We start from the raw sequence: 57,671 nt of genomic DNA on the forward strand, positions 1-57,671 counted from the left end.
GCTAGAAGAAATCTATAAAAAAACGATTTTTGAAGATGAACCAGTCAGTGATGATGTCAAACAACGCGAACTGATGGAAATCTTGGTCGATGAGAAAAACGCTGAAATTCTTCGTTTGTACGAGCAACTCAAGGCCAAGGACCAGCAACTGGCAGAAAAAGATGAGCAGATGCGCATCAAAGACCGCCAGATTGCAGAAAAGGACAAACAATTGGACCAACAGCAACAGTTAACTCTTCAAGCAATGAAGGATCAAGAAAGCTTGAAACTCGAGTTGGACCAAGCAAAAGAAGAAGTCCAAGCAACCAAAAAAGGCTTTTTTGCTCGCCTATTTGGAGGAAAATAAAGAAGCTGTTTGGGTTATTCACTAACCTAATAGCTTCTTTTCTTATTTATAGTTTAAATTGAGTCGAAATTGAGGTAAATGATGGAAAAATTAAGAGACTATATCGCCTTTGACTTAGAATTCAATCAACACGAAGGGGTTACTCATTTAATTCAGGTATCAGCAGTTCGTTTTCAAGATGGTCAAGAGATAGGTGCCTTTGATTCTTATGTCTATACCAGCGTGCCTTTAAAGAGTTTTATTAATGGTTTGACAGGAATTACAGCTGAAACCTTGAAAGATGCGCCAAAAGTAGAACAAGTTTTACAGGACTTTCAGGCATTTGTTGGCAATTCACCTATCGTTGGCTACAATGCAGCCAAGAGTGATTTGCCTATTCTCTTGGAGCATGGCTTGGACTATCGTGACCAGTATAAGGTAGACCTATATGATGAGGCTTTTGAACGCCGTAGTTCCGACCTACACGGCATAGCTAATCTCAAACTGCAAACTGTGGCGAATTTCTTAGGCTTTCATGGTAAGTCACATAATAGTTTAGAAGATGCGCGCATGACAGCGCGTGTTTATGAAGCCTTTCTGGAGTCTGACGAAGGAAAACTATTGTTAGAAGAACAGAGTAATCTATCCATGAATCCCTTTGGTGGGCTAGACTTATCTCAATTTCTAGACTAGGAGTGCCTATGAAACCTGAAAAACCTAAAAAACTAGGTTTTAGGAAAATTTACCTCAACCTAGATAAAGTTCTCTTCCTCTTTTTCTTAATTTTCATGATGGTGGAGTATCTGTGGTTACCTCTCAATTCTTTTCTTGCTGGTCTTTTACTCAGCCAGACGGGCTATTTGTTTATTTCTTACAATAATATTTTTGCCATTATCACGAGTTCTCCTTTAATCAGTCTGGCCTTTCTCGTCTTGATTGTAATCAATCTTTTGGTGGCCTATTTCCAGATTTGCCTCCTTTTTATTGGGGCGCGCCACCTTCTCTACCACGAAAAGAGAACCTTGATTGAGTACAGTCGCAAAGTTTTCCAGCAAAGTTTTCTATTCATGAAATGCTTGAGCTTCTGTAAGATGGCCTTTGTATTCTTCTACGTAGCCATGCTCTTTCCTTTCATCAGGAAAATTTTAAAAATTTATTACTTAAATAAAATCGTTATTCCAGACTTTATCGTGACTTATCTGGAAGACAAGTACTGGCTAGTAGGCTTGATGATTTTTGCATCTGCTTGGATTTTGCTCTATGTGTCTGTCCGACTCATGTTTGCCCTTCCGAAGATTCTCTTTGAAAAGAGGACTGTGAGAGAAGGAGTAAAATATAGCCTACAAAAGACAAAAAAACAAGTTCTCTTTTATGCTTGGAACTTGCTACTCATTATTATTAAAACTTATCTCTTTTTCTTCCTTCTCTTGACTCCTTTGCTAATAGGGCAGATTGTAATTGACAATTTAACACAGAAAGAATCACTGATTCTTGGAGTTATCAACTTTGTCTTGATAAAAAACATCCACTATATGGCCTTGACCTATTTCCTTGTTAAGTTTGTCTCCTTTTTGACAGGTGAGGAACTGGAGATTATGCCAAGAAGAAAAAAAGACCATTTGATGAGATGGGGAGTTATGGGCTGCGCTAGTATCTTTTTTGCGCTGGAAGGTTATATCTATCTGGAAGCTCCTGTGACAAATACCCCTTTAGTCATTTCACATAGGGGCGTTTCAAATAAAAATGGTGTACAAAACACTGTACAGTCTTTGGAAAAAACAGCGCAATTGAAACCAGATTTGATTGAAATGGATGTACAGGAGACCAAAGATGGTCAGTTTGTGATGATGCATGACGCCAATCTTAAGAACTTAGCAGGTATCAATGCCAGACCTCAAGACTTGACTTTGGAGGAGTTGACAGGGTTAGATATTTCTGAAAATGGCTATCGAACCAAGATATCTAGTTTTGATGACTATCTCAATCGCGCGAATGAACTTCATCAAAGATTGTTGATTGAAATTAAAACCAGTAAAAAAGACAGTCCACAAATGATGGAACGTTTCCTTGAAAAGTATGGGGCGACTATCAAGAAATATGGACACCAGATGCAATCACTAGACTATCATGTGATTGATAAGGTGTTGGCTTATGATTCTGAAATTCCAGTTTACTTTATTCTTCCCTATAACAGTATCTTCCCAAAAACCAAGGCAACGGGCTATACCATGGAGTATTCAACATTGGATGAATATTTTGTTACTAAACTTTGGTATACAGAACAAAAGCTTTACGTATGGACCATCAATAGCTCTGATGCACTTGATAAATCGTTGCAGTTGTCAGTGGATGGGATGATTACAGATGACATGGAGATGCTACAGGAGACTTTAGCAGCAGCTCAGGAAGATCCAGAATACACCGATCTCCTTTTGAAAAAAGCTACGGAGTTCTTTAATTTCTAACATAGAAAAAAGGAGAAGTGAACCTTCCTCCTTTTTCTGTAGGTGATTAGAATGGTAATTTTCCAGCGAAAGCACCTAGTTTTTTCTTAGTCGTTTCATCGATTTGTTCTAGAGCAGCGTTGATGGCTTGAACGGTCATATCAGACAAGGTTTCTAGGTCTTCTGGATCTACAACCGCTGGGTTAAAGTCAATGCTGACCACCTTTTTATCTCCAGTTAAGGTCGCTTGGACAAGGTCTTGAGCAGATTTTCCAACAAATTGCATAGCAGCGAGTTCTGCTTGACTTTGTTCCATTTGTTTTTGAAGTTTTTGTGCTTGGCGCATCATGTTTTGCATGTTCATCATAGCGATTTACAGTTTCCTTTTCTATTATTTTCTTTTTTATTTTATCAATTTTAGGGGTAAAAGTCTATTATTAGTTTAAAGCTAAATTTCAAGTTAGCCAGCAAGCAGTCTTCTCTGGGAGACTTGTAGTCCAAGTATTTTTTAGGATAGTTGTTGATCCAATTTTCGATGAAGGCGACTTCTTTAGGAATCGTTTTCTTGGTTCCTTTAGGTAACCATCTACGAATGAGCCTATTGTGATTCTCATTGATTCCCCTTTCCCAATAGGCATAGGGGTGTGCATAGTAGATATACTCCTTAGAAAATACATCAGCCAAGCGGTTGAATTCGGCTCCATTATCTGCCGTGATGGAAAGAATGTGATGTTGTCTTAAGATAAGTTTTAGAGCCTTATTGACGGACTCAGCGCTCTTATTTGGAATCAATCGTATGATTTGATGTCTGCTCCTTTGATCCGTCAAGACCAGTAGACAGTGGTTTTTCGCTCTTGTAAGTAGGACTGTATCAATCTCATAATGCCCATTCTCCAATCGAAGATTGATAGCCTTGGGACGCTGTTCGATGGATTGACCAGCAGGTTTAAAGTTGAGGCTAGCTTGTTTCTTGACAGTTTTTCCTTTTCTAGGATAAAGGAGATTCTGTTTGGTTAGTCCTAATTTTCCATGATGAATCCAGTAGTAGATGGTTGACATTCCCACTGTAACGCCCTTAGCCTTGACCATCATTTCAGGAGACAACTTTTGGTTATGATAGTGGAGAATCTTTACCGAAAAAGCCCTGCTATCCAATAGCCAATCCTTCTGTACTAGTTCTTTTTTAGCTTATCTATGGTATAATAGAAGGTAGATTTATCAATTGGAGTATGAAGGATTTTATGATTAAACTTGTAGCAACTGATATGGACGGAACCTTTCTTGACGGAAAGGGTCAGTTTGATATGGAACGCCTCAAAAACTTACTTGTTTCCTACAAGGAAAAGGGGATTTATTTTGCCGTGGCTTCAGGTCGTGGTATCTTATCCCTGAAAAAGCTGTTTGCGGATGTGCGTGATGAAGTGATTTTTATAGCTGAAAATGGGAGCTATGTTGAGTTTCATGGTGAGGATATGTATGAGGCTACTATGTCACGGGATTTTTACTTGAGCACTTTTGAAGCTTTGAAGAAATCGCCCTATTTTGATGAAAACAAAATGCTACTGACTGGGAAAAAAGCTTGTTATGTATTGGACACTGTGGATGAGACTTATCTCATGTTTAGCCGTCACTACAATGAAAATATTCAAAAAGTAGCGAGTTTGGAAGATATCAAGGATGAGATTTTTAAATTCACCACTAACTTTACAGAAGATACGATAGAAGCTGGAGAGGCCTGGGTCAACGAAAACGTTTCTGGTGTGAAAGCCATGACAACTGGTTTTGAATCCATCGATATTGTCTTGGACTATGTTGATAAGGGTGTGGCTATTGTTGAGTTGGCTAAAAAGCTGGGTATGACCATGGATCAGGTCATGGCGTTTGGCGATAATCTCAATGATCTTCACATGATGCAGGTTGTCGGTCACCCAATCGTTCCAGAAAACGCGCGACCAGAGATTTTAGAATTAGCAGAGACAGTGATTGGCCACCATAAGGACCAATCAGTGATGGCTTATATGGAGGGCTCACAATGGCAGATATTAAATTGATTGCACTGGACTTGGATGGCACTTTGCTGACAACGGATAAAAAGCTGACAGATCGTACCAAGGAAGTCCTCAAAGCTGCGCGTGATCGTGGCATCAAGATCGTACTGACAACAGGGCGTCCTCTAAAGGCTATGGATTTCTTTCTCCATGAGCTAGGGACTGACGGTCAGGAGGACGAGTACACCATCACCTTTAATGGTGGTCTAGTGCAGAAAAACACGGGAGAGATTCTCGATAAAACCGTCTTTTCAATCGACGATGTGGCGCGATTATACGAGGAAACTGAAAAACTGGGATTACCGTTAGATGCCATTTCAGAAGGTACAGTCTATCAAATCCAGTCGGACCAAGAAAGTCTCTATGCTAAGTTCAACCCAGCCCTGACCTTCGTACCTGTCGCTTTTGAGGATCTATCTAGTCAGATGACGTATAATAAATGTGTGACTGCCTTTGCCCAAGAACCTTTGGATGAAGCGATTCAACAGATTTCTCCAGAATTGTTTGACCAATACGAAATCTTCAAATCGCGTGAACTCTTATTGGAATGGTCACCGAAAAATGTCCACAAGGCAACAGGTTTAGCGAAATTAATTAGATACTTGGGAATCGATCAAAGTCAAGTCATGGCTTGTGGGGACGAGGCCAATGACCTTTCCATGATTGAGTGGGCAGGTCTGGGAGTTGCCATGCAAAATGCAGTTCCAGCAGTTAAGGCAGTTGCCAATGTGATTACCCCCATGACCAACGACGAGGAAGCCGTTGCATGGGCTATTGAAGAATACGTGCTAAAGGAGAATTAGAATATGGGATTATTTGACCGTTTATTCGGGAAAAAAGAAGAGCCGAAAATCGAAGATATTGTGAAAGAAGCTCTGGAAACTATTGATTTGTCAGAAGAGGTTGAAGAAAATCAAACGGCTATCGAAGAAACAAGTCAGGAAGAGGCAGGAAGGGACAAAGTGGAAGCAACTCTTGCTCAAGAAGAACTACCTCAGGTCATGACAGAAGAAGAGATTGAACCAGAAGCAGTTGAGGAAACGGTTCAAGAAGAGATTGAGTTAGAATCAAATGAGCTAGAGCAAAGCCAAGAGTTTGAAGAATTTTTCAAAGAAGGGAGCCAAGAATCTCTAGAAAGTGGAGAAGAGCTAGGGACTGAAGGCGTAGGAGAAGAAAGTCCCCAGTCTGAAGAAACTGTTCAGGAAAAATATGACCGCAGTCTCAAGAAAACGCGTACGGGATTCGGTGCACGATTGAATGCCTTCTTTGCCAACTTCCGCTCTGTCGATGAAGACTTCTTCGAAGAATTGGAAGAACTGCTCATCATGAGTGACGTCGGTGTGCAGGTTGCTTCTAATCTAACAGAAGAGCTCCGCTATGAAGCCAAATTAGAAAATGCTAAGAAACCTGACGCACTCCGTCGTGTCATCATCGAGAAATTGGTTGAGCTCTACGAAAAGGATGGCAACTACGATGAACAAATCCATTTCCAAGATGGCTTGACTGTCATGCTCTTTGTAGGTGTTAATGGTGTCGGGAAGACAACTTCTATTGGGAAATTAGCTCATCGTTACAAACAAGCTGGCAAGAAAGTCATGCTGGTTGCGGCGGATACCTTCCGTGCTGGAGCCGTTGCCCAGCTAGCAGAGTGGGGCCGTCGTGTTGATGTTCCTGTTGTGACGGGGCCTGAAAAGGCTGATCCAGCAAGTGTGGTCTTTGATGGGATGGAACGTGCTGTAGCAGAAGGGATTGATATTCTTATGATTGATACAGCAGGCCGTCTGCAAAACAAGGACAACCTTATGGCCGAGTTGGAAAAGATTGGTCGTATTATCAAACGTGTCGTTCCAGAGGCACCTCATGAAACCTTCCTGGCACTCGATGCTTCAACTGGACAGAACGCCTTGGTACAAGCTAAGGAATTTTCTAAGATAACACCATTGACTGGAATTGTTTTGACAAAAATTGATGGAACTGCCCGAGGTGGTGTTGTTCTGGCTATCCGCGAAGAACTCAATATCCCTGTGAAATTAATTGGTTTCGGTGAAAAAATCGATGATATCGGGGAATTTAACTCAGAAAACTTTATGAAGGGTCTCTTAGAAGGCTTGATTTAATACAAAATAAATATCCTGCAAGTCAATCTTGCAGGATATTTTTGCTATTCTAAACGTCCATCTTCACGATAAGCGATATCTGGTTGCCAGGTCCATTTGGCTCCATACTTTTCAAGTAAGTCAAAACTTGCTTGAGGTCCCATACTTCCGGCTTTATAGTCATGAAGTGGGGCACCATTTTCAGCCCAGAGCTCTTCGATACGGTCAATCAATTTCCAAGAAGCACTCACCTCATCCCAGTGGCTAAAATTGGTAGAATTGTTGTTCAAGACATCGTAGATTAGCTTTTCGTATGGATCTGGTGAAGCTCCAGTAGCGGTAGCATCTGTACGGTAATCCAGAGAACTTGGTGCCAGGTTAAATTCTTCACCGACTTGCTTCCCATTGAGGCTGAGAGAGAATCCTTCAGTTGGTTGGATATAGATGGTCAAGATATTTGGCGCCAAAGGCTCGCCGAAGATTGAGTCCATTTGCTTAAAGACGATATTGACATGAGTTCCTTTTTCAGTCAGGCGTTTGCCAGTACGGAAGAAGAAAGGAACGCCACGGAAGCGATCGCTGTCTACAAAGAAGGCCCCAGATGCAAAGGTTTCTGTTGTAGACTCAGGGTTAACGTTTGGCTCGCTACGGTAGGAAATGTATTTCATACCATCGATTTTACCAGAGCGATACTGACCACGGATAAACTGTTCTTTTAATTCTTCCTCACTTGGTTGGTGTAGATTTTTAAATACCTTAATTTTTTCAGCGCGAATCTCATCTTTTGTAAAGCTAGCTGGCTTGTCCATGGCTAGAAGAGATAAAAGCTGGAGAGTGTGGTTTTGAACCATGTCACGGAGGGCGCCTGATTCATCATAGTAGCCACCACGTTCCTCAACACCCAAGCGCTCAGCAAAGGTAATCTGCACATTATCAATGTGCTCACGGTTCCAAACATTCTCAAAGATCATGTTGGCAAAACGAACCGCAAAGATACTCTGAATCATCTCTTTACCAAGATAGTGGTCAATGCGGTAAATTTGCTCCTCGTCGAAGGTGGCAAGAAGTTCTTCATTGAGTTGTTTAGCGGTGGCATAGTCTGTACCAAAAGGTTTCTCAACAATCAAGCGCTCAAAGCCTTTACCGTCAACGATGTTTTCAGACTTGAGGTGTTTTGCAATGGTACCAAAGAATTGAGGAGCCATTGATAGGAAGAAGAGTTTATTGTGGTCCGTTTGGTATTTCTCATCAAGCTCAGCCTGTAATTCACGTAAAGCAATGTAATTATCAGTATCATTAACATCATGACTTTGATAGTAGAAATGACTTGCAAACTCTTGGGCTTGCTCGGTACTATCTGCCAAATCAAGGATGGACTCAACAACAACAGATTCGAAATATTCTTTACTCCAAGGTCTACGAGCTGTTCCAATAACTGCGAAATGCTCAGAAAGATTGCCTGATTTATAGAGTCTAAAAAGGGAAGGGTAGAGTTTGCGTTTAGCTAAATCTCCACTCGCACCGAAAATTGTAACAATAACCTTTGATGACATCTAGCTACCTAATTTCTATTTTTATTCCTAGTCGGGCTAGGGATGAGATTTCCTCATTTTCATAGTCTTTATTTTATCATAATTTTCAAAAAAATCAAAAAATCCAATACGCAATTAAAAAACTGCAAGGATTTCCTTACAGTTTCGTTTTATACGTTTAGAACCTTGTCCAAGAACTCTTTCAGACGAGGGTGTTGCGGGTTATCAAAGATTTGGTCTGGAGTTCCATCTTCAAGGAATTCTCCATCAGCCGTAAAGATAACACGATTAGCAACCTGACGAGCAAATCCCATCTCATGGGTTACGATAATCATGGTCATTCCTTGCTCAGCCAATTCCTTCATAACGTTCAATACATCTCCAACCATCTCGGGGTCGAGAGCAGAAGTTGGTTCGTCAAAGAGCATGATGTCAGGATTCATGGCTAGTCCACGTGCGATAGCCACACGTTGTTTTTGACCACCTGAGAGGCTATCTGGATTGGCATGTGCCTTATCAGCAAGGCCAACTTTCTCTAGTAATTCCATTCCCAATTTCTCAGCTTCAGCCTTGGTCATCAATTTGTGTTCAACTGGAGCAAAAGTGATGTTATCCAAAACGGACATATGAGGGAAGAGGTTGAAGTGTTGGAAGACCATTCCGACGTTTTCACGGACGTGGTCAACGTTGGTAGTTTTTTCAGTTAAGTCATAGCCGTTCACAGTGATATGTCCGCTAGTAACTTCTTCTAGAAGATTAAGGCTACGGAGGAAGGTCGATTTACCAGAACCAGAAGGTCCGATGATACAGACAACGTCTCCTTCATAGAATTTAGTCGTGATTCCTTTTAAAACCTCATTTTTTCCATAATACTTATGTAAATCATTTACATCAATTTTTAATTTTGCCATTAACGAATCCTCTTTTCTAAGCCTTTGGCTAGTCTAGTCAAAAGCGTGATGATGATAAGATAGAAGATAGCAAGAATTGCATACATCTTGAAACTTTGGTAGTTACGGGCAATGATAATCTTACCAGTTTGGAAGAGTTCTACCAGACCGATAGCTGATACGATAGTTGTATCTTTCAATGCAATAACGAACTGGTTGACAAAGTTAGGGAGCATGAGCTTAGTTGCTTGTGGCAAGATAATCTTACGCATGGTTTTTCCATAAGAGATACCAAGACTGCGGCTGGCCTCCATTTGACCGACTGGAACAGCTTGGATACCACCACGAACAATTTCAGCAATATAAGCAGCTGAATTGAGCGAAAGGGCTATGGTACCAGCAACAAAGTCGTTGATTGGACTTTGCTGACCTGTGATCGACTCGATGAAGTTTGGAATACCCCAGAAGATGAAAGCTGCTAGAATCATCAACGGAATACCACGAATGACATCCACAAAAATCTCTGAAATGACTCTGAGTGATTTGTATGGGCTAACGCTAAACATACCGAAGATAATACCGATGACAATGGCGATTGCAAATGAAATAAGCGCTAAGGCAAGAGTGATTCCGAGTCCACTAAGAAGTTGTTTGTAGTTGTTTTGAAGCAAGCCCCAGATGGTCGTTTCGTCAACTGTACTTGTAGAAGCAGTTGTTGCTCCACTAGCTAGATACTTGTCGAGAATTTTTTGGAATTCACCGTTTGCTTTGAGATTGGCAAGTCCCTTATTGAACATCTGGATCAATTCAGGATTGCTGCCTTTCTTGACTGCAAAGGCTGTTTCACCGATTGGAGTTCCAGCGATCGGCGTTTTCAATTTTTGACCTTGGCTGATCGAATATTTGAGAACAGGCTCATCATCCATCACGGCATCGATAGCCCCGGTATTGAGACTGTCGTACATTGATGCACCATCGGAAAATGTTTTAATCTTGTAACCGTATTTGCTTTGGTTTTCTGTAAGGAATGTTTGAGAAGCCGTTCCGTTTTTAACACCAACTGTCTTATCCTTGAGGTCTTCATAAGAAGCGATGGTACTTGATTCTTTTACACCGAGAATGGTATTAGCAGTGTAGTAGGAATCTGAGAAGTCAAACGTTGCTTTACGAGCATCCGTAATAGACATTCCAGCGATGATACCATCAGCTTGTCCCGCTTGAACGGCGCTGATTGCTGCATCAAATCCAGGATTGGTAATTTCAATCTCGATTCCTTGATCCTTGGCAATAGCCTTGATCAAATCCATATCAATACCAGTGTACTCGTTGCTTGAATTTTGAAATACGAAGGGAGCAAAAGATGAATCACTTGCAATAACATACTTAGATTTAACTGTGTCAGCTTTTACTACTCCTAGTGAGAAAATGGGAAATAAAATTAGCAATAATGCTAGGATTTTTTTCTTCATTTTACGTCTCCTTTCCGAATATTTTCCCATTATAACAGAAAATATTTCAGATGGCAAATTTTAAGGATTGATATGTCAGAAGATATAACATCATTTTATGACCTTGATTAATCAAGAGAGAAAGAATCTAGTGGAATTTATGGTAAAATAGAAGGATAGAAAGTGTGTACGAGGTAATTATGATTAATCGAATTACAGACAATCAATTTAAACTAGTATCAAAATACCAACCTTCAGGAGATCAACCCCAAGCCATCGAGCAATTGGTTGACAATATCGAGGGTGGAGAAAAAGCGCAAATCCTGATGGGGGCGACGGGTACAGGGAAGACCTATACCATGAGTCAGGTCATTTCCAAGGTCAATAAACCAACTCTGGTAATCGCCCACAATAAGACGCTTGCAGGCCAACTTTACGGAGAGTTCAAGGAATTTTTCCCAGAAAATGCTGTTGAGTACTTCGTATCCTACTATGATTATTACCAGCCAGAAGCCTATGTTCCTTCTAGCGATACCTATATTGAAAAGGACAGTTCAGTCAATGACGAGATTGACAAGCTTCGCCACTCAGCGACTTCAGCCCTTTTGGAGCGTAATGATGTCATCGTTGTGGCTTCCGTTTCTTGTATCTATGGTTTGGGTTCACCCAAGGAATACGCTGATAGCGTCGTGAGTTTGCGTCCAGGTCTTGAGATTTCTCGTGATAAACTCTTGAATGACTTGGTTGATATCCAGTTTGAACGTAATGATATTGATTTCCAACGGGGGAGATTTCGTGTACGTGGGGATGTGGTAGAGATTTTTCCAGCTTCCCGAGATGAACATGCCTTTCGAGTAGAGTTTTTCGGAGACGAGATTGACCGTATCCGTGAGGTTGAAGCTTTGACTGGTCAGGTATTGGGAGAAGTGGATCATCTGGCGATTTTCCCAGCTACTCACTTTGTGACCAATGACGATCACATGGAAGTAGCTATTGCCAAGATTCAGGCGGAGTTGGAGGAGCAGTTAGCTGTCTTTGAAAAGGAGGGCAAACTGCTAGAAGCACAACGCTTGAAACAACGGACAGAGTATGATATCGAAATGCTTCGCGAGATGGGTTATACCAACGGTGTTGAGAACTACTCACGTCACATGGATGGTCGTAGCGAAGGAGAGCCTCCTTATACATTGCTCGACTTCTTTCCAGATGATTTCTTAATTATGATTGACGAGAGTCACATGACCATGGGGCAAATCAAGGGCATGTACAATGGTGACCGTTCTCGTAAGGAAATGTTAGTAAATTATGGTTTCCGCTTGCCGTCTGCCTTGGACAATCGTCCCCTCCGTCGTGAAGAGTTTGAAAGTCATGTCCATCAGATTGTTTACGTTTCAGCGACACCTGGTGACTATGAAAATGAACAGACTGAGACAGTGATTGAGCAAATCATTCGTCCAACGGGACTCTTGGATCCTGAGGTAGAAGTCCGTCCAACCATGGGACAGATTGATGACCTCCTAGGTGAAATCAACGCCCGTGTTGAAAAGAACGAACGAACCTTTATCACCACTTTGACTAAGAAAATGGCAGAGGATTTAACCGATTACTTCAAGGAAATGGGTATCAAGGTCAAGTACATGCACTCGGATATCAAGACCTTGGAACGGACGGAGATTATCCGTGACCTGCGCTTGGGTGTCTTTGATGTCTTAGTCGGGATCAATCTCCTCCGTGAAGGGATTGACGTTCCTGAAGTAAGTTTGGTTGCTATTCTTGATGCGGACAAGGAAGGTTTCCTTCGTAACGAACGTGGTTTAATCCAGACCATTGGACGTGCTGCTCGTAATAGCGAAGGGCATGTGATTATGTATGCTGACACAGTTACCCAGTCTATGCAACGTGCTATTGATGAGACGGCCCGCCGTCGGAAAATCCAGATGACTTATAATAAAGAACATGGTATTGTACCTCAGACAATCAAGAAAGAAATCCGTGACCTGATTGCTGTAACCAAGGCAGTTGCTAAAGAAGAGGACAAGGAAGTCGATATCAATAGCCTCAACAAACAAGAACGCAAAGAACTCGTCAAGAAACTAGAAAAACAAATGCAAGAAGCCGTCGAAGTCCTTGACTTTGAACTGGCAGCTCAGATACGCGATATGATGTTGGAAGTGAATGCGTTAAACTGAAAAAATTATAAAGAAATAGAAAAATATAGAAAGACATAATATGACAGCAAAAAAAACTAAACACATAGGCATTGAATGTTGTAGAATTTTAGCTATGTTGATGATTTGCAATTTACATGTTTTGGGTATGGGAGGAATTTTGGAGAAAGTTGATAGTCAAAAAGATCTTTACTATATTTTTGCAAATTTTTTAGAAGCTTTCTCATATCCAGCTGTAAATATTTATATTTTAATCAGTGGGTATGTCGGTCTTTATTCACAATTTAGTTATAAAAAAATGTTTAGTTTTTGGGTACAGATTATTTTCTATACTATTTCAATTACTTTTGTATTTGCTATTTTTTCAAAATCATCTGTCAACTTAAGTGATTGGTTTTCAGCTTTAACTCCAATAAGTCATGGACAGTATTGGTATATGAGTTGCTATTTTGGTTTAGTCTTAATAGCACCATTTTTGAATCAAGCAGTGCTGACATTGAAAAAAGAACAATTGCTTCCAATTGTTAGTGGAGCATTTATATACTTTTCTGTCATACCCACAGTATTTAAACAAGATATTCTGGGCTTGTGGGGTGGATATAGTGTATTATGGATGATCCTCTTGTACACTTTGGGAGCAATAATTAGAAAATCAAATTACGAAAGTCGTTTTCAAATATGTAATGTTAGTGGATTGATTTTATTTCTAACTAGTTTAACTTTTATATTGTGCTGGCTTGGTTTTGAACAGTGGAGAAGTTATATTTCTCCAACGGTCACACTGCAAGGAATAGCAATATTTTTACTCTTCTTGAATATTAAAAATCTTCCCTTAACTTTTAAGAAACTCGTTCTTTTAGTATCTCCACTAACTTTGGGGGTTTATCTGTTTCATGTACATCCTCTTATTTTTAGAAGAATTATACCAACCATCCATACTTTAGTTGAAGAACAAGAATTTTCCATGTTTGTCATTATTATTCTAGTTATGACACTGATCCTGTTTTTTTCTGGTGCTATCATTGAGTATTTTAGAAAAAAATTAATGGCGTATATTCTTACTTTAATCAAGAGTTTTAAAAATCTTAAACAGACTTAAAACTTTATTGTCTTATTAAAAATAGGAGCAAGAGGCACTAAAATATACACTGTATTGAGAACTTAAGGTTTACTGAGATTATACGTGACCTTATTGCCGTGACCAAGGCAGTTTCCAAAGAAGAGGACAAGGAAGTTGATATCAATAACCTCAAAAACTAAAGCATAAAGAACTCGTCAAGAAACTGGAAAAACAAATGCAAGAAGCCGTCGAAGTACTTGACTTTGAACTAGCAGCCCAGATTCGTGATATGATGCTAGAAGTCAAGGCGTTGGATTAAGGAGAAGAAAATAAATGACGGTTATTATCAAATCAATGGAAACTCCTGAAGAGATAGAAGGTAAATCTCTCGTTCACTGGCAAACGTGGAGAGAGGCTTATGACGACCTTTTGCCTGCAGAATTTCAGGAGACAATGACATTAGAAAGATGTCGATTCTTTAGTCAAAAGTATCCAGAAAATACATTGATTGCGATAGATGGCATGAAGGTAGTTGGTTTTATCAGTTATGGAAACTTTCGTGATGAGACTATTCAAGCTGGTGAAATTATTGCTTTATATATTTTAAAAGACTATTATGGAAAAGGTATCGCACAAAAGTTAGTGAAAGCAGCTTTGAATGCTCTTGATCATTTTTCTGAAATTTTCTTATGGGTATTGAAAGATAATAAGCGTGCCATTGCTTTCTATCAAAAAATGGGTTTTACTTTTGATGGACAAGAAAAAATACTTGAACTTGGAAAGCCTATCATTGAAATTAGAATGGTATTTAAGAGTTCAACAAAATCAGAGAGTTAAATGCAAGGACAGTTGTGATTGGTTTTCAGATTGCACAATGAACAAATGATTACGTTTTAGAATATATTTTTAAATAGAGAGAAGTTATTGTGAAAGTAAAAGAGACGAAGTATAAGAAGTCATCGGGGCTAGATTCTCATAAATTAGTAGGGTTCTGTCTTATATTTAGTTTGGTATTAGTGATAGGATTTGGTGTTAATCAAATTTTTAATATCTTACCAATTCCATTGCCCTACAAGGAAATCAATTATAGTTTTCCCTTGTATCTGAATCTTTTTTGTCTAGTTTATAGGGTATTTGACTATTTTTTTCTAGACTCGTCTAGAAAAAAGATGACCCTAAAAAGATTTACTGAATTATTTATCTATCTTAATAGTATCGGTTTAATTGTACATCTTTTTATAGGGATTGGTGGGAAAAACAGTAAGGGTATTCTGCCTTCCCTCTTATCCTTAGATCACCTCTACATCTGGTTTCCAATTTCAACTTACCTGTTCTTTTTCTCCCTTGCTGGCTTAACCGTTCTATTGCAGAATCATATGGAAAAAATGAGGAATATACCATGATGAAACATTTAACTTTTTTAGAATAGTCTATCTGATTTTACTAGCATTTGTCCTTATCGATTTTTGCCTTTCAATATTTGGTTTATCATTCACCCCCATTTTTTGGGACAGTTGGCTTTTCCTTTTAATTTTTACTCTGTTTATTCACTTTTGGAGACCTTAGGTAATTCTTGATCTTCTTTTTGGGATAGTTGGAATACAATTTATTCCTATAGTATTTAATACAGGGCTCTTTTTACCAGTTATTTTGGTTATGGCGCATAATATTTGTGATTATTTTAAGAACCGATATCATCTCTTAGAAGGAATCCGTAGCGCTTTTTGTAGTTTCTATATCTGGTTATTTGTAATTGTCGTTTTCGCCTTTACTCCAAATCCTCCTGTTCCAATCACTATTGATTATGAAGTTCAGGAACAAGAAATCGTCATTCAAAAAGGATATTTGCTTCATGAAGTATATTATTACGATGAACGAATAAATCCCTTCATTATGAAATCTAAAATCAAGTACGAAAAAGTCATTTAATATAGAAAGAGAGTCCTATGTCCTGTTCCAAATTAATGATTTTAGGAAGTATATCGTATTAAGCGCGAAAGATAATGGCAGATATGATTTATTTGTATACATCAATCTGGCTCCTTTGAAATACTCAAAAGTTATTCTAGGTCCAAAGGTTACGGATGCAGACTATATTGCTCCTTATCTCAAACTTGCCAATCCTGATATAGAGATAGAAAGTTCGAAAATTCCTTATCGTTGAGTTGAGAAAAAATTAAAGCTTCAAAGAAATTATAATCTTTTTATTAATAAGGAGAATCTAGTAATGAAAAGAAAGTTACTTTTAATTTTCTGTATTATAAATATTGTCCCTTTATTCTTTATTCTATGTTTTGCCTTCCTTTTCTTTACAACAACTTATGACATTTTCCCTGAAGCAAATCAATCGGAGGTAGAGACAGCAGTAAGAAGAACCCTTGATTTGTATGGTTTTAAAGGAGATATGAAGGTTACGAAGTTTTCTAGAGATAAATGGACTTCTGAAAAATACAAAATTGAATACGATTATAGTGAAGAGGTTAATGGAAGTAGAGTAACTGTGAGACATGCCTTGTTTTATCGCCCAAAGTCTTCAAAATACAATCCCCAAAAGACTGATGAAGAACTAGCCTATGATGGGACTACGAAAACCATGTTACAAGAATTTTCAGATATGGCTCATAAACTACTCAACCAGCATCCTGTCAGTGTTTCTAATAAAGAGAAGGTAGAGAGTTTTTTTAAGCAATATGAAAATCCAAATCTAGAATATGTGAATAGTTACTGGAGTGTCGATACTGAATCTGAAAATATCCAAGACTATTATGCTCTCATTGAAAAGAACCGTAAGGAAGGGAAAGCTTTTCAAGGTTTATATGATCTCCCTATTGATGAATTTCTGGAAAAAGGAATGATTAAAGGATACATCATCTATCGCGATACTGTTTTAGAAGAGGGTGAGAAAGATTATTTTGATAGTGAAGGCGGACTGACAGGATTTATTTCAAATGGGATAGATAATGCCGAGTTGCCAGATGCCTTTTATGAGGTTTCTTACTACTATGGTGCTAAAGGATATCGTTCAGGTAGTAGTGTTTCTTTAAAGGTTCAAAACCATAAGATGCTCTATTATGGAAGTAATTTTAACTAAAAATTTTATATGTAATAATTTGTGTTAAAATAATAGACGAGATAATTTAAAAGTGATAGATATTAGTCATTAGTTAGTAGTTTGAATTTAAAGGAGAAATAAATAGTGAAAAATTCGAGTACTTTTAACAAGCTTATTTATATCGTCCTATATTCCTTACTGATAGCATTTGTTATCGCTCATTTCATATTATGGTCATTTGGTTTATCATTTACTCCGATTATTTGGAATATTTGGCTCTTTCTTCTAATTTTTACTCTATTTATTCGCTTTTTGAGGTCCTTTGCAATTCTTGATCTTCTATTTGGGATATTTGGACTGAAATTTATTCCCATAGCGTGGAATACAGGGATTTTTGTTCCAATTATTCTCTCTATTTCGCATATTTTTATTTACTTTTTAAAGGGGAAATATCGCTTCCTTGAAGGAGTGCGCAGTGCGATTTGTAGTTTTTATATTTGGTTATTTGTAATTGTCGTCTTCGCTTTTATTCCAAATCCTCCTGTTCCAATCACTATTGATTATGAAGTTAGGGAACAAGAAATTGTCATAACAAAAGGATATTTGCTTCATGATGTATACTATTATCATGAGCTGATTAATCCCTTCATCATGAAATCTGACATTAAGTCTAAAAAAGTTATATAACAACTTAGAAAGTGAGTAAATTTATGTCCCGCTCCCAATTAACGATTTTAACAAACATTTGTCTGATTGAAGACCTTAAAAATCAGCGAGTAGTCATGCAATATCGCTCTCCTGAAAACAATCGCTGGTCTGGCTATGCCTTTCCAGGAGGACATGTTGAGAATGGCGAGTCTTTCGCAGAGTCTGTCATTCGTGAAATCTATGAAGAAACAGGATTGACTATCCAAAATCCTCAACTTGTCGGCATTAAAAATTGGCCACTAGATACAGGTGAGCGCTACATCGTCGTTTGTTATAAGGCGACAGAGTTTACTGGAAATCTCCAATCCTCAGAAGAAGGAGAAGTATCTTGGGTGCAAAAAGACCAGATTCCAAACTTGGATCTGGCCTATGATATGCTACCCTTGATGGAGATGATGGAAGCACCTGACAAGTCTGAATTTTTCTACCCTCGCCGTACAGAAGACGATTGGGAAAAGAAAATTTTCTAATCCTTTACCAAATAACCGAGCTGATCCAAGGCCTCCTCGATATAGTGGAGGTCTTGTTGTGTCTCGGCTTCAACAAGGTGATAATGGATGCCGTCTGTCAATTCAGAAAGTGGTCTAAAGTCAGAATTTTCAACTTGTTCCAGAAAGTGCTGGACATCTCGACGGCAGGTGAGTTTGAGCAGAGTTTCAATTTCACCATAAACGGGATGATCAATTAAGATATTTTGAACGCGTCCGCCATTATCTACTATAGCCAAAAGTTCCTGACCAATTTCTTCCAGTTCATGTTTCACTTTAAAGAGTTTGTGAACGTAGGGGCTGGCATCATTTTCTTTGTAGATATAACCACGATTGGTTGACAAGATAGGAGCGCCATCGGCTCGCAAGATGGCAATGTCTTGGACGATGATTTGGCGTGTGATATGAAAGTGTTCAGCCAAGGTTTGACCATTGAGAGCTTTTGGTGACTCTTTTAAAAGTTTGAGAAGAGCTTGTTTGCGATCCTTTGTCATAGTTTTTCCTTTTAGCGACGTTTTCGAAGCACTTTATAGACAGCTAGTGCCAATGTATAGTCTATCATACTATGGACAATTGTGCCAAAACCAACTAGGACAAAGAGAACATAAAACATATTTTCAACGTTTGTCCCTGAAGTGGCATAGAAGATGATACAAGCCACTACTTCAGCGATAGCATGAACAATACCCAAAACAAAGTTAAAAATCCAAGATGCCTTTGGTTTATCCAAGGTTTCAGGGAATTTTTTTAAGTAAAATGCTCCCAAAATACCAAAAACGATGTGAGAAAAGGCGCGCAGGACGATAACCATAGGGTAGCCTGCCATCAGGAAGCCGAGACTAGAAGCGATGATCACAAAACCAGCCATCAAAGGTGATAGGAACATGGCGATAAAGATGGCGATATGGCTTCCCAAGGTGTAAGAAGCAGGTGGGATGACGATTTTAAAAGGCATAATGATTGGAATCAAAATCGCGATTGCTGTGAGTAGGGCAGTCATGGTCATAAACTGCGTTTTTTTCCGTATATCCATAAGAACCTCCATTTAACTGTATATACACAAGTATAGTACAATAAATAGATAGACATGTCAAGAATTTATTTTGATTTTATTGGAAATTTTCAAAAGTATAGGTGGTAAATTCAAAAAATTTTCATATATTTTCAAAATTTTGAACTAATGACTCCTTGGTAAATAACTTTTTATGAGTAGAAGATGAGCCTTTACTTGTGAAAACTAAAACTCCACCTTCAGGACGAAAGTGGAGTTGTTTTTTTATTTCTTCAAGGTTTCGAGACGTGGGACAATTGCTACAGTTAGGATGGCTGAGATGAGGAGTTCAGCAATTGAGTTTGTAGAGATAACCGTTGCCAGGAGTTTTTGGATATTGCCATTGAAGACATTTCCGAAAAGGAAGAAGATTCCCCCAAGGACAAAGACGGTGTTGGTAAGGGAACCGAGAGCTCCGGCAATGATGAGGCCTGTTCTGTTTTTCAATAATTTATAAACTAAATAAGGTGTCAGACCAATCAAAATGCGAGGGACAATAGCGATAATCGCAGAATAGATGTTTCCGTTTGGTACAAAAGGTGAGAATAGATAGCTGGTTGGAAGGATGGTAATCGTGTTAACCGTCAAGCTAAGTAGCCCCATCAAGAAACCAAGTGTAACACCAACTCGTGGGCCGTAAATAATACTTGCAATGATTACCGGAATATGAACGATGGTTGGTTTGATTGGAAATGGGAAAAGATTAAACAGGATTGAACTTAAAAAGTGAATGACCAACATGGTCGCAAAAAAGATAGCAATCGGAGCAATGTTAGAGCGTTTGTTCATCGAGGGTTTCCTTTATTCTTTCTAAAATAGTATTCAGGTCAGCTAGGGCGCCTTTTCCGTAATCGCCACAGGCTAGTAGAGATTCCTTTGGAGAGATAATCTGATAACCATAGGTCTCTAATGTTTTTAGATTAGCCTGAGTTGCCGGATGGTCATACATTTTTGTGTTCATGGCTGGTGCGACTAACTTTTTCACGTGGTCTGGCAGGGCAAGAGCTGTACTCGTAACCATGTTATCCGCAAAACCATGCGCAAGTTTGGCAATGGTATTAGCGGTAGCAGGGACGACGATAAAAAGGTCGGTTTCTTTGCCTCTTTCGATATGATTGACTTGATCAGGATAGGGTTCCTGCATGACATCAAGATGAACTGGATTCTGTGAGAGTACCTGTAGTGTCAAAGGCTGGATAAACTCTCTCGCTGCCTCAGTCATTAGGACAGTGATATCATGGCCTTGTTTTTTTAAAGAACTGACGAGATCAGCTGATTTATAGGAGGCAATGGAACCTGTCACTGCGATCAGAATATTTGCCATGGCTTTCCTTTCTATGAATCGTATGCTTGAATTTTTTCAAGGAGGAGGCTTGCAATTTCCTCTTTGGTTTGAACGGTTTGGAGTTGCTCTCTCTCAACAAAGATAGCTCGGTGCTGATTTGCTGAAATTTGAGTGAGGTCATTTGCGATAATCAAGTCTGCTTGGTTCTTGATAAGACTCTGTCTAGCAATTTCTATGAGATAATCCTCAGAGACATCAACCAGCAGTTTAAAGCCAATTAGATGAATAGCAGGATTCCATTCCTTGACTAGAGAGATGATTTTGGGTGTTTTTTTCAGGAATAAAATCTGCACCTCATCATTGGAAGAGATCTTAGCTTGATGATTATGCTTGTTTAAAAATTCTTCCAGATTAGAACTCGCCTCAACTTCTGCCAGCCCTGTCATATAAACAGGAGTGTAGTCAGAAACTGCCATAGAATGAATCAGGACCTGATAATTCGAAACTCGCTCTTTCATCTCTAAAAGAAGATCATGAGTATTTTTGATTTCTCGAATGGTTAAATGGGGATGAGGTTCTGGCTTAAGAGCTCTGTTAGTTGTTATCAAACAAACCTCATGACCAGAAGCAAGCAAGGTTTCTGTGATGATTTTTCCCAAGCGACCTGTAGAATGGTTAGTAATAGAGCGGACACTATCGATAGCTTCACTGGTACCGCCCGACGTGACTAAAATTTTCATAGGACTATTGTACACAAAAATAAACGTTAAGTAAAATGAAAGCGATAAATTTTTGATAAAACGAAGGAATACTATAGTCTAAAACTATAAAAGCATATAAAATTTTTGAAAGGACTCTAAAAATCTTGAAATTCAGGATATTTACGAACGTTTTGAGAGTTTAAAGGTGTTAAAAGTCTTTTTTTGTGTTATAATGAATTATCACATTAGAGGTTAGAGGAGTTTTGAATGAAAACAGATATTGAAATCGCACAGAGTATTGAGTTGAAGCCGATCGTTGATGTTGTGGATAAGCTTGGCATTTCTTACGACGATTTGGAGCTGTACGGAAAGTACAAAGCTAAGCTCAGCTTTGATAAAATTCGTGCAGTTGAGAGCAATCCAGTTGGTAAATTGATCTTGGTTACTGCCATCAACCCAACACCTGCTGGTGAAGGGAAGTCAACCATTACCATCGGTCTGGCAGACGCCTTGAACAAGATTGGTAAGAAAACCATGATTGCTATTCGCGAACCGTCTCTTGGCCCAGTAATGGGGATTAAGGGTGGTGCAGCCGGTGGTGGTTATGCCCAAGTGTTGCCAATGGAAGATATCAACCTTCACTTTACCGGGGATATGCATGCCATTACAACTGCTAATAATGCCCTTTCTGCCTTGATTGATAACCACTTACACCAAGGGAATGAGCTTGGAATTGACCAACGTCGTATCCTCTGGAAACGTGTGGTGGACTTGAATGACCGCGCCCTTCGCCATGTTACCGTTGGACTTGGTGGCCCTCTAAATGGTATTCCTCGCGAGGATGGTTTCGATATTACCGTTGCTTCAGAAATCATGGCCATTCTTTGCTTGGCAACTGATATTGAAGATTTGAAAAAGCGCTTGGCTAGCATCGTTATTGGCTATCGCTATGACCGTACACCAGTTACTGTTGGTGATTTACAGGTTGAGGGAGCATTAGCATTGATTTTGAAAGATGCTATCAAACCGAACTTGGTTCAGACAATTTACGGTACACCTGCCTTTGTACACGGTGGTCCATTTGCCAATATCGCTCATGGATGTAACTCTGTTTTGGCAACAAGCACAGCCCTTCGCTTGGCTGATTATACTGTTACTGAAGCTGGTTTTGGTGCGGACCTTGGTGCTGAGAAATTCCTTGACATTAAGACACCAAACTTGCCAACATCTCCAGATGCAGTTGTCATCGTCGCAACCCTTCGTGCCCTTAAGATGAATGGTGGTGTAGCTAAGGATGCTTTGACAGAGGAAAATGTAGAAGCAGTGCGTGCAGGTTTTGCTAACTTGAAACGCCACGTTGAGAACATCCGTAAGTTCGGTATTCCAGCAGTTGTTGCAATTAATGAATTTGTCTCTGATACAGAAGCTGAAATCGCAGCCTTGAAAGATCTCTGTGCCTCAATCGATGTTCCAGTTGAGTTGGCTAGTGTCTGGGCTGATGGTGCAGAAGGTGGCGTAGCGCTTGCCGAAACGGTTGTTAAGACTATTGCTGAAAATCCAGCCAACTACACTCGTCTTTATGACAATGACCTTTCTGTCCAAGAAAAGATTGAAAAAATTGTCACTGAAATCTATCGTGGTAGCAAAGTGAACTTTGAGAAGAAAGCTCAAACGCAAATTGCTCAAATCGTTCAAAATGGATGGGACAAATTGCCAATCTGTATGGCTAAAACTCAGTACAGTTTCTCTGACAATCCAAATGCACTTGGAGCTCCAGAGAACTTTGAAATTACCATTCGTGAATTGGTACCAAAATTGGGTGCAGGTTTTATCGTTGCCCTTACTGGTGATGTTATGACCATGCCAGGTCTTCCAAAACGTCCAGCCGCTCTCAATATGGATGTTGAAAGTGATGGAACCGTTCTAGGATTGTTCTAATATTTAGATGATATTTAAAGAGTTTGGAAATGCTATCCAAGCTCTTTTTCTTATCTAGATATGAGGAGTTATCTTCAGCTGATGAGAGAGTTTTCTTCTACAAGCAACCAGTCTAGGTAAAGATATTTTCCCTGATTTCTGATATAATAGAAACATTGACTTCAAGAGTAAGGAAGAGAAAATGAACGCATTATTGAATGGAATGAATGACCGTCAAGCTGAGGCGGTGCAAACGACCGAAGGTCCCTTATTGATTATGGCGGGGGCTGGTTCTGGGAAGACTCGTGTTTTGACTCACAGAATCGCCTACTTGATTGATGAAAAAATGGTCAATCCTTGGAATATCTTGGCCATTACCTTTACCAATAAGGCTGCGCGTGAGATGAAGGAGCGTGCCTATGTGCTCAACCCAGCAACCCAAGACTGTTTGATTGCGACCTTTCACTCCATGTGTGTTCGTATTTTGCGTCGTGATGCGGATCATATTGGCTACAATCGTAATTTCACTATTGTAGATCCAGGAGAACAGCGAACTCTTATGAAGCGCATTCTCAAGCAATTAAACTTGGATCCGAAAAAATGGAATGAACGGACCATTTTGGGGACTATTTCCAATGCTAAGAATGACCTAATTGATGATGTGGCTTATGCTGCTCAAGCTGGCGATATGTACACGCAAATCGTGGCCCAGTGTTACACAGCCTATCAAAAAGAACTTCGTCAGTCAGAATCGGTTGACTTTGATGATTTGATTATGCTGACCCTGCGTCTCTTTGATCAGAACCCTGACGTCTTAACCTACTATCAGCAGAAGTTCCAATACATCCATGTTGATGAGTACCAAGATACCAACCATGCCCAGTACCAACTGGTCAAACTCTTAGCTTCGCGCTTTAAAAATATCTGCGTGGTTGGAGATGCGGACCAGTCTATCTATGGTTGGCGTGGGGCTGATATGGAGAATATATTGGATTTCGAGAAAGATTATCCTCAAGCCAAGGTGGTTTTGCTAGAAGAAAATTATCGTTCAACCAAAACCATTCTTCAAGCGGCCAACGACGTCATCAAAAACAATAAAAACCGTCGTCCTAAGAATCTCTGGACTCAGAATGCCGATGGGGAGCAGATTATTTACTATCGTGCAAATGACGAACAGGATGAGGCTGTTTTTGTAGCCAAAACCATCGATGAACTTGGTCGCACTCAAAACTTCCTCCACAAGGATTTTGCAGTTCTTTATCGGACTAATGCGCAATCCCGTACTATTGAGGAAGCCCTGCTCAAGTCCAATATTCCTTACACTATGGTCGGCGGAACCAAGTTCTACAGCCGTAAGGAAATCCGTGATATTATCGCCTACCTTAATCTCATTGCGAATCTGAGTGATAATATCAGTTTTGAGCGTATTATCAACGAACCAAAACGTGGAATTGGCCCAGGAACGGTTGAGAAAATCCGTGACTTTGCGAATATTCAAAACATGTCTATGCTAGACGCTTCAGCCAATATCATGTTATCAGGAATCAAAGGGAAGGCAGCCCAGTCTATCTGGGATTTTGCCAATATGATTCTGGATTTGCGGGAGCAATTGGATCAATTAACTATCACCGAGCTGGTGGAGGCTGTTCTAGAAAAAACTGGTTATGTCGATATTCTTAATGCTCAGGCAACCTTGGAGAGCAAGGCGCGGGTTGAGAATATCGAAGAGTTCCTATCTGTTACTAAGAATTTTGACGACAATCCTGATAGTCAGGAAGAAGAAACAGGTTTAGATAAACTCAGTCGTTTCTTAAATGACTTGGCTTTGATTGCAGACACGGATTCGGGCAGTCAGGAGACATCAGAAGTAACCTTGATGACCTTGCACGCAGCTAAGGGACTTGAGTTCCCAGTTGTCTTTATCATTGGGATGGAGGAAAATGTCTTTCCACTTAGTCGTGCAGCAGAAGATCCGGATGAACTGGAAGAGGAACGCCGTTTGGCCTATGTAGGTATCACGCGCGCGGAGAAAATCCTCTATCTGACTAATGCCAACTCACGCTTGCTTTTTGGGCGTACCAACTACAATCGTCCAACTCGTTTTATCAATGAAATCAGTTCGGACTTGCTTGAGTATCAAGGTTTGGCCCGTCCAGCGAATACTAGCTTTAAAGCCTCTTATAGCAGTGGTGGGATTGCTTTCGGTCAAGGTATGAGCTTAGCTCAGGCCCTTCAAGAACGGAAACGAAATGCCGCACCAAGCTCTATCCAGTCAAGTGGTCTTCCGTTTGGACAGTTTACATCCAGAACTAAAAAAGATTCAAGCGATACCAACTGGTCTATTGGGGATATTGCTCTCCACAAGAAGTGGGGAGAGGGAACGGTCCTTGAAGTTTCAGGTAGTGGTGATACTCAGGAACTAAAAATCAATTTCCCAGAAGTGGGTCTGAAAAAACTTCTAGCCAGTGTAGCCCCAATTGAGAAAAAAATCTAATTTTCCATCCTTCTCACGAATAATAAAGTGAGGAGGATTTTTATGTACAGTATTTCATTCCAAGAAGATTCACTCTTGCCGAGAGAAAGATTGGTTAGAGAAGGAGTAGAAGCCCTGAGCAATCAAGAATTGTTAGCGATTCTGCTCAGAACCGGAACGCGTCAAGCTAATGTTTTTGAAATCGCTCAGAAAGTCTTGAATAGTCTCAACGGTCTAACTGATTTAAAAAAAATGACCCTGCAGGAATTGCAGAGTCTGTCAGGCATTGGACGGATTAAAGCCATTGAATTACAAGCGGTGATTGAACTGGGACATCGTATTCACAAACATGAAACTCTTGAGATGGAAAGTATTCTCAGTAGTCAAAAGCTAGCCAAGAAAATGCAACAGGAACTTGGCGACAAGAAACAAGAGCACCTAGTGGCGCTCTATCTCAATACTCAAAATCAAATCATTCATCAGCAGACCATCTTTATCGGATCTGCGACACGCAGTATTGCTGAACCGAGAGAAATCCTTCACTATGCTTTGAAGCATATGGCAACCTCGGTGATTCTCGTTCACAATCATCCATCTGGTGCTGTATCTCCTAGTCGAAATGACGACCATGTCACTAAGCTAGTCAAGGAAGCCTGTGAACTGATGGGAATAGTTTTCTTGGACCACCTGATTGTCTCTCATTCTGATTACTTTAGTTACCGTGAAAAGACGGATCTGATTTAGAGTTCGTTAACGACATAGTCAAATAGTGTTTTATCCTTGGGACGATTTTCAAATAGAAATTCAGGATGCCATTGAACACCAAGATAAGGAAAGCCGTCCGTAGTTATTACAGCCTCAATGATTCCATCTTTAGGATCATGTGCTACAACCTTAAGATTTGAAGCTAGATCTTTTATGCTCTGGTGGTGGAAGGAGTTGATATGAGAGATTTCTCCATAGATTTCTCGGAGAATTGTATCAGGCTCCGTTACGAGGCGTTGGGTCGTGTATTCGGCTGAACAGTCCTGCCAATGATCCTCAATATCTTGGTGAAGCGAGCCGCCCATGGCGACATTGAAAAGCTGAGTACCCCGACAAACAGAGAAAATTGGTTTCTTCTGTTTGATGGCTTCTCTGATAAGGGCTAATTCAAATTCATCTCTTTGAAGATGGTAGTCATCGCTGTCAATGGTTTTAGGTTCACCATAGAATTTTGGATCAACATTTTGCCCACCTGTTAGGATGAGTTTGTCAATCATAGCGACGTAATGGCTTGCCATTTCTTGATCACCAATCGGTAGGATGATTGGAATTCCGCCAGCGTCCTTGACTCCTTCAACAAAGCCTTTTGCTGCATAGCTCATCATGACATCATCATCTGGATGAGCTTTTTCATTTCCTGTAATCCCAATAACTGGTTTTTTCATAAATGCTTTCGCTTTCTAATCCTCTTTACGCATAAAATAGAGGAGAGTTTGGAGTTCGCTTGTCAAATCAACATACTGAACGACCACATCTTTTGGAAGGTGAAGGTGGACGGGCGAAAAACTGAGAATACCTTTTATACCTGCATCGACCAAAAGATTGGCAACTTCTTGTGATTTAACACTTGGAACAGTTAGGATAGCAGTTTTGACATCTGCTTCTTTGATCTTTTCTTTAATCTGAGAGATGCCATAGATTGGAATCCCGTCAGGTGTCTGGGTGCCAACTTCTGGATGGTCATCTAGGTCAAAGGCCATGATAATCTTCATCTTGTTGCGCTCATGGAAGCGGTAGTGGAGAAGGGCATGCCCCATATTTCCAATCCCAACCAGCATAACATTTGTAATTGAGTTATCATTTAGGAGATCAGCAAAAAAATTCATCAATTTTTTGACATCATAACCAAATCCACGACGACCTAGTTCACCAAAATAGGAAAAATCTCGCCGAACGGTCGCAGAATCGATACCGATAGCCTCTGCAATTTGCTTAGAGTTGGCACGTTCAATTTTTTCTGCATGAAATCTCTTGAAAATTCGATAGTAAAGAGAGAGTCTTTTTGCTGTTGCTTTTGGAATAGCAGACTGTTTATCTTTCACAAAATCACAACCTTTCTATTCTTCTATTTTATAGAAACATTGTGAAAAAATCAACAAAAACAAGAAAAAACTAAGAGAATTCTTAGTTTTAATCTGAAAAATTAGTTTGTGATAGAAAACGGTAGAGATCGCCAACTAATCCTTGATAAATCACTTTATCATTCAGTGTTAAGGAGCTGATTAGGAGAGTGTCGGGCAGGGTAACACAGCCTGATAGTGATAGCATAAGCTCTTCGTAATCGGCAAATTCAAGTGTACGTTCTACTTGATAGCTATCTTTATAAGTCAAATGAAACATAGCCAATCATCTCTCTTCTTTTGTGAAGATTCCGCGTTCTACAAGACTGTCCATGAGGAAGTAGAATTTCTCTTGGTGGATATGGTGTTCTTCAGATTTAAAGATATTCACCAAACGAAGACCAGATTTGTCAGTGATGTTAAGCTTGGCTCCAGTAAGTTCCTTGTTAATGATAATTTTTAGTTGGAAACCTTCACCGCTGTTGGGAACTTTTTCAAGTAGACGAGTCAGTTCGTAGTTTCCGACTTTTGTTTCAAAGAAAGTATTGTCTTTTAGTGTGAATTTTTTGACAGATGGACTAAGTGTATAGTTGTAGCGGCAGTTTTGTAGTTTAATGGTTTTTTCAAATGCCATTAGATTAATCTCCAATAATATTTTTTAAGGTTTGTGCCAGTTGTTTCAGTTCCTCCTCAGTATTAAGAGGAGACAGACTGATACGGACAGATTCTTTTAAGCGATGGGAATTCGCTCCATAAAGGGCCTCTAGGACATGGCTAGTTTGCACAACACCAGCAGTACAAGCAGAACCAGTAGAAATTGAGATTCCTTCAAGGTCTAACCGTAGCAAGAGCAAATCATTTTTTTGACCAGGAAAGCCAATGTTGAAAACATAAGGGAGTTGGTGTTGACTTTCATTGAGGTAGTAGTCGAGACCTGCAATTTCTTCTAAAAAAGTCGATTTGAGTGCACTTAGTTTTTGGTAATGCTCAGCCTGATGCTCCAAGTCTTCTTTGAGGGCAGCAACCATCCCTACAATGGCAGCAAGGTTTTCTGTTCCAGCCCGTTTCTTTTGTTCTTGGTCCCCACCGTGGAGGTAGGAATCAAAGTCCGCGGAAGAAGCGTAAAGAAATCCGACTCCTTTGGGTCCATGGAATTTGTGGGCAGAAGCGCTGAGGAAATCAATTCCTAATTCCTCGGGATGGATAGGAATTTTCCCGATAGCTTGAACAGCATCAACATGATAAGCAGCAGGATGCTCTTGTAAAATATGTCCAATCTCAGCGATAGGTAAGAGACTACCCGTTTCATTATTGGCATACATAGTTGAAACTAGGATGGTATCGTCACGTAAAGCCTCTTGAACCTGCTGCGCAGTGATTTCTTGATTTACCGGTTGGATGATGGTCACTTCAAAGCCAAAATGTTGAACCAGATAATCAATGGTTTCAAGGACAGAATGGTGTTCAATAGCTGTCGTGATGATGTGTTTTCCTCTTTCTTGATGGCGGAGACAATAGCCGATAATAGCTGTATTGTTACTTTCTGTCCCTCCAGATGTGAAAAAGATTCGTTGTGGCTTGGTTCCTAGTAAGTGAGCTAACTCCTGACGGGCTTCACGGAGTAGTTTACCAGCATGGCGACCATGACTGTGAATACTTGAAGGATTCCCATGGGTTTCTTGCATGACCTTGGTCATTGCTGTTATGGCTGTCGCTGACATAGGAGTAGTGGCAGCATTGTCCAAATAAATCAAAGAATCACCTTATTCCTTTTTATTATATGCAAAGAGTGGGCTAACTGGTTTTCTTTCGTGGATACGGACGATTGCATCACCGATCAATTCGCTAGCGGTAATGTAGCACACATTTTTCGGAGTTCTTTCTTTGGTTGCTACAGAGTCTGTCACAAGGATTTCTTTGATGTTAGTAGCATCAAGAAGGTCAGCAGCGCCTTCTACAAAGAGACCATGACTGGATACCGCATAGATTTCAGTTGCACCTTCACGCTCGACGATTTTTGCTGCTTCTGAGAAAGTACGTCCAGTATTTAGGATATCGTCAATCAAGATGGCCTTCTTGCCATCAACATCACCGATGATATAGCCTTGGCTACGCTCTGAATCGTCTTGAGCATAGTCGATGATTGCGATTGGTGCATCTAAATATTCAGCTAAGCTACGGGCACGTTTGACACCAGAGTTTTTTGGACTTACAACAACGACATCTGATCCCAGCAACCCTTTATCGCTGTAGTGTTTAGCAAAGAGAGGAATTGTATAGAGGTTATCTACTGGAATGTCAAAGAAACCTTGAACCTGAACAGCGTGGAGGTCAAGCGTTAGAACACGACTTACACCAGCCTTGACAAGCATATTGGCAACTAGTTTTGCAGTGAGGGGTTCGCGAGAAGAAGCGATACGATCCTGACGAGCATAACCAAAGTAAGGAAGGACAACGTTGATACTATGAGCACTTGCACGTACACAAGCATCGACCATGATTAACAACTCCATCAAGTGGTTGCTAACGGGGTAGCTGGTTGATTGGATGATGTAGACATCGTAACCACGGACACTCTCTTCAATGTTGACTTGGATTTCTCCATCAGAAAATTGGCGTGAAGATAATTTTCCGAGAGGTACACCAACCGTTTCTGCGATTTTTTGTGCAATTTCATGATTGGAATTAAGTGCAAAAAGTTTCATGTTGTTTCTATCTGACATTATAGACCGTCCTCTGTAAACTCTAAATATTTTATCTCCATTATTTTACCAGAAAATGGAGATTATTTCAGCATTTTTTCATGCTTTTAATAAAACGAATTAATTTTGAAGGAGTTTTCTGATAAGTGATCTGATTTTCTTCTAAGAATTTCTGAAAATCGGCTTTCCCTTTTTCATGGTCGGTGACTTCAAGCTCAAGTTCATAGTCTGTATGATCAAAGTAGTGACTTTCATCTAGTGCCATTAGACCAATCGACGTTTCCATTTCGTAACGAATAGTTGCAAGACAGCCCAGAACAAACCAGTCTTGGCTTAGAATACCAATCTTAGCAAGTTCCTCTAGAACGACCCCTTGAGGAAGTTTTTGTTTTTCCAGGTATGATTCAGCCTCTGGAAGATTCAGTTTCTGGTTGTATTCCATATTTCCTACAGTTTGTGGCACCTTCAAGGTCAACTCCGCCCAATCTGAAAAGGTGCGCATGCGCATGGCAACCTTTTTTTCACGCAACTGGAAATCAGGTGTATCAATGTAGTAGTTTTTCTGTAGGACGGGTTGGATATGAGAAAACTGTTCTTTTAAATGATCGTAATCCTCTTTTTTCAGTAGTGTTTTCAGTTCAATTTCTAAATGTTTCATTTTTCTAACCTTTTTTCTATCTTTGAAAGCGATTTATGGTATAATGGACAATGTATTTATTGTATATGATTGTAGTGAAAAAATCAAAAATTTTCAACAACACAATCACATACCAAAAGGGAGAAAATATGACCATAGAATGGGAAGAATTTTTAGATCCTTACATTCAAGCTGTTGGTGAATTGAAGATTAAGCTTCGTGGAATTCGAAAACAATATCGTAAGCAAAACAAGCACTCTCCGATTGAGTTTGTTACTGGACGGGTGAAGCCGATTGAAAGTATTAAGGAAAAAATGAATCGCAGAGGGATTGGCTACGATACTTTGGAACATGACTTGCAGGATATCGCGGGTTTGCGGGTCATGGTGCAGTTCGTCGATGATGTTCAGGAAGTTGTTGCGATTTTACGCAAACGCCATGATATGAGAGTCGTTCAGGAACGGGATTATATCGCCCATCGTAAGGCTTCGGGCTATCGCTCCTATCATGTGGTGGTAGAGTATACAGTTGACACCATCAGTGGTGTTAAGACGATTCTGGCCGAGATTCAAATCCGGACCTTGGCTATGAACTTTTGGGCTACCATTGAGCATTCGCTCAATTATAAGTATCAGGGAGATTTTCCAGAAGAAATCAAAAAAAGACTAGAAATCACGGCCAAAATTGCTTATCAACTAGATGAAGAAATGGGTAAGATTCGAGATGACATCCAGGAAGCGCAGGCTCTCTTTGATCCTTTGAGTAGAAAACTAAACGACGGTGTAGGAAATAGTGACGATACAGATGAAGAATACAGGTAAACGAATTGATCTGATTGCAAATAGAAAACCGCAGAGTCAAAAGGTTTTGTATGAGCTGAAAGACCAGTTGAAAAAACATCATTTTATACTCAACGACACCAATCCTGACATCGTCATATCAATTGGTGGGGATGGGATGCTTTTGTCTGCATTTCACAAGTACGAGAATCAGTTAGATAAAGTTCGATTTATTGGCGTACATACAGGACATTTAGGATTTTATACGGATTATCGTGACTTTGAGTTGGACCAGTTGGTTACCAATCTCCAACTGGATACTGGTGCCAAGGTTTCCTATCCTGTTTTGAATGTCAAGGTGACACTTGAAAACGGAGAAGTTAAGACCTTCCGTGCATTAAACGAAGCCAGCATCCGCAGGTCTGATCGCACCATGGTTGCGGATATCATCATTAATCATGTTCCATTTGAGCGATTTCGAGGAGATGGAGTAACTGTTTCAACGCCAACTGGAAGCACTGCCTATAACAAGTCCTTGGGTGGAGCTGTCTTGCATCCTACCATTGAAGCCTTGCAGTTGACTGAGATAGCGAGTCTTAACAACCGAGTCTATCGCACTTTGGGATCATCGATCATTATTCCCAAAAAAGATAAGATTGAACTCTTGCCGACACGCAATGATTACCACACGATATCAGTCGATAACAGCGTCTATTCCTTCCGTAATATCGAACGGATTGAGTATCAAATCGACCATCACAAGATTCACTTCGTAGCGACTCCAAGTCACACTAGTTTCTGGAATCGTGTCAAAGATGCCTTCATCGGCGAGGTGGACGAATGAGGTTTGAATTTATAGCAGATGAACATGTCAAAGTCAAAACTTTTCTCAAGAAACACGAGGTTTCTAAGGGACTTTTGGCTAAGATTAAGTTTCGAGGCGGGGCTATACTGGTCAATGGCCAACCTCAAAATGCGACTTATCTCTTAGATATTGGAGACAGGGTAACTATTGATATCCCTGCAGAGGAAGGGTTTGAGAGCCTTGAAGCTATTGATCGACCACTGGATATTCTCTATGAGGATGACCATTTTCTGGTTTTGAATAAGCCTTATGGAGTAGCTTCCATCCCCAGTGTCAATCATTCCAATACCATTGCCAATTTTATCAAGGGCTACTATGTCAAGCAAAACTATGAAAACCAGCAAGTTCACATCGTGACTAGGCTTGATAGAGATACATCTGGTTTGATGCTCTTTGCCAAACACGGCTACGCTCATGCACGTTTAGACAAGCAGTTGCAACGAAAGTCTATCGAAAAACGGTATTTTGCTTTAGTTAAAGGAGCTGGTGTCTTGGAGCCTGAAGGGGAGATTATCGCCCCGATTGCGCGTGATGAAGATTCTATTATCACAAGACGGGTTGCCAAAGGTGGGAAATACGCTCATACGTCTTACAAAGTTGTAGCGTCTTATGGAGATATTCACCTAGTTGATATTCGCCTGCATACTGGACGAACTCATCAGATCCGAGTGCATTTTTCTCATATCGGCTTTCCTTTGTTGGGAGACGATCTCTATGGAGGCAGCCTAGACGACGGTATTCAGCGCCAATCCTTGCATTGCCATTATTTATCTTTTTATCATCCCTTTCTAGAGCAAGATTTACAACTAGAAAGCCCATTACCGGATGATTTCAGCAATCTTATTACTCAGTTATCAACTAATACTCTTTAAAATCTATTTTGAGTATAATTAATTATCTTAAAGGAGAAACTCATGGAAGTTTTTGAAAGTCTAAAAGCCAGTTTAGTTGGCAAAAATGCTCGTATTGTTCTACCTGAAGGGGAAGAACCACGTATCCTTCAAGCAACAAAACGCTTAGTAAAAGAAACGGAAGTTGTTCCTGTTTTGCTTGGAAACCCTGCAAAAATTAAAATTTATCTTGAAATCGAAGGGATCATGGATGGTTATGAAGTGATTGATCCACATCATTATCCTCAATTTGAAGACATGGTGGTTGCACTCGTAGAACGTCGTAAAGGAAAAATGTCGGAAGAAGAAGCACGTCAGGTCTTACTAGAAGATGTCAACTACTTTGGTGTTATGCTTGTCTATATGGGCTTGGTAGATGGAATGGTATCAGGAGCTATTCACTCAACAGCTTCAACAGTTCGTCCAGCTCTTCAAATTATCAAAACGCGTCCAAATGTAACTCGTACTTCAGGAGCTTTTCTTATGGTGCGTGGTACAGAACGTTACTTGTTTGGTGACTGTGCCCTTAATATTAATCCTGATGCAGAAGCTCTGGCTGAAATTGCTATTAACTCAGCAATTACTGCCAAAATGTTTGGGATTCAACCCAAAATCGCTATGCTAAGCTATTCTACAAAAGGTTCTGGTTTTGGTGATAGTGTTGATAAGGTGGTTGAAGCAACTAAATTAGCACACGATCTACGTCCAGACCTTGAGATTGATGGGGAATTGCAATTTGACGCAGCTTTCGTCCCAGAAACAGCAGCCCTAAAAGCTCCAGGTAGCAATGTAGCAGGTCAAGCAAATGTCTTCATCTTCCCAGGTATCGAAGCAGGAAATATCGGCTACAAAATAGCTGAACGTCTAGGTGGTTTCGCAGCTATCGGTCCCGTTCTACAAGGATTGAATAAACCAGTCAACGACCTATCACGTGGATGTAACCCAGATGATGTTTACAAATTAACGCTCATCACAGCAGCTCAAGCAATCAATCAATAAGAAATGGAGTCTCTTCTACTAAAGGAAGGGGCTTTTTAGTACTGAGAAAAGGACAGTTAGAAGCTTCTATGTTATACTAGATATATGTTAGATTTGAAAGAATACGGTGTTGACATGTGGCCAGAGGAGAAGATTTCCTCTTTCCGTGAGAAACTCCTCAACTGGTACGATGAAAACAAACGGGATTTACCATGGCGTAGAAGTAAAAATCCTTATCATATCTGGGTCTCTGAAATTATGCTCCAACAGACTAGAGTAGACACAGTTATTCCCTACTATGAACGATTCTTGAACTGGTTTCCGACAGTGGAAAGTTTGGCTAATGCGCCTGAAGAGCGTTTGCTGAAAGCATGGGAGGGGTTAGGTTATTATTCTAGAGTGCGTAATATGCAGGTTGCGGCTCAGCAGATTATGGCTGACTTTGGTGGTCAATTTCCAAACACCTATGAAGGAATTTCTAGTTTAAAAGGGATTGGTCCCTACACTGCGGGAGCAATTTCCAGTATCGCTTTTAATTTACCCGAGCCAGCAGTTGATGGCAATGTCATGCGAGTTTTGTCTCGCTTGTTTGAGGTCAATCATGATATCGGAGTTCCTAGCAATCGAAAGATCTTCCAAGCTATGATGGAAATCTTGATTGATCCAGAACGACCAGGAGACTTTAATCAAGCCTTGATGGACTTAGGGTCTGATATAGAGGCCCCAGTTAATCCTCGACCAGAAGAAAGTCCTGTTAAGGAATTTAGCGCAGCCTATCAGAATGGAACCATGGATTCTTATCCGATTAAAGAACCCAAGAAAAAGCCTCTTCCTATTTATCTTAAGGCTTTGGTTGTGCGCAATAATCGAGGTCAATATCTACTCGAGAAAAATGAAAGTGAGAAACTGCTAGCTGGTTTTTGGCATTTCCCCTTGATAGAAGTAGAGGAGTTCTCACAGGAAGAGGAACAGCTGAATCTGTTTGCTCAGGTCGCTGAAAAAAGCGTTACTTTCGGTCCAACACCCCAAGAAAGTTTTGAGCAGGATTATGATTTAGAAGTGAATTGGTCCCATCAAGTATTTGATCAAGTCAAGCATGTCTTTAGCCATCGGAAATGGCATATTCAAATCCTAGCGGGTCAGGTGACAGATTCGAAACAGTTTGATGACAGAGAAATTCGCTGGGTTTCTCCTCAGGAATTTTCTGATTATCCATTTGCTAAACCTCAACAAAAGATTTGGCAGGCTTATAAAACAGTTCTTGAAGATGAGGGCCGATATTAGTCATTTGTGCCTTCTTTACATTTTTTTGTTATAATAGATAGAGAAAAGGTGAACATATGAAAAAAATATTAGTTGTAGATGATGAGAAACCAATCTCAGATATTATTAAATTCAATATGACCAAGGAAGGCTATGAGGTTGTAACAGCCTTTAACGGTAGAGAAGCTATCGAGCTATTTGAGGCAGAGCAACCAGATATTATTATCCTAGACTTGATGCTACCTGAAATCGATGGTTTAGAAGTAGCCAAAGCCATTCGTAAGACGAGCAGTGTGCCTATCATTATGCTCTCAGCTAAGGATAGCGAGTTTGACAAGGTTATCGGTTTAGAACTTGGGGCAGATGATTATGTCACCAAGCCCTTCTCAAACCGTGAGTTGCAAGCGCGTGTGAAGGCATTGCTCCGTCGTACGGACCTCGCTTCAGTGGATAGTCAAGAAACTGATGAAAAGAAATCCCAACCCCTACAGATTGGCGATTTGGAAATCGTTCCAGATGCTTATGTGGCTAAGAAATACGGTGAGGAACTGGATTTGACTCACCGTGAGTTTGAGCTCTTGTACCACTTGGCCTCTCACATTGGTCAAGTCATTACTCGTGAACACTTGCTTGAGACTGTTTGGGGCTATGATTATTTTGGTGATGTTCGTACAGTGGACGTGACCATCCGACGTTTGCGTGAAAAAATCGAAGACACTCCAAGCCGTCCAGAATACATCCTAACCCGTCGTGGTGTAGGTTACTATATGAGAAATAATGATTGAAGATATTAGACAAACGATTCTGACCAGTGATTTTATCTTTATCCTGATTTTACTTGGCTTTATCTTGGTGGTAACCTTGTTGTTACTGGAAAATCGTCGGGATAATATTCGTCTAAAGCAGGTTAATCAAAAGATTAAAGATTTGATTGCAGGGGATTATTCTCGAGTATTGGATATGCAGGGAAGCTCTGAAATCACCAACATCACCAATAATCTTAATGACTTGTCTGAGGTCATTCGTTTAACGCAGGAGAATTTGGAGCAAGAAACAAAAAGGCTTAACAGTATTCTTTCTTATATGACAGATGGAGTACTAGCGACCAATCGCCGTGGTCAAATTACCATGATTAACGATATGGCCAAGAAACAGCTGGGTATCGTAAAAGAAGAAGCATTGAACAAAAGCATCCTGGAATTGCTTAAGATAGAGGATGAATATGAGCTGCGTGACCTCATTACACAGATTCCTGAATTGATGATTGATTCCCAAAATGCTAATGGAGAATATCTTAGTCTTCGTGTGCGTTTTGCACTCATTCGTCGTGAGTCTGGATTCATCTCTGGTTTGGTTGCCGTTTTGCACGATACGACTGAACAGGAGAAGGAAGAGCGTGAGCGGAGACTCTTTGTTTCTAACGTCAGCCATGAGTTGCGGACACCTTTGACTAGTGTTAAGTCCTATCTTGAAGCCTTGGACGAGGGAGCCTTGTATGATCCTGTTGCTCCTGATTTTATCAAGGTTTCGCTCGATGAAACCAACCGTATGATGCGGATGGTGACAGATCTCTTGCATCTCTCTCGTATTGATAATGCGACCACTCAATTGGATGTGGAATTGATTAATTTTACAGCCTTCATCACCTTTATCCTCAATCGCTTTGATAAGATGAGGAGCCAGGATGAAGAGAAAAAATATGAGCTGGTTAGAGATTACCCAATCAATTCAGTTTGGATCGAGATTGATACCGATAAAATGACCCAGGTGATTGATAATATTCTCAACAATGCCATCAAGTACTCACCAGATGGTGGGAAAATTACTGTCAGCATGAAAACCACTGAAGACCAGATGATTTTATCTATCAAAGACCAAGGTCTAGGTATTCCAAAGCAAGATTTGCCGAAGATTTTTGACCGCTTTTATCGTGTGGATCGTGCAAGAAGTCGTGCACAAGGTGGAACTGGTCTGGGTCTGGCTATCGCGAAAGAAATCATCAAACAACACAATGGTTTTATTTGGGCAAAAAGCGAATACGGTAAGGGTTCAACCTTTACCATAGTGCTCCCTTATGATAAGGATGCCGTAAAAGAAGAAATATGGGAGGACGAAATAGAAGACTAGAATGAGTGAAAAAGGCTTTAAATACAGTATTTTGGCATCAGGTTCCAGTGGAAATTCCTTTTATCTGGAAACCCCAAAAAAGAAAATCTTAGTGGATGCGGGCTTGTCTGGTAAGAAAATCACCAGTCTTTTGAGCGAAATCAATCGCAAACCTGAAGATTTGGATGCGATTTTGATTACGCATGAACATTCAGATCATATTCATGGAGTTGGTGTATTGGCTCGAAAGTATGGCATGGATCTTTATGCCAATGAAAAAACTTGGCAAGCTATGGAAAATAGCAAGTACCTCGGTAAGGTGGATTCTTCGCAGAAGCATATCTTTGAGATGGGCAAAACTAAAACCTTTGGAGATATCGACATCGAGAGTTTTGGTGTTAGCCATGATGCAGTCGCACCGCAGTTCTATCGCTTTATGAAAGACGACAAGAGCTTTGTCATGCTGACCGATACAGGTTATGTTAGTGACCGTATGGCAGGAATTGTCGAGAATGCTGACGGTTACCTCATCGAGTCCAACCATGATGTGGAGATCTTGCGAGCAGGTTCTTATGCTTGGCGACTCAAACAGCGAATCCTATCTGATCTTGGTCACCTCTCTAACGAAGACGGTGCTGAGGCCATGATTCGTGCAATGGGAAATCGAACCAAGAAAATCTACCTTGGGCATTTGTCCAAAGAGAACAATATCAAGGAACTGGCTCATATGACCATGGTCAATCAGCTAGCACAAGCTGATTTGGGTGTAGGAGTAGACTTTAAAGTTTACGATACTTCCCCAGATACCGCAACACCACTGACAGATATATAAAAAAGAAGGCGAGTGCCTTCTTTTATTGTCTTTTACAATCCTGCAAATTCTTTGATTTCTTGTGCTGACATTGAAGAGTCGCAACGGACATTGATTTGACCATCTGCAACGTGGACAAAGCCTGGAACAGTCGGGATTCCATAACGTGAACGGAATTCTTGCAACTCATTGAGTTGGCTTGGTTCTTCACTGTTGATGAAGTAGATGTGGGCTTTGGTCTCAGCTAGGACACCTGCCAATGTGCCAGCAAATTTACGACAGTAAGGACAAGTTTTGCGACCGATGAAGAAGGTTGCTGTTTCTTTATTATCGAGTGCTTCTTGGGCACGTGCAACTGTAGTCACTTCAAGGTCTTTAATATCTTCTAAAAACTGATTCATAAGAATACCTCTCTTTTTTTGATAAAACTAGTATGCCACAAAGTTTCTAAAATTGCTCGGATTTGATACGAAAAAAAGATGAGATCGTTTTATCTCATCTTTCATCTTGCTTATTTTACAAAGGCATTGATTTCTGCTTCGATGTTGGCAATCTTAGCTTGTGAATCTTCGTTGCTTTGGCCCACAACGGCAATGTAGAACTTGATTTTTGGTTCTGTACCTGAAGGGCGAACAGCGATCCAAGAACCATCCGCAAGAGTGTATTTCAAAACATCACTTGGAGGAGTTGTTAAGGCAGTTACAATACCATCAGCAGTAGTAGAAGTTTGTGCTTTGAAGTCTTCTACAACAGTGATAGCTGTTGCGTTCCATTCTTTTGGAGCATTGTTACGGAACTTAGCCATAATCGCTTTGATTTGCTCAGCTCCATCGACACCTGAAAGAGTAACAGAGATGGTCTTTTCAGCATAGTAGCCGTATTCTTTGTAGATTTCCTCGATACCGTCAGCCAATGTCAAACCACGTGAACGGTAGTAGGCAGCAAGTTCAGCAACGACAAGAACGGCTTGGATAGCATCTTTATCACGTACGAATGGTTTGATCAAGTAACCGAAGCTTTCTTCAAATCCCATCATGTAAGTGTGGTTGTGTTTTTCTTCAAATTCTTGAATTTTTTCAGCGATAAATTTGAAACCAGTCAAAACGTTGAACATGGTTGCGCCGTAGCTTTCAGCAATCTTAGTTACCAAGTCAGTTGATACGATAGATTTGCAAAGGGCTGCATTTTCAGGAAGAGTTCCAGCATTTTTGTGGGCTTCCAAGATGTATTTAGCCATGATAGCACCGATTTGGTTACCTGAAAGGTTGAGGTAGCTACCATCTTTTTGAAGAACTTCAACACCAACACGGTCAGCGTCAGGGTCAGTTGCGACAAGAACATCTGCACCAACTTGACGACCAAGTTCTTCAGCAAGTGCAAAAGCTGCTTGGCTTTCTGGGTTTGGAGATTTTACAGTTGAGAAGTCTGGGTCGGCAGTTGCTTGCGCTTCAACGACTTGAACAGAGTCAAATCCTGCTTGGGCAAGAGCACGACGAGCCAACATTTCACCAGTACCATGAAGTGGTGTGTAGACAATCTTCATGTCTTTACCAAATTCTTCAATTAAGGCTGGGTTGATGTTTACATCTTTGACTTCTTTAAGGTATTCCACATCGACAGCTTCACCAATTACTTCAATCAAACCAGAAGCTTTTTCAGCTTCTACATCAGCAACTTCGACAGCAAATGGATTTTCGATAGCACGGATGTATGTTGTCAAAGCATCCGCATCGTGAGGAGGCATTTGTCCACCGTCTTCACCGTAAACCTTGTAACCATTAAATGGAGCAGGGTTGTGGCTGGCAGTAATCATGATACCTGCGAAACAGTTGAGGTGACGAACAGCGAATGATAATTCTGGAGTTGGACGAAGGCTTTCAAATACGTAAGATTTGATACCGTGTTTAGCAAGAACTGCCGCAGATTCAAAGGCAAACTCAGGTGAGAAGTGACGGCTATCGTAGGCAATTGCTACTCCACGTTCTTTTTCGTTTCCACCTTTTGACTCAATCAAACGAGCTAAACCTTCAGTCGCTTGACGGACAACGTAGATGTTGATGCGGTTTGTACCAGCACCTATTAAGCCACGCATACCTGCAGTACCAAATTCAAGATTGGTATAGAAGGCGTCTTCCTTTGTTTTTTCATCCATGTTTTCCAAATCCTGACGAAAGTAGTCTGGAAGTTCAGCAAAATCTAACCATTTTTGATAATTTTCTTGGTAAGTCATAGAGGATCTCCTTTTTTTGTAAATTCTTTTAATCGCTTTCATTATATCACGATTTATCATTTTAGTAAAACGTTAGCATAACTTTCTGAAAAAGCTTGAAATGAAATGGATTCTATAGTCTTGAACCCCTTAGGGAAACATGCTATACTACCTATATGATTATTTTACAAGCTAATAAAATTGAACGTTCTTTTGCAGGCGAGCTTTTGTTTGATAATATCAACCTGCAAGTAGATGAACGAGACCGAATTGCTCTTGTTGGAAAAAATGGTGCTGGTAAGTCCACACTTTTGAAGATTTTGGTTGGAGAAGAGGAGCCAACTAGTGGAGAAATCAATAAGAAAAAAGATATTTCTCTGTCTTATCTAGCCCAAGATAGTCGTTTTGAGTCTGAAAATACCATCTACGATGAAATGCTCCATGTCTTTGATGATCTACGTCGGACTGAGAAGCAACTTCGTCAGATGGAACTGGAGATGGGTGAAAAGTCTGGCGCTGAATTGGATAAACTGATGGCGGATTATGATCGTTTGTCAGAGAATTTCCGCCAGGATGGTGGCTTTACTTACGAAGCTGATATTCGAGCGATTTTGAATGGATTCAAGTTTGACGAGTCTATGTGGCAGATGAAAATTGCTGAGCTTTCAGGTGGTCAAAATACTCGTCTTGCACTGGCTAAAATGCTCCTTGAAAAGCCAAATCTCTTGGTCTTGGACGAGCCAACCAACCACTTGGATATCGAAACCATTGCCTGGTTGGAAAATTACCTAGTAAATTATAGTGGTGCACTCATTATTGTCAGTCACGACCGTTACTTTTTGGATAAGGTTGCGACGGTTACACTCGATTTGACTAAGCATTCCTTAGATCGTTATGTAGGTAATTACTCTCGCTTTGTTGAGTTAAAGGAGCAAAAGCTAGCTACTGAGGCAAAAAACTATGAAAAGCAACAGAAGGAAATCGCGGCTCTAGAAGACTTTGTCAATCGCAATCTAGTCCGAGCTTCAACGACCAAACGTGCCCAATCTCGCCGTAAACAACTAGAAAAAATGGAGCGTTTGGACAAGCCTGAAGCTGGCAAGAAATCAGCCAACATGACCTTCCAGTCGGAAAAAACGTCTGGAAATGTCGTTTTAACCGTTGAAAATGCGGCTATTGGCTATGATGGGGAAATATTTTCAGAGCCTATCAACCTAGACCTTCGTAAGATGAATGCTGTTGCGATTGTCGGACCAAACGGCATCGGGAAATCAACCTTTATCAAGTCTATTGTGGACCAGATCCCTTTTATCAAGGGAGAGAAGCGTTTTGGTGCCAATGTTGAGGTTGGTTACTATGACCAGACTCAAAGCAAGCTAACACCAAGCAATAGTGTCCTAGATGAACTTTGGAATGATTTTAAACTAACACCAGAGGTTGAAATCCGTAATCGACTTGGAGCCTTCCTTTTCTCAGGAGATGATGTTAAGAAATCAGTTGGCATGCTGTCAGGTGGCGAAAAAGCTCGTTTGTTACTTGCCAAACTTTCTATGGAAAACAACAACTTTTTAATTCTTGACGAGCCGACCAACCACTTGGATATTGATAGCAAGGAAGTGCTAGAAAATGCCTTGATTGACTTTGATGGGACCCTTCTTTTCGTCAGTCACGACCGTTACTTTATCAATCGTGTAGCCACTCATGTTTTGGAATTGTCCGAAAATGGTTCAACCCTCTACCTTGGGGATTACGACTACTATGTTGAAAAGAAAGCAGAAGTAGAAGCGATTCAGACAGCGGAAGCTTCAACTAGCAATCAAGAAAAAGAAGAAAGTCCAGTTAATGATTATCAGGCTCAGAAAGAAAGTCAGAAAGAAGCCCGCAAACTCATGCGACAAATCGAAAGTTTAGAATCTGAAATCGAAGAACTAGAAAGTAAAAGCCAAGCCATCTCTGAACAAATGTTGGAAACCAATGACGCTGAAAAACTCATGGAGATGCAGGCTGAACTGGAAAAAATCAGCCATCGTCAGGAAGAAGCCATGCTTGAGTGGGAAGAATTATCAGAGCAGGTGTAAAGATGGAACATCTTGGAAAAGTATTTCGTGAATTTCGAACCAGTGGGAACTACTCTTTAAAGGAAGCAGCGGGCGATTCTTGCTCGACCTCTCAGTTATCTCGCTTTGAGCTTGGTGAGTCTGATTTAGCAGTTTCCCGTTTCTTTGAAATTTTGGATAATATTCATGTGACTATTGAAAATTTCATGGACAAGGCTAGGGATTTTCAAAATCATGAACATGTTGCCTTGATGGCACAGATTATTCCGCTTTACTACTCAAATGATATTGCAGGTTTTCAAAAGCTTCAAAGAGAACAACTTGAAAAGGCTAAGAGTTCGACCAATCCCCTCTATTTTGAGCTGAATTGGATTCTGCTACAAGGACTGATTTGCCAAAGAGATGCTCGTTACACGATGAGGCAGAGTGATTTGGAAAAGGTAGCAGATTATCTTTTTCAAACAGAAGAGTGGACTATGTATGAGTTGATTCTTTTCGGAAATCTCTATACTTTCTACAATGTGGACTATGTGGCTCGAATTGGCAGAGAAGTGATGGAGAGGGAAGACTACTACAAGGAAATTGGTCGGCATCGAAAACTTGTTTTGATTTTAGCTCTTAACTGTTACCAGCATTGTTTGGAAAATCGATCCTTTGCGGATGCGGACTATTTTGAGGGCTATGTGGAGAAGTTAATTGGAAATGGTATCAAGCTTTATGAGCGCAATATCTTCCATTATCTCAAAGGTTTCGCCCTCTACCAGAGAGACTTGAAAGAAGAGGGTTGTAGTCAGATGCGGGAGGCCATGCATATTTTTGCTGTGCTTGGACTTCCAGAGCAAGTGGCTTACTATCAGGAACATTATGAAAAATTTGTAAATGCTTAAATTTCCCAAATAAGGGAAATTTAAAGAGACTCCTTTCAGTTTTGATACAATAGTTTCAAAATTTGAGAGGAGCTTTTTATGTGAATCGACATGCAATCCAGTTGATTAGTCGTGGGGCTATTAATAAAATAGGGAATATGCTCTATGACTATGGAAACAGTGTTTGGTTGGCATCGATGGGGACGATAGGACAGACTGTTCTTGGAATTTACCAAATTTCTGAGTTAGTTACATCAATTCTAGTCAATCCCTTTGGCGGAGTGATTTCAGACCGCTTTTCGCGTCGCAAAATTTTGATGACGACGGATTTGATTTGTGGCATTCTCTGTTTAGCTATTTCTTTCATCAGAAATGATAGCTTGATGATTGCTGCTCTGATCTTCGCAAATATAGTTCAGGCGATTGCCTTTGCATTTTCTCGTACAGCCAATAAAGCCATTATAACTGAGGTTGTAGAAAAAGACGAGATTGTGACCTATAATGCTCGCTTAGAGCTCGTTTTGCAGGTTGTAGGCGTTAGCTCCCCTGTACTTTCTTTCCTCGTTTTACAATTTGCCAGTCTCCATATGACGCTTGTTTTAGATGCCATTAGTTTTTTCATCGCATTTACATTAGTAGCTTTTCTTCCCAAAAAAGAGATTCAGTTACAAGAGAAAAAGACTTTCAGTTGGAAAAATATTTTTGCTGATATGAAAGAAGGGATTCGCTATATTTGGCGCCAGCAAGAGATCTTTTTCCTTTTGCTAGTAGCTTCCAGTGTTAATTTTTTTTTTTGCAGCTTTTGAATTTCTCCTCCCTTTTTCAAATCGACTATACGGGGTAGAAGGAGCTTATGCAACTATTTTGACTATGGGCGCTATTGGTTCAATTATTGGAGCTCTTCTAGCTAGCAAAATAAAGGCAGGTGTTTATAATCTTTTGATTCTATTGGCTTTGACTGGAGTTGGAGTTTTTATGATGGGGTTACCACTGCCAACTTTTCTTTCCTTTTCTGGAAATTTAGTTTGTGAACTGTTTATGACGATATTTAACATTCACTTTTTTACTCAGGTTCAAACCAAGGTTGAGGGGGAATACTTGGGAAGGGTACTAAGCACAATTTTTACCTTAGCCATCCTATTTATGCCGATTGCAAAAGGCTTTATGACGGTGTTGCCAAGTGTTCATCTCTCTTCTTTTCTGATCATTGGAAGCGGGGTTATTATTCTGTCTTGTCTATCCCTCGTTTATGTGCGAAATCGTTTTGAAAAAGAGTTATAATTTCTCTTTTTAAGAAAATATTACACTACAAACCATTTTTCAGTCCTTCTCTATTGTGAGGAGGGCTTGCTTTGTGGTAAAATGGTTTTATGAATGAAAGAATGAATGAGTTAGTTGCCTTGCTCAATCGCTATGCGACCGAGTACTATACGAGTGACAATCCCTCGGTGTCAGATAGCGAGTATGATCGCCTCTACCGAGAGTTGGTCGAATTGGAAGCTACCTATCCAGATCAAGTTTTAGCGGACAGTCCGACCCATCGCGTTGGTGGTAAGGTTTTAGATGGTTTTGAAAAATACAGTCATCAGTATCCTCTTTATAGTTTGCAGGATGCTTTTTCACGTGAAGAGTTAGAAGCTTTTGATGCGCGTGTTCGTAAGGAGTTAGCCCATCCCACTTATATCTGTGAGCTGAAAATCGATGGTTTGTCTATCTCACTTACGTATGAAAAGGGGATTTTTGTCGTTGGGGCGACACGTGGAGATGGTTCTATTGGTGAGAATATCACAGAAAACCTCAAGCGTGTCAAGGACATTCCTTTGACCTTGCCAGAAGAACTTGATATTACCGTTCGTGGGGAGTGTTACATGCCACGCGCTTCTTTTGACCAGGTCAACCAAGCACGTCAAGAAAATGGAGAGCCTGAATTTGCCAATCCCCGTAATGCAGCAGCAGGAACCCTCCGTCAGTTGGATACAGCAGTAGTGGCCAAGCGTAATCTTGCGACTTTCCTCTATCAAGAAGCAAGCCCTTCTACTCGTGATAGCCAAGAAAAGGTTTTGAAGCATCTTGAACAGCTTGGCTTTGTAGTTAATCCTAAACGAATTCTGGCTGAAAGTATAGATGAGATATGGGATTTCATTCAAGAAGTTGGACAAGAACGGGATAATTTACCTTATGACATTGATGGGGTGGTGATCAAGGTCAATGACCTAGCAGGTCAAGAAGAGCTTGGTTTTACTGTTAAAGCGCCCAAGTGGGCAGTCGCCTACAAATTTCCTGCTGAAGAAAAAGAAGCCCAGCTCCTTTCAGTTGACTGGACAGTAGGTCGTACGGGTGTTGTGACCCCGACTGCCAATCTAACACCTGTTCAGCTTGCTGGGACAACTGTTAGCCGTGCAACCCTACACAATGTAGATTATATCGCTGAAAAGGATATCCGCAAAGATGATACGGTTATTGTCTATAAGGCTGGAGACATCATCCCTGCTGTCTTGCGTGTTGTAGAGTCTAAACGTATTTCTGAAGAAAAACTAGATATTCCATCAAATTGTCCAAGTTGTGACAGTCAGTTGCTTCACTTTGAAGATGAAGTAGCCCTGCGTTGTATAAATCCTCGCTGCCCTGCCCAAATTATGGAAGGCTTGATTCACTTTGCCTCTCGAGATGCCATGAATATAACAGGGCTTGGTCCATCTATCGTTGAAAAACTTTTTGCTGCTAATCTGGTTAAGGATGTGGCAGATATTTACCGTTTGAAAGAAGACGATTTCCTCCTTTTAGAAGGTGTCAAGGAAAAATCTGCTTCTAAACTGTATCAGGCTATTCAAGCATCAAAGGAAAACTCTGCTGAAAAGCTCTTGTTTGGTCTGGGCGTTCGCCATGTCGGAAGTAAGGCTAGTCAGCTCTTACTCCAACATTTCCACTCTATTGAAAATCTAGCCCAAGCAGATCCAGAGGAAGTAGCAAGTATCGAAAGCTTGGGGAGTGTAATTGCGCAAAGTCTCCAGACTTATTTTGCTACAGAAGGGTCTAAAATTCTCTTAGATGAGCTGAAAGAAGCTGGAGTCAATCTGGACTATAAAGGACAGACAGTAGTAGCAGATGCGGCCTTGTCAGGTTTGACCGTTGTACTCACGGGGAAATTGGAACGTCTCAAACGCTCAGAAGCAAAAAGTAAACTCGAAAGTCTAGGTGCCAAAGTAACAGGCAGTGTATCCAAGAAAACGGATCTTGTCGTAGCAGGAGCAGATGCAGGAAGCAAACTCCAAAAAGCTCAAGAACTTGGTATCGAAGTTCGAGACGAAGCTTGGTTGGAAAGTTTGTAATGATAGTAAAAACAAGGTGTCAGATAGTCTGAAAGTGTCCCTCCTGATGTGTTTTGACATGGTTAAAATCTGTTGTCCATTGTGATGAAATGCCAACTGAATCCATCAGCACCAAATAAAATTAAAATAGAAATTAGAAATTAGGAAAAAACATGTACAATTATCCCGTTCTACTCCATTTTCATAGAAAAAATGGAGATTATACAGTTTGCTCATTTAACACAGACCGAGATGAAAACAAAAGCTCCTTAACTTCAGAGACCACTTATTTTGGTCTTCAGTTTTCTTTCACCGTGACCAGTCAGGAGAAGGTGGATAGTTTCACCTTCAAAGCCGAGATAGATGGTGTATTAAAAGAATATCTTGTACGTTTTAACTACTATCCCTTGCTGACAGAAGCATGGATTTTAGAGGGAGACGAGACTGTGTATTATTCAGAAAATCCAGCTATTGCTAGTCCATATTATAAGGATCAGAATCCATTTGCCTTTGATAAAGCCATCCATTGCGCAAGCTTTGATCATCACTGGGGATACCAAGGAGAACTAGGTTACAGCCTTTCCGATTATCAGACAAGCTTTAAACTCTGGGCTCCTACAGCTACAGCTGTTCAGGTGGTTGTCTATGAAAACACTAGTAACGATGCACCGATTTGGAAAACCTTTAATCTTGAGCGTGGGAATAGCTATTCATACAGTCATAAGTACAATACCATTGGTGTTTGGAGTGTAGACCTGGATGAAAATCTTGCAGGTAAAGCTTATCAGTATCAGATTGAGTTTCCGCACCATCAGACTTTGACACGAGATCCTTACACTATCGCTACAAGCCCTGACGGGAAACGTTCCGTAATTCTTTCTCATCAAGATAGACAAGTAGAAGGATTTGAAGTCAAACATGGGACAGAAGCTCCTTGGCGCTTGGAAAATCCATGTAAAGCAGTTATCTGTGAAATGCATATTCGTGATTTTACAAAATCGCCTACATCTGGTGTTCCTGAAGAACTCCGCGGAACCTTCTTGGGTGCTGCTCAGACTGGAACGGTTAACCAATACGGTCAAGCAACCGCCTTTGACTATATTAAAGCGCTCGGCTGTAATTATGTTCAACTTCAGCCTATCTTTGATCGCCATAAGGAATACGATCAGGATGGAAATGTAACCTATAACTGGGGTTATGATCCTCAAAACTACAACGCACCAGAAACGAGCTTCTCTAGCAATCCAGATGATCCCGGACAAGTTATTCGAGACCTCAAGACCATGATTCAGGCTTATCATGATGCAGGAATCGGTGTCATTATGGACGTGGTTTATAACCATACCTTCTCAACAGTGGACGCTCCATTCCAGACAACTGTTCCCGATTATTTCTATCGTATGAATCGTGATGGAACTTTTCAAAACGGTACGGGAGTAGGAAATGAAACTGCAAGTGAACATGAGATGTTCCGCAAGTATATGATTGATTCCATCCTTTATTGGGTGAAGGAATACAATATTGACGGTTTTCGTTTCGACTTGATGGGCATTCATGATGTCAAAACTATGCAGGCAATTCGTTGGGCACTGGATGAGGTCGATCCGCGTATTCTCACTTATGGAGAAGGCTGGGATATGGGAACAGGTCTTGCTCCTTATGACAAGGCTAAGAAGGATAACGCCCACCAGATGCCAAATATAGGTTTCTTCAACGATAATCAGCGTGATGCGATCAAAGGAGGAGAAGTTTATGGGGCAATCAAATCAGGATTTGTGAGTGGTGCTGCTACAGAACCAATCGTCGCCAAGGCTATTCTTGGTAGCCGAGAATTGGGATCTTATCTCAGTCCAAACCAGGTTCTCAACTATGTTGAAGCTCATGATAATTACAATCTTCATGACTTGTTGGCAACCCTTCATCCTGATCAGAGTTCCGACCAGATTATGCGCAAGGTTGAGACAGCGACAGCTATGAATCTTCTCATGCAAGGAATGGCCTTTATAGAACTGGGGCAAGAGTTTGGTCGAACTAAGTTGATTCCAACTGGTGAACATGGAGAACTAACTCCTGCAGACCGAGAACGTGCTATGAATAGCTATAATGCTCCGGACAGTGTTAACCAAGTCAACTGGGATCTGATCAACGAACGCCAAGACAGCATTGAGTTTATTCGTCAGATTATCCGCCTAAAAACGCAAATCAGTGCCTTCTCTTATCCAACGTATGAAGAAATTTACCGTCATGTCTTTGTTCACACGGCTGCTGAAAATAGTGGCTGGATTGTTTACGAGATTCACGGTGGATCTGAACATCTATTAGTGGTATTTAATGCTAAGGGAACCTCCTTCTACTTTGAAAATGCAGGTAAGCTTGAAATGTTCCTTACCAACAGTCGTTCAAAACAAGAAAATGTTATTGATGACATTAGTGTCGCAGTTTTAAAAGTGCTCTCATAAATTAATGTAGTAAAAAGGGTTAGATTATCTAATCCTTTTTGTCATTTATGAGGTTTTTAATGAAGAGTAGAATTAAGTTTCAAATAATTTGAAGGATCAAGATTGTGAAAAAAATCTCAATTTTTTCACAAAAAGGGTTGTAATTTTCTGAAAATTTGATAAAATAAGTCTTAATCATTTTCAGGAGGAAGAGAATTTGACAAATTATCAGAATTTAGTAAATGGAAATTGGAAATCATCTGAAAAGGAAATTACAATCTATTCCCCCATTAATCAGGAAAAGCTGGGGACAGTACCAGCTATGAGTCAAGCTGAAGTAGATGAGGCTATGAAAGCTGCGCGTGCAGCTCTCCCAGCATGGCGTGATTTAGCACCAGTTGAGCGTGCAGCCTATTTGCATAAGACAGCAGACATTTTGGAACGTGATAAAGAAAAAATTGGTACAATTCTTGCTAAGGAGGTTGCTAAAGGGATAAAAGCAGCCATTGGAGAAGTAGTACGTACAGCAGATTTGATTCGTTTTGCTGCAGAAGAAGGTCTCCGTATCACTGGACAAGCAATGGAAGGTGGCGGTTTTGAAGCTGCAAGTAAAAACAAGCTAGCCGTTGTTCGTCGTGAGCCAGTTGGAGTTGTGTTAGCTATCGCGCCATTTAACTATCCAGTTAACCTTTCTGGATCTAAGATTGCTCCGGCTTTGATTGCAGGGAATGTCGTCATGTTTAAACCGCCAACACAAGGATCTATCTCAGGTCTGTTATTAGCCAAGGCTTTTGATGAGGCGGGTATTCCAGCAGGAGTATTTAATACGATAACTGGACGAGGTTCTGAAATTGGTGACTATATTATTGAACACCAAGAAGTTAACTTTATCAACTTTACTGGCTCGACTCCAATTGGTGAGCGAATCGGTCGTTTAGCTGGAATGCGTCCTATCATGCTTGAACTTGGTGGGAAAGATGCAGCTATTGTTCTCGAAGATGCAGACTTGGAACACGCAGCTAAACAAATCGTCGGTGGAGCATTTAGCTATTCAGGACAACGTTGTACTGCCATCAAGCGCGTCTTGGTTGTGGAAAGTGTAGCGGATAAAATGGCTGAATTGCTCCAGGCTGAAGTTGCTAAGCTAACCATTGGTGACCCATTTGACAATGCAGATATCACACCTGTTATTGACAATGCTTCAGCTGATTTCATCTGGGGATTGATTCAAGATGCTCAGGAAAAGGGTGCCAAATCGCTCAGTCCAATCAAACGTGAGGGCAATCTCATTTGGCCGGGACTTTTTGATTATGTCACAAGAGATATGAAATTAGCATGGGAAGAACCGTTTGGACCTGTTCTCCCAATTATCCGTGTCGCTGATGCAAATGAAGCGGTAGCAATTGCCAACGAATCTGAGTTCGGTCTTCAATCCTCTGTCTTTACAAACGACTTTAAGAAGGCATTTGAAATCGCTGAAAAGCTTGAAGTCGGTACTGTTCATATTAATAACAAAACACAACGTGGACCAGATAATTTCCCATTCCTTGGTGTAAAGGGTTCTGGTGCAGGAGTGCAAGGGATTAAATACAGCATTGAAGCAATGACAAATGTCAAATCCATTGTTTTTGATGTGAAATAATTTATAAAATCAGGAAATAACATTCCTGATTTTTATTTTTACTAAAAAATCCAGTTTAAAATTGAAAAATAACGAATGTTTTGGTATTATACTAAGAAAATATATGTAAATCATTTATTTTTCAACGATTAAATGAAAAATTATATAATGTTAAGATATATTTTCTAAAATTTTCAAGATATTTTTTAAGAAATTCCGTAAACTGCTTGAAAGTTCTTTTAAAAGATAGTATAATAGAATTATGGAAAACGCTTACAAAAAGAAAGGGGATTGGATGAATAATCAAGAAGCATTGAGAACCTTCACTACTGGAGAAAATTTTCATCTTCAGCACTATCTAGGAGCACATAAAGAGGAAAAAGACGGAGAAATTGGTTTTACTTTCCGTGTTTGGGCACCTAACGCTCAGGCTGTGCACTTAGTTGGTGATTTTACAAACTGGACAGAGCACCAAATTCCTATGGTACGGAATGAATCGGGTGTTTGGGAAGTCTTCACAAGTCTGGCTCATGAAGGGCAGATTTATAAGTATCATATCATGCGTGCAAATGGGCACCAGATTATGAAAATTGATCCGTTGGCGGTTCGTTTTGAAGCCCGCCCAGAGACTGGAGCCATCCTGACTGATATTCCAGAGAAAAAATGGAAAGATGGTCTTTGGCTAGCTAGGAGAAAACGCTGGGGCTTTTTTGAGAGACCAGTCAATATTTATGAAGCTCACGCTGGATCTTGGAAGAGAAATCCAGATGGTAGTCCATACAGCTTTGCACAACTCAAGGAAGAACTCATTCCATACCTTGTTGAGATGAACTATACTCACATTGAGTTTATGCCTTTAATGGCTCACCCACTTGGATTAAGTTGGGGCTACCAGCTTATGGGTTACTTTGCTATGGAGCATTCTTACGGGCGACCAGAAGAATTCCAAGATTTTGTTGAGGAATGTCATTTAAACAATATCGGTGTAATTGTGGATTGGGTTCCAGGTCATTTTACCATCAACGATGACGCCCTTGCTTATTACGATGGAACACCAACTTTTGAATACCAAGACCACAACAAGGCCCATAACTACGGTTGGGGAGCTCTTAACTTTGACCTTGGGAAGAATGAAGTTCAGTCCTTCTTGATTTCTAGCATTAAATTCTGGATTGACTTTTATCATTTAGACGGTATTCGAGTGGATGCAGTTAGCAATATGCTCTACCTAGACTATGATAATGCTCCTTGGACTCCAAACAAAGACGGTGGCAATCTCAACTACGAAGGCTACTATTTCCTTCAACGTTTGAACACTGTTATCAAGTTAGCTCATCCAGATGTGATGATGATTGCAGAAGAAAGTTCATCAGCAACAAAGATTACTGGTATGAAAGAAATGGGCGGTCTAGGATTTGACTACAAGTGGAATATGGGCTGGATGAATGATATTCTCCGTTTCTACGAGGAAGACCCGATTTATCGTAAGTATGATTTTAATCTTGTGACCTTCAGCTTTATGTATGTTTTCAACGAAAACTACCTCTTACCATTCTCGCATGATGAAGTCGTACATGGTAAGAAGAGCATGATGCACAAGATGTGGGGAGATCGATACAATCAATTTGCAGGTTTGCGAAATCTCTACACTTATCAAATTTGTCATCCAGGTAAGAAACTCTTGTTCATGGGAAGCGAATATGGTCAGTTCTTAGAGTGGAAGTCTGAGGAACAGCTAGAATGGTCTAACTTGGAAGATCCAATGAATGCTAAGATGAAGTACTTCACTTCTCAACTCAATCAATTCTATAAAGAGCATCGTTGCCTTTGGGAAATTGACACCAGCTACGATGGCATCGAAATTATCGATGCGGATAATAGAGATCAGAGTGTCCTTTCCTTTATACGTAAGAGTAAAAAGGGTGAAATGCTAGTCTGTGTCTTTAATATGGCGCCTGTTGAACGAAAAGACTTTACAATCGGACTTCCTGTCGCAGGAGTTTATGAAGAAGTTTGGAATACAGAATTGGAACAATGGGGTGGTGTCTGGAAAGAATACAACCAAACGGTTCAAACCCAAGAAGGATTATGGAAGGATTATGAGCAGACCTTGACCTTCACCTTGCCAGCTATGGGGGCAAGTATCTGGAAGATTAAACGTCGCTTGAAACCAACTAAAACTGTCACAAATAAAACCCAAAAAGGAGTAGAAAATGAAGAATGAAATGCTAGCTTTGATTCTTGCCGGTGGGCAAGGAACACGTCTCGGAAAACTCACTCAAAGCATTGCCAAACCAGCAGTGCAATTCGGTGGGCGCTACCGTATCATTGACTTTACTCTTTCAAACTGTGCTAACTCTGGGATTCACAACGTCGGTGTTATTACGCAGTATCAACCTCTTGCCTTGAACAACCATATCGGTAATGGTTCGAGCTGGGGACTAGATGGTATTAACACAGGTGTTTCCATCCTTCAACCCTACTCTGCAAGTGAAGGAAACCGTTGGTTTGAAGGGACTAGCCACGCTATCTACCAAAACATTGACTACATCAATAGTGTTAACCCAGAATATGTTCTCATCCTCTCTGGAGACCATATTTACAAGATGGACTACGATGACATGCTTCAGTCTCATAAGGACAACAACGCCAGCTTGACAGTAGCTGTTCTAGATGTGCCTCTCAAAGAAGCTAGTCGCTTTGGTATCATGAATACAGATGCCAATAATCGTATCGTTGAATTTGAAGAAAAACCAGCCGAACCTAAGTCTACCAAAGCTTCTATGGGAATCTATATTTTTGACTGGAAACGTCTACGCAATATGCTAGTAGCCGCTGAAAAGAGCAAGGTAGATATGTCAGATTTCGGTAAAAACGTTATTCCAAATTACCTTGAGTCTGGAGAAAGCGTCTATGCTTATGAATTCAAAGGCTACTGGAAAGACGTTGGTACTATCGAGTCTCTATGGGAAGCAAATATGGAATACATTGATCCAAACAACGCTTTGGATAGTCGTGATCGTCAGTGGAAAATCTACTCACGGAACTTGATTTCACCACCAAACTTTATTGGAAAACACGCTCATGTAGAAGATTCTTTAGTTGTGGATGGCTGTCTCGTGGATGGAACTGTTAAGCATTCTATTCTCTCAACAGAAGCGCAAGTACGTGAGGGTGCTGAAGTAGTAGACTCTGTAATCATGAGTGGTGCCATTATCGGAAAAGGTGCAAAAATTAAACGTGCCATTATTGGTGAGGGTGCTGTTATTTCTGAAGGTGTCGAAATTGATGGAACAGACGAAGTACAAGTAGTAGGATATGATGAAGTAGTGGGGGTAGCAACAGATGAAGATTGATAAATATTCAGCCATTTTAGGAAACACCGTTGGTTTTCACGATATGTCAACGTTAACAGAACACCGTCCGGTGGCTAGCTTGCCATTTGGAGCAAAATATCGTTTGATCGACTTCCCTCTCTCTAGCCTTGCAAATGCTGGTGTTCGTAGTGTCTTTGGAATTTTCCAACAAGACAATATCAGTTCAGTCTTTGACCACATTCGTTCAGGACGTGAGTGGGGCTTATCTACCCTTCTCAGCCACTACTATCTAGGTATTTATAATACGAGTGTTGAAAGTAGCACAGTTGGGAAAGAATATTACCAACAGCTTCTCACTTATTTGAAACGCTCAGGATCAAATCAGACGGTTGCACTTAACTGTGATATCGTGGTGAATATTGACCTCAATCAAGTATTCCATTTACATACTACTGCCGGTCGTCCGATTACAGTTGTTTATAAGAAATTACCTAAAAAGGATATTTCAGATGTTAATGCCATCTTGGAAGTGGATGAAACAGACCATGTTCTTTCTCATAAACTTTTTGATGCCAAATCAACAGATGAACTTTTCAACATGTCTACAGATATATTCGTCGTTGATACTCCGTGGTTGATTGAACGACTTGAAGAAGAAGTTCAAAAAGAATATCCAGAAAAATTACGCTATGTACTCCGCGATTTAGCTGTAAAAGAAGGTGCTTTTGCTTACGAATACACGGGCTATCTAGCCAATATTCACTCCGTTCAATCCTATTATCAAGCCAATATTGATATGTTGGAGTCTCAAAAATTCTACTCTCTCTTCTCACCTAACCAAAAGATTTATACCAAGGTTAAGAATGAAGAACCAACCTACTATGCGAATACTTCAAAAGTAAGTAATTCTCAGTTTGCTTCTGGTAGTATCATTGAGGGTGAAGTAGTTCAGTCAGTCCTATCTCGTAACATTTATGTTCACAAAGATAGTGTGGTGAAAGACAGCATTTTATTCGCTCGTGTTGTGATTGGTGAGGGTGCCCAGGTTGAATATGCCATCTTGGACAAGGGAGTTGAGATTGCGGACGGTGTTGTCATTCGAGGAACGGCAGAACATCCAGTTGTAGTGAAGAAGGGTGAAACAGTAACAGAGGACATTTATTCATGAAAATTTTATTTGTAGCGGCAGAAGGAGCACCCTTTTCAAAAACAGGTGGTTTGGGCGATGTCATTGGCGCACTTCCCAAATCACTTGTAAAAGCGGGGCACGAAGTTGCAGTTTTCTTACCTTATTATGATATGGTAGAAGCAAAGTTTGGAGACCAGATTGAGGATGTTCTCCACTTTGAAGTTAGTGTAGGATGGCGTAGACAGTACTGTGGTGTTAAGAAAACGGTTTTGAATGGTGTAACCTTCTACTTCATTGATAATCAGTATTATTTCTTCCGTGGCCATGTGTACGGTGATTTTGACGACGGTGAACGCTTTGCCTTTTTCCAACTGGCTGCTCTTGAAGCCATGGAGCGAATTGATTTCATTCCAGATATTCTCCATGCCCATGATTATCACACCGCTATGATTCCTTTTCTCTTGAAGGAAAAATACAGATGGATTCAGGCTTACCAAGGAATCAAGACCATTTTAACCATTCACAATTTGGAATTCCAAGGTCAGTTTTCTGAAGGAATGTTGTGGGATTTGTTCGGTGTTGGTTTTGAACGCTATGCTGATGGCACCCTTCGCTGGAATGATTGTCTCAACTGGATGAAAGCAGGTATTCTCTACGCGGATCGTGTCTCAACCGTATCTCCTAGCTATGCACGTGAGATTATGACTAGCCAATTCGGTTGCGGTTTGGATCAGATTCTTCGCATGGAGTCGGGTAAGGTTTCAGGTATTGTCAATGGTATTGATGCAGACCTTTATAATCCTGAGACAGATCCACTTTTAGACTATCATTTTGATAAAGAAGATTTGTCTGGAAAAGCTCAAAACAAAGCAAAATTACAAGAGAAAGTTGGGTTACCAGTGCGAGCAGATGTTCCTCTAGTTGGGATTGTCTCTCGATTGACGCGTCAAAAAGGTTTTGATGTTGTTGTAGAAAGCTTGCATCGTTTCTTACAGGAGGACGTTCAAATAGTCCTTTTAGGAACAGGTGACCCGGCTTTTGAACATTCCTTCTCCTGGTTTGCTCAAGTCTATCCTGATAAGCTATCAGCAAATATTACTTTTGATGTCAAACTTGCTCAAGAAATCTACGCAGCTTGTGATCTCTTCCTCATGCCAAGTCGTTTTGAACCATGTGGCTTGTCTCAAATGATGGCGATGCGCTATGGAACTCTACCATTGGTTCATGAAGTGGGTGGCTTGCGTGATACGGTTCAATCCTTCAATCCAATAGAAGGAACTGGTACTGGATTTAGCTTTGACAATTTAACACCATACTGGCTTAACTGGAGTTTCCAAACAGCCTTGGATGTTTATAAGAACCAGCCAGATGTTTGGAGAAATCTACAAAAACAAGCTATGGAATGCGATTTCTCATGGGATACAGCCTGCAAGTCTTATCTTGACTTGTACCATAGTCTAGTCAACTAATAGATTAAATCGTATGATTCTTTCATACGATTTTTGGGCTGTTTAGAAAAGAGGAAGAGTGATGACTCAAGTAATGGGGCTCTGTGTCATGGATGTTGATGGCACCTTGATAGCAGAGGAAGTGATTGATCTTTTAGGAAGAGAAGCAGGTTGCGAAGAAGAAATATCGCAGATTACGAGTCAGGCGATGCGAGGTGAACTAGACTTTGAAAGGAGTTTACGAGCAAGAGTCGCATTGTTAAAAGGTCTTCCGGTTTCGGTCTTTGATACTGTCTTCAAATCCATTCATCTTTCCCAAAATGCTAAAGAATTTATCTCCATACTTCAAAAGAATGGTATTCTAGTCGGTCTAGTTTCTGGTGGCTTTACACCAATAGTTGAAAGGTTGGCAAAATCCCTTGGTATCTCCTATTTCTCTGCCAACCAGTTGGAAGT

General features: G+C 40.4%; 52 protein-coding genes and 4 pseudogenes (2 of these 56 cut by a window edge). 37 read left to right on the forward strand and 19 right to left on the reverse strand.

Going from position 1 to position 57,671, the window contains the following annotated elements; genetic code table 11:
• The 3 genes from rocS to E2R31_RS05550 all read left to right on the forward strand — a co-directional run.
• Positions 1-346, forward strand: the 3' portion of a protein-coding gene (rocS, locus tag E2R31_RS05540) for a chromosome segregation protein RocS (RefSeq protein WP_000021247.1). Its footprint begins 149 nt before the window's first position; 346 of the gene's 495 nt are visible here — the last part of the coding sequence; its start codon lies off the left edge, out of view; the stop codon is at positions 344-346.
• Positions 347-427: 81 nt separating this feature from the next.
• Entirely contained in the window at positions 428-1,018 is a 591-nt protein-coding gene (locus E2R31_RS05545; protein ID WP_132973281.1) for a 3'-5' exonuclease, read from the forward strand.
• Between the two features lie 8 nt (positions 1,019-1,026).
• Positions 1,027-2,790: a glycerophosphoryl diester phosphodiesterase membrane domain-containing protein gene (locus E2R31_RS05550; RefSeq protein WP_132973283.1), complete on the forward strand. Its 1,764-nt coding sequence runs from the start codon at positions 1,027-1,029 to the stop codon at positions 2,788-2,790.
• A gap of 46 nt (positions 2,791-2,836) precedes the next feature.
• Here the strand turns inward: E2R31_RS05550 and E2R31_RS05555 are convergent, their stop codons facing one another.
• Both E2R31_RS05555 and E2R31_RS05560 read right to left on the reverse strand, forming a co-directional pair.
• Positions 2,837-3,136: a YbaB/EbfC family nucleoid-associated protein gene (locus E2R31_RS05555; protein WP_061416779.1), complete on the reverse strand. Its 300-nt coding sequence runs from the start codon at positions 3,134-3,136 to the stop codon at positions 2,837-2,839.
• Between the two features lie 50 nt (positions 3,137-3,186).
• Positions 3,187-3,903, reverse strand: a pseudogene (locus E2R31_RS05560) (IS30 family transposase); the annotation flags it as partial.
• Between the two features lie 107 nt (positions 3,904-4,010).
• On the opposite strand from E2R31_RS05560, the gene E2R31_RS05565 reads away from it, so the two are divergent.
• The 3 genes from E2R31_RS05565 to ftsY are packed head-to-tail and all read left to right on the forward strand — an operon-like array spanning position 4,011 to position 6,934.
• On the forward strand, positions 4,011-4,820 hold the full coding sequence (locus E2R31_RS05565; RefSeq protein ID WP_125399438.1) for a Cof-type HAD-IIB family hydrolase: 810 nt from the start codon (positions 4,011-4,013) through the stop codon (positions 4,818-4,820).
• A complete protein-coding gene (locus E2R31_RS05570; RefSeq protein ID WP_132973285.1) occupies positions 4,802-5,620 on the forward strand; it encodes a Cof-type HAD-IIB family hydrolase in 819 nt (272 codons plus the stop codon). The genes E2R31_RS05565 and E2R31_RS05570 overlap by 19 nt, the downstream gene beginning before the upstream one ends.
• 3 nt (positions 5,621-5,623) lie before the next feature.
• On the forward strand, positions 5,624-6,934 hold the full coding sequence (gene ftsY, locus E2R31_RS05575) for a signal recognition particle-docking protein FtsY (protein WP_132973287.1): 1,311 nt from the start codon (positions 5,624-5,626) through the stop codon (positions 6,932-6,934).
• 44 nt (positions 6,935-6,978) lie between these two features.
• Here ftsY and zwf read toward each other — a convergent pair whose 3' ends face one another.
• From zwf to E2R31_RS05590, 3 genes are all read right to left on the reverse strand, one after another.
• The gene (zwf, locus tag E2R31_RS05580; RefSeq protein WP_132973289.1) at positions 6,979-8,466 is read right to left on the reverse strand and encodes a glucose-6-phosphate dehydrogenase; all 1,488 of its coding nucleotides are present in this window, start codon (positions 8,464-8,466) and stop codon (positions 6,979-6,981) included.
• Positions 8,467-8,615: 149 nt separating this feature from the next.
• On the reverse strand, positions 8,616-9,356 hold the full coding sequence (locus tag E2R31_RS05585; RefSeq protein ID WP_132973291.1) for an amino acid ABC transporter ATP-binding protein: 741 nt from the start codon (positions 9,354-9,356) through the stop codon (positions 8,616-8,618).
• Positions 9,356-10,804 (reverse strand): amino acid ABC transporter substrate-binding protein/permease, encoded by a 1,449-nt coding sequence (locus E2R31_RS05590; protein ID WP_132973293.1) that lies wholly within the window; start codon positions 10,802-10,804, stop codon positions 9,356-9,358. Before E2R31_RS05590 ends, E2R31_RS05585 begins: the two co-directional genes overlap by 1 nt.
• Positions 10,805-10,983: 179 nt before the next feature.
• On the opposite strand from E2R31_RS05590, the gene uvrB reads away from it, so the two are divergent.
• The 9 genes and pseudogenes from uvrB (at position 10,984) to E2R31_RS05640 (ending at position 18,241) form a co-directional block, all read left to right on the forward strand.
• Positions 10,984-12,972, forward strand: a complete 1,989-nt coding sequence (uvrB, locus tag E2R31_RS05595) for an excinuclease ABC subunit UvrB (RefSeq protein ID WP_132973295.1) — start codon at positions 10,984-10,986, stop codon at positions 12,970-12,972.
• A 40-nt stretch (positions 12,973-13,012) separates the two neighbouring features.
• Positions 13,013-14,050, forward strand: coding sequence for an acyltransferase (locus E2R31_RS05600; protein ID WP_084946118.1), 1,038 nt, complete (start codon positions 13,013-13,015; stop codon positions 14,048-14,050).
• Between the two features lie 80 nt (positions 14,051-14,130).
• Positions 14,131-14,330: pseudogene (locus tag E2R31_RS10150) on the forward strand (UvrB/UvrC motif-containing protein); the annotation flags it as partial.
• A gap of 14 nt (positions 14,331-14,344) precedes the next feature.
• A complete protein-coding gene (locus E2R31_RS05610; RefSeq protein WP_084946117.1) occupies positions 14,345-14,848 on the forward strand; it encodes a GNAT family N-acetyltransferase in 504 nt (167 codons plus the stop codon).
• Positions 14,849-15,667: 819 nt separating this feature from the next.
• On the forward strand, positions 15,668-15,940 hold the full coding sequence (locus tag E2R31_RS10000; protein ID WP_243701294.1) for a hypothetical protein: 273 nt from the start codon (positions 15,668-15,670) through the stop codon (positions 15,938-15,940).
• A gap of 31 nt (positions 15,941-15,971) precedes the next feature.
• Positions 15,972-16,175 (forward strand): annotated as a pseudogene (locus tag E2R31_RS10005) (DUF2971 domain-containing protein); the annotation flags it as partial.
• A gap of 63 nt (positions 16,176-16,238) precedes the next feature.
• Positions 16,239-17,102 carry a hypothetical protein gene (locus E2R31_RS05630; protein WP_132973299.1) on the forward strand — a complete coding sequence of 288 codons (864 nt, stop codon included), beginning with the start codon at positions 16,239-16,241 and terminating at the stop codon, positions 17,100-17,102.
• 105 nt (positions 17,103-17,207) lie between these two features.
• Positions 17,208-17,750 (forward strand): hypothetical protein, encoded by a 543-nt coding sequence (locus E2R31_RS05635; protein ID WP_132973301.1) that lies wholly within the window; start codon positions 17,208-17,210, stop codon positions 17,748-17,750.
• Positions 17,751-17,773: 23 nt separating this feature from the next.
• Entirely contained in the window at positions 17,774-18,241 is a 468-nt protein-coding gene (locus E2R31_RS05640) for an 8-oxo-dGTP diphosphatase (protein ID WP_132973303.1), read from the forward strand.
• Here the strand turns inward: E2R31_RS05640 and E2R31_RS05645 are convergent.
• From E2R31_RS05645 to coaB, 5 genes are all read right to left on the reverse strand, one after another.
• Positions 18,238-18,753: a transcription repressor NadR gene (locus E2R31_RS05645; protein ID WP_132973305.1), complete on the reverse strand. Its 516-nt coding sequence runs from the start codon at positions 18,751-18,753 to the stop codon at positions 18,238-18,240. The genes E2R31_RS05640 and E2R31_RS05645 overlap by 4 nt on opposite strands.
• A gap of 11 nt (positions 18,754-18,764) precedes the next feature.
• A complete protein-coding gene (locus tag E2R31_RS05650) occupies positions 18,765-19,292 on the reverse strand; it encodes an ECF transporter S component (RefSeq protein ID WP_132973307.1) in 528 nt (175 codons plus the stop codon).
• Between the two features lie 243 nt (positions 19,293-19,535).
• Positions 19,536-20,099, reverse strand: coding sequence for an ECF transporter S component (locus E2R31_RS05655; protein WP_132973309.1), 564 nt, complete (start codon positions 20,097-20,099; stop codon positions 19,536-19,538).
• Positions 20,083-20,634 (reverse strand): phosphopantothenoylcysteine decarboxylase, encoded by a 552-nt coding sequence (gene coaC / locus E2R31_RS05660; RefSeq protein ID WP_132973311.1) that lies wholly within the window; start codon positions 20,632-20,634, stop codon positions 20,083-20,085. The genes E2R31_RS05655 and coaC overlap by 17 nt, the downstream gene beginning before the upstream one ends.
• An 11-nt stretch (positions 20,635-20,645) precedes the next feature.
• Positions 20,646-21,335, reverse strand: coding sequence for a phosphopantothenate--cysteine ligase (coaB, locus tag E2R31_RS05665; RefSeq protein WP_132973313.1), 690 nt, complete (start codon positions 21,333-21,335; stop codon positions 20,646-20,648).
• A 228-nt stretch (positions 21,336-21,563) separates the two neighbouring features.
• Here coaB and E2R31_RS05670 point away from each other — a divergent pair, with 228 nt between their 5' ends.
• The 3 genes from E2R31_RS05670 (at position 21,564) to radC (ending at position 26,430) form a co-directional block, all read left to right on the forward strand.
• Positions 21,564-23,234: a formate--tetrahydrofolate ligase gene (locus E2R31_RS05670; protein ID WP_132973315.1), complete on the forward strand. Its 1,671-nt coding sequence runs from the start codon at positions 21,564-21,566 to the stop codon at positions 23,232-23,234.
• Between the two features lie 181 nt (positions 23,235-23,415).
• The gene (gene pcrA / locus E2R31_RS05675) at positions 23,416-25,707 is read left to right on the forward strand and encodes a DNA helicase PcrA (protein ID WP_132973317.1); all 2,292 of its coding nucleotides are present in this window, start codon (positions 23,416-23,418) and stop codon (positions 25,705-25,707) included.
• A 42-nt stretch (positions 25,708-25,749) separates the two neighbouring features.
• The gene (gene radC, locus E2R31_RS05680; protein ID WP_132973319.1) at positions 25,750-26,430 is read left to right on the forward strand and encodes a RadC family protein; all 681 of its coding nucleotides are present in this window, start codon (positions 25,750-25,752) and stop codon (positions 26,428-26,430) included.
• On the opposite strand, the gene E2R31_RS05685 is transcribed toward radC, so the two are convergent.
• From E2R31_RS05685 to E2R31_RS05715, 7 genes are all read right to left on the reverse strand, one after another.
• Positions 26,427-27,116: a gamma-glutamyl-gamma-aminobutyrate hydrolase family protein gene (locus tag E2R31_RS05685; RefSeq protein WP_132973321.1), complete on the reverse strand. Its 690-nt coding sequence runs from the start codon at positions 27,114-27,116 to the stop codon at positions 26,427-26,429. The two genes, radC and E2R31_RS05685, sit on opposite strands and share 4 nt — an antisense overlap.
• Positions 27,117-27,131: 15 nt before the next feature.
• Positions 27,132-27,773, reverse strand: coding sequence for a redox-sensing transcriptional repressor Rex (locus tag E2R31_RS05690; protein ID WP_061417470.1), 642 nt, complete (start codon positions 27,771-27,773; stop codon positions 27,132-27,134).
• Positions 27,774-27,861: 88 nt separating this feature from the next.
• A complete protein-coding gene (locus E2R31_RS05695) occupies positions 27,862-28,071 on the reverse strand; it encodes a DUF4649 family protein (RefSeq protein ID WP_125425490.1) in 210 nt (69 codons plus the stop codon).
• Positions 28,072-28,077: 6 nt separating this feature from the next.
• Complete coding sequence (locus E2R31_RS05700) at positions 28,078-28,425, reverse strand: DUF1831 domain-containing protein (protein ID WP_132973323.1); 348 nt, start codon at positions 28,423-28,425, stop codon at positions 28,078-28,080.
• 4 nt (positions 28,426-28,429) lie between these two features.
• Positions 28,430-29,545 carry a cysteine desulfurase family protein gene (locus E2R31_RS05705; RefSeq protein ID WP_132973326.1) on the reverse strand — a complete coding sequence of 372 codons (1,116 nt, stop codon included), beginning with the start codon at positions 29,543-29,545 and terminating at the stop codon, positions 28,430-28,432.
• A 9-nt stretch (positions 29,546-29,554) separates the two neighbouring features.
• Positions 29,555-30,514, reverse strand: coding sequence for a ribose-phosphate diphosphokinase (locus E2R31_RS05710; RefSeq protein WP_132973328.1), 960 nt, complete (start codon positions 30,512-30,514; stop codon positions 29,555-29,557).
• Positions 30,515-30,581: 67 nt separating this feature from the next.
• Positions 30,582-31,151: a CYTH domain-containing protein gene (locus E2R31_RS05715; protein ID WP_132973330.1), complete on the reverse strand. Its 570-nt coding sequence runs from the start codon at positions 31,149-31,151 to the stop codon at positions 30,582-30,584.
• Between the two features lie 128 nt (positions 31,152-31,279).
• Between E2R31_RS05715 and yjbM the strand changes: the two genes are divergently transcribed.
• The 8 genes from yjbM to E2R31_RS05755 all read left to right on the forward strand — a co-directional run bounded on the left by yjbM (position 31,280) and on the right by E2R31_RS05755 (position 38,843).
• Complete coding sequence (gene yjbM, locus E2R31_RS05720; protein ID WP_132973332.1) at positions 31,280-31,951, forward strand: GTP diphosphokinase; 672 nt, start codon at positions 31,280-31,282, stop codon at positions 31,949-31,951.
• The gene (locus E2R31_RS05725) at positions 31,935-32,753 is read left to right on the forward strand and encodes an NAD kinase (protein ID WP_038806136.1); all 819 of its coding nucleotides are present in this window, start codon (positions 31,935-31,937) and stop codon (positions 32,751-32,753) included. The genes yjbM and E2R31_RS05725 overlap by 17 nt, the downstream gene beginning before the upstream one ends.
• The gene (locus E2R31_RS05730) at positions 32,750-33,646 is read left to right on the forward strand and encodes an RluA family pseudouridine synthase (RefSeq protein ID WP_084976275.1); all 897 of its coding nucleotides are present in this window, start codon (positions 32,750-32,752) and stop codon (positions 33,644-33,646) included. Before E2R31_RS05725 ends, E2R31_RS05730 begins: the two co-directional genes overlap by 4 nt.
• Before the next feature lie 42 nt (positions 33,647-33,688).
• Positions 33,689-34,663 (forward strand): phosphate acetyltransferase, encoded by a 975-nt coding sequence (pta, locus tag E2R31_RS05735; protein WP_000451592.1) that lies wholly within the window; start codon positions 33,689-33,691, stop codon positions 34,661-34,663.
• Positions 34,664-34,747: 84 nt separating this feature from the next.
• On the forward strand, positions 34,748-35,926 hold the full coding sequence (gene mutY / locus E2R31_RS05740) for an A/G-specific adenine glycosylase (protein ID WP_132973334.1): 1,179 nt from the start codon (positions 34,748-34,750) through the stop codon (positions 35,924-35,926).
• 56 nt (positions 35,927-35,982) lie between these two features.
• Positions 35,983-36,690, forward strand: a complete 708-nt coding sequence (gene yycF / locus E2R31_RS05745; RefSeq protein ID WP_132973336.1) for a response regulator YycF — start codon at positions 35,983-35,985, stop codon at positions 36,688-36,690.
• The gene (vicK, locus tag E2R31_RS05750; RefSeq protein ID WP_132973338.1) at positions 36,683-38,032 is read left to right on the forward strand and encodes a cell wall metabolism sensor histidine kinase VicK; all 1,350 of its coding nucleotides are present in this window, start codon (positions 36,683-36,685) and stop codon (positions 38,030-38,032) included. Before yycF ends, vicK begins: the two co-directional genes overlap by 8 nt.
• Before the next feature lies 1 nt (position 38,033).
• The gene (locus E2R31_RS05755) at positions 38,034-38,843 is read left to right on the forward strand and encodes an MBL fold metallo-hydrolase (protein ID WP_001290612.1); all 810 of its coding nucleotides are present in this window, start codon (positions 38,034-38,036) and stop codon (positions 38,841-38,843) included.
• A 32-nt stretch (positions 38,844-38,875) separates the two neighbouring features.
• Here the strand turns inward: E2R31_RS05755 and E2R31_RS05760 are convergent, their stop codons facing one another.
• Both E2R31_RS05760 and E2R31_RS05765 read right to left on the reverse strand, forming a co-directional pair.
• On the reverse strand, positions 38,876-39,223 hold the full coding sequence (locus E2R31_RS05760) for a DUF6568 family protein (RefSeq protein WP_084947992.1): 348 nt from the start codon (positions 39,221-39,223) through the stop codon (positions 38,876-38,878).
• Between the two features lie 110 nt (positions 39,224-39,333).
• A complete protein-coding gene (locus tag E2R31_RS05765; RefSeq protein WP_132973340.1) occupies positions 39,334-41,052 on the reverse strand; it encodes a phospho-sugar mutase in 1,719 nt (572 codons plus the stop codon).
• A gap of 155 nt (positions 41,053-41,207) precedes the next feature.
• Between E2R31_RS05765 and E2R31_RS05770 the strand changes: the two genes are divergently transcribed.
• The 11 genes and pseudogenes from E2R31_RS05770 to serB form a co-directional block, all read left to right on the forward strand.
• A complete protein-coding gene (locus E2R31_RS05770) occupies positions 41,208-43,109 on the forward strand; it encodes an ABC-F family ATP-binding cassette domain-containing protein (RefSeq protein WP_132973342.1) in 1,902 nt (633 codons plus the stop codon).
• 2 nt (positions 43,110-43,111) lie between these two features.
• Positions 43,112-43,975: an Rgg family transcriptional regulator gene (locus tag E2R31_RS05775; RefSeq protein ID WP_132973344.1), complete on the forward strand. Its 864-nt coding sequence runs from the start codon at positions 43,112-43,114 to the stop codon at positions 43,973-43,975.
• 80 nt (positions 43,976-44,055) lie between these two features.
• Positions 44,056-45,235 (forward strand): annotated as a pseudogene (locus tag E2R31_RS05780) (MFS transporter).
• Positions 45,236-45,324: 89 nt separating this feature from the next.
• Positions 45,325-47,283, forward strand: a complete 1,959-nt coding sequence (ligA, locus tag E2R31_RS05785; protein WP_132973346.1) for an NAD-dependent DNA ligase LigA — start codon at positions 45,325-45,327, stop codon at positions 47,281-47,283.
• Between the two features lie 152 nt (positions 47,284-47,435).
• Positions 47,436-49,721: a type I pullulanase gene (gene pulA, locus E2R31_RS05790; protein ID WP_132973348.1), complete on the forward strand. Its 2,286-nt coding sequence runs from the start codon at positions 47,436-47,438 to the stop codon at positions 49,719-49,721.
• A 196-nt stretch (positions 49,722-49,917) separates the two neighbouring features.
• Complete coding sequence (locus E2R31_RS05795; protein ID WP_132973350.1) at positions 49,918-51,342, forward strand: NADP-dependent glyceraldehyde-3-phosphate dehydrogenase; 1,425 nt, start codon at positions 49,918-49,920, stop codon at positions 51,340-51,342.
• A gap of 274 nt (positions 51,343-51,616) precedes the next feature.
• The gene (glgB, locus tag E2R31_RS05800; RefSeq protein ID WP_132973352.1) at positions 51,617-53,545 is read left to right on the forward strand and encodes a 1,4-alpha-glucan branching protein GlgB; all 1,929 of its coding nucleotides are present in this window, start codon (positions 51,617-51,619) and stop codon (positions 53,543-53,545) included.
• Complete coding sequence (locus tag E2R31_RS05805) at positions 53,535-54,677, forward strand: glucose-1-phosphate adenylyltransferase (RefSeq protein ID WP_132973354.1); 1,143 nt, start codon at positions 53,535-53,537, stop codon at positions 54,675-54,677. Before glgB ends, E2R31_RS05805 begins: the two co-directional genes overlap by 11 nt.
• Positions 54,667-55,806: a glucose-1-phosphate adenylyltransferase subunit GlgD gene (gene glgD, locus E2R31_RS05810; RefSeq protein ID WP_132973355.1), complete on the forward strand. Its 1,140-nt coding sequence runs from the start codon at positions 54,667-54,669 to the stop codon at positions 55,804-55,806. Before E2R31_RS05805 ends, glgD begins: the two co-directional genes overlap by 11 nt.
• On the forward strand, positions 55,803-57,236 hold the full coding sequence (gene glgA, locus E2R31_RS05815) for a glycogen synthase GlgA (RefSeq protein ID WP_132973357.1): 1,434 nt from the start codon (positions 55,803-55,805) through the stop codon (positions 57,234-57,236). Before glgD ends, glgA begins: the two co-directional genes overlap by 4 nt.
• A 61-nt stretch (positions 57,237-57,297) precedes the next feature.
• Positions 57,298-57,671 carry the 5' portion of a phosphoserine phosphatase SerB gene (serB, locus tag E2R31_RS05820; protein ID WP_132973359.1) on the forward strand. 271 nt of this gene lie beyond the right edge of the window, so 374 of the gene's 645 nt are visible here — the first part of the coding sequence; its start codon is at positions 57,298-57,300; the stop codon falls past the right edge of the window.

The organism is Streptococcus downii (genome assembly GCF_004353325.1).
GTDB lineage: Bacteria > Bacillota > Bacilli > Lactobacillales > Streptococcaceae > Streptococcus > Streptococcus downii.

Excerpts from the sequence above, each read along its gene's own strand:
- pulA (WP_132973348.1), top strand. The coding sequence starts at position 47,436 with ATGTACAATTATCCCGTTCTACTCCATTTTCATAGAAAAAATGGAGAT.
- E2R31_RS05570 (WP_132973285.1), top strand. The coding sequence starts at position 4,802 with ATGGCAGATATTAAATTGATTGCACTGGACTTGGATGGCACTTTGCTG.
- pta (WP_000451592.1), top strand. The coding sequence starts at position 33,689 with ATGGAAGTTTTTGAAAGTCTAAAAGCCAGTTTAGTTGGCAAAAATGCT.
- coaC (WP_132973311.1), bottom strand. The coding sequence starts at position 20,634 with ATGGCAAATATTCTGATCGCAGTGACAGGTTCCATTGCCTCCTATAAA.
- yjbM (WP_132973332.1), top strand. The coding sequence starts at position 31,280 with ATGACCATAGAATGGGAAGAATTTTTAGATCCTTACATTCAAGCTGTT.
- E2R31_RS05630 (WP_132973299.1), top strand. The coding sequence starts at position 16,239 with ATGAAAAGAAAGTTACTTTTAATTTTCTGTATTATAAATATTGTCCCT.
- glgA (WP_132973357.1), top strand. The coding sequence starts at position 55,803 with ATGAAAATTTTATTTGTAGCGGCAGAAGGAGCACCCTTTTCAAAAACA.
- E2R31_RS05600 (WP_084946118.1), top strand. The coding sequence starts at position 13,013 with ATGACAGCAAAAAAAACTAAACACATAGGCATTGAATGTTGTAGAATT.
- E2R31_RS05565 (WP_125399438.1), top strand. The coding sequence starts at position 4,011 with ATGATTAAACTTGTAGCAACTGATATGGACGGAACCTTTCTTGACGGA.
- E2R31_RS05550 (WP_132973283.1), top strand. The coding sequence starts at position 1,027 with ATGAAACCTGAAAAACCTAAAAAACTAGGTTTTAGGAAAATTTACCTC.
- E2R31_RS05645 (WP_132973305.1), bottom strand. The coding sequence starts at position 18,753 with ATGACAAAGGATCGCAAACAAGCTCTTCTCAAACTTTTAAAAGAGTCA.
- E2R31_RS05545 (WP_132973281.1), top strand. The coding sequence starts at position 428 with ATGGAAAAATTAAGAGACTATATCGCCTTTGACTTAGAATTCAATCAA.
- E2R31_RS05695 (WP_125425490.1), bottom strand. The coding sequence starts at position 28,071 with ATGTTTCATTTGACTTATAAAGATAGCTATCAAGTAGAACGTACACTT.
- glgB (WP_132973352.1), top strand. The coding sequence starts at position 51,617 with ATGAATAATCAAGAAGCATTGAGAACCTTCACTACTGGAGAAAATTTT.
- yycF (WP_132973336.1), top strand. The coding sequence starts at position 35,983 with ATGAAAAAAATATTAGTTGTAGATGATGAGAAACCAATCTCAGATATT.
- glgD (WP_132973355.1), top strand. The coding sequence starts at position 54,667 with ATGAAGATTGATAAATATTCAGCCATTTTAGGAAACACCGTTGGTTTT.
- vicK (WP_132973338.1), top strand. The coding sequence starts at position 36,683 with ATGATTGAAGATATTAGACAAACGATTCTGACCAGTGATTTTATCTTT.
- E2R31_RS05755 (WP_001290612.1), top strand. The coding sequence starts at position 38,034 with ATGAGTGAAAAAGGCTTTAAATACAGTATTTTGGCATCAGGTTCCAGT.
- pcrA (WP_132973317.1), top strand. The coding sequence starts at position 23,416 with ATGAACGCATTATTGAATGGAATGAATGACCGTCAAGCTGAGGCGGTG.
- zwf (WP_132973289.1), bottom strand. The coding sequence starts at position 8,466 with ATGTCATCAAAGGTTATTGTTACAATTTTCGGTGCGAGTGGAGATTTA.
- ligA (WP_132973346.1), top strand. The coding sequence starts at position 45,325 with ATGAATGAAAGAATGAATGAGTTAGTTGCCTTGCTCAATCGCTATGCG.
- uvrB (WP_132973295.1), top strand. The coding sequence starts at position 10,984 with ATGATTAATCGAATTACAGACAATCAATTTAAACTAGTATCAAAATAC.
- radC (WP_132973319.1), top strand. The coding sequence starts at position 25,750 with ATGTACAGTATTTCATTCCAAGAAGATTCACTCTTGCCGAGAGAAAGA.
- coaB (WP_132973313.1), bottom strand. The coding sequence starts at position 21,335 with ATGAAAATTTTAGTCACGTCGGGCGGTACCAGTGAAGCTATCGATAGT.
- E2R31_RS05700 (WP_132973323.1), bottom strand. The coding sequence starts at position 28,425 with ATGGCATTTGAAAAAACCATTAAACTACAAAACTGCCGCTACAACTAT.
- E2R31_RS05585 (WP_132973291.1), bottom strand. The coding sequence starts at position 9,356 with ATGGCAAAATTAAAAATTGATGTAAATGATTTACATAAGTATTATGGA.
- E2R31_RS05765 (WP_132973340.1), bottom strand. The coding sequence starts at position 41,052 with ATGACTTACCAAGAAAATTATCAAAAATGGTTAGATTTTGCTGAACTT.
- E2R31_RS05725 (WP_038806136.1), top strand. The coding sequence starts at position 31,935 with ATGAAGAATACAGGTAAACGAATTGATCTGATTGCAAATAGAAAACCG.
- E2R31_RS05770 (WP_132973342.1), top strand. The coding sequence starts at position 41,208 with ATGATTATTTTACAAGCTAATAAAATTGAACGTTCTTTTGCAGGCGAG.
- E2R31_RS05685 (WP_132973321.1), bottom strand. The coding sequence starts at position 27,116 with ATGAAAAAACCAGTTATTGGGATTACAGGAAATGAAAAAGCTCATCCA.
- E2R31_RS05710 (WP_132973328.1), bottom strand. The coding sequence starts at position 30,514 with ATGTCAGATAGAAACAACATGAAACTTTTTGCACTTAATTCCAATCAT.
- E2R31_RS05670 (WP_132973315.1), top strand. The coding sequence starts at position 21,564 with ATGAAAACAGATATTGAAATCGCACAGAGTATTGAGTTGAAGCCGATC.
- ftsY (WP_132973287.1), top strand. The coding sequence starts at position 5,624 with ATGGGATTATTTGACCGTTTATTCGGGAAAAAAGAAGAGCCGAAAATC.
- E2R31_RS05555 (WP_061416779.1), bottom strand. The coding sequence starts at position 3,136 with ATGATGAACATGCAAAACATGATGCGCCAAGCACAAAAACTTCAAAAA.
- E2R31_RS05610 (WP_084946117.1), top strand. The coding sequence starts at position 14,345 with ATGACGGTTATTATCAAATCAATGGAAACTCCTGAAGAGATAGAAGGT.
- E2R31_RS05590 (WP_132973293.1), bottom strand. The coding sequence starts at position 10,804 with ATGAAGAAAAAAATCCTAGCATTATTGCTAATTTTATTTCCCATTTTC.
- mutY (WP_132973334.1), top strand. The coding sequence starts at position 34,748 with ATGTTAGATTTGAAAGAATACGGTGTTGACATGTGGCCAGAGGAGAAG.
- E2R31_RS05640 (WP_132973303.1), top strand. The coding sequence starts at position 17,774 with ATGTCCCGCTCCCAATTAACGATTTTAACAAACATTTGTCTGATTGAA.
- E2R31_RS05805 (WP_132973354.1), top strand. The coding sequence starts at position 53,535 with ATGAAGAATGAAATGCTAGCTTTGATTCTTGCCGGTGGGCAAGGAACA.
- E2R31_RS05775 (WP_132973344.1), top strand. The coding sequence starts at position 43,112 with ATGGAACATCTTGGAAAAGTATTTCGTGAATTTCGAACCAGTGGGAAC.
- E2R31_RS05730 (WP_084976275.1), top strand. The coding sequence starts at position 32,750 with ATGAGGTTTGAATTTATAGCAGATGAACATGTCAAAGTCAAAACTTTT.
- E2R31_RS05655 (WP_132973309.1), bottom strand. The coding sequence starts at position 20,099 with ATGAACAAACGCTCTAACATTGCTCCGATTGCTATCTTTTTTGCGACC.
- E2R31_RS10000 (WP_243701294.1), top strand. The coding sequence starts at position 15,668 with ATGGCGCATAATATTTGTGATTATTTTAAGAACCGATATCATCTCTTA.
- E2R31_RS05650 (WP_132973307.1), bottom strand. The coding sequence starts at position 19,292 with ATGGATATACGGAAAAAAACGCAGTTTATGACCATGACTGCCCTACTC.
- E2R31_RS05760 (WP_084947992.1), bottom strand. The coding sequence starts at position 39,223 with ATGAATCAGTTTTTAGAAGATATTAAAGACCTTGAAGTGACTACAGTT.
- E2R31_RS05715 (WP_132973330.1), bottom strand. The coding sequence starts at position 31,151 with ATGAAACATTTAGAAATTGAACTGAAAACACTACTGAAAAAAGAGGAT.